The organism is Prescottella equi, assembly GCF_002094305.1.
Classification (GTDB): Bacteria; Actinomycetota; Actinomycetes; order Mycobacteriales; family Mycobacteriaceae; genus Prescottella; species Prescottella equi.
This window is the reverse complement of sequence record NZ_LWTX01000003.1, coordinates 340557-398227: the sequence shown is the minus strand read 5'-3', so window position 1 is coordinate 398227 and position 57671 is coordinate 340557. Positions and strand designations below refer to the sequence as shown.

The window sequence follows — 57671 nt, the reverse complement described above, 5'->3', positions numbered from 1 at the left end:
GATGCGTTGGCACCGGTGGCTCGCGCGGGCACGGGACCGCGACGGGAACGGGCGCATCACGCTGTTCCACGGGTGGGAGTCCGGAATGGACAATTCGCCCCGGTGGGATATCCCGTACGGCAACGTGATTCCGGGCCCTGTCCCGGCGTATCGGCGCGAGGACGTCACCGTCGTAACCGATGCCTCGCAGCGCCCGAGCAACGGCGAGTACGACCGCTACCTGTGGCTGCTCGAGGAGATGAAGAGCGTCCGCTACGACGACGAGGCGCTGCCGGAGAAGATGAGCTTCGCGGTCGAGGACGTATTCGTCAGCGCCGTCTTCGCGCTCGCGTGCGACGTGCTGGCCACGATCGGTGAGGAGCATTCGCGACCCAACGCCGATGTCCGCGAACTGCACTCCTGGGCCGACCACTTCCGTAAGGGCGTCGTGGCCACCACCGACGCGCGCTCCGGCGTGGCCCGGGACCTCGACCTGCGCACCGGGCGGTGGATCGCCACCGACACCATCGCGATGTTCGCGCCCCTGCTGTGCGGTGGCCTGGACCGGCACACCGAGCGAGGCCTGCTGCACACCTTCGAGGGTCCGCGTTTCTGCACCCATCCGGATCTGCGGTACGCGGTGCCGCCGTCCACGTCGCCGGTGTCGCGGGACTTCCGGGCGCGCGAGTACTGGCGCGGACCGGTGTGGCCCGTCATGACGTGGCTGTTCTCGTGGGCGTTCGCGCGTCGCGGTTGGGCCGAGCGGTCGCTGATGCTGCGTGCGGAGGGACTGCGGCAGGCCGCCGACGGCAGTTTCGCCGAGTACTACGAGCCGTTCACCGGTGAGCCGCTCGGCAGTATGCAGCAGTCGTGGACCGCGGCCGCGGTGCTGGACTGGCTCGGCTGATGAACCGTGTGGAACGCCGCTGTGAACTGTCTGTGAGATACCGATACCCGGTGCGAAACAGGCGCGCGCGGTGAGGAAGTCGTCTAGTCTCGGGCAATGCCGAGGAACCGTCGTCGCTCCCTGTCGCGTGTCGCAATACTGGCCATGGCCGGGGCGGTGACGCTGACAGCCCCCGCGGTCGCGGTGGCGGCGCCGCAGGGCGTCGACGTCGCATCGTGGCAGCATCCGGGGGGTGCGCCCATCAACTGGGGGGCAGTGCGCGGAGCCGGCTACGAGTTCGGCATGGTCAAGGCCACCGAAGGCCTGTTCTACACCAACCCGTACTTCGCGCAGGACTCGATCGCGATGCGCATCGCCGGAGTGGCGCGCGGCGCGTACCACTATGCGGACCCGTCGGCGTCACCCGAGGCGCAGGCGGCCTTCTTCGCCGCGAACGCGCTGGCGGTCAACCAGATCGGCGGCCTGCCCCCGGTGCTCGACCTCGAGAGCACCGGCGGTCTCGCGGCGCCGCAACTCATCGACTGGACGCGCCGCTACCTCAATTCGGTGCAGGCTCTCACCGGCCGTCAGCCGATCATCTACACGTACCCCAACTTCTGGCGTACCGCGATGGCGAACACCACCGAGTTCTCCAACTACCCACTGTGGATCGCCGACTACAACGGCGGCAACTACCCCGGCCCGCTGCCGGGTGGGTGGAAGAACTGGGCCTTCTGGCAGTACACCGACAGTGGCCGCATCCCGGGGGTGAACGCCGCCATCGACCTCAACGTCTACAGCGGGGCGATGGGCGATCTCAACATGTACGCGCGCAACTTCTTCGGTAGCTGAGTGCGCGCCGGTATGACGAAGCTGAGTGGAAAGACCGCGATCGTGCTGGGCGTGGCGCCCGGCAACGTGGGGCACGCCATCGCCCGTCGGTACGCCGACGACGGTGCCACCGTGCTCGTCGCGGGTCGGCGCCCGGACGCGCTCGCCGAGGTGGCCGACGGGATCGGTGCGCAGTGGCAGCCGTGCGACATCACGTCCGAGGCGGACCTGGATGCGCTCGTCGAGCGCGCGCGGAACCTGTTCGGACACATCGACGTGGGCGTCAACGCCACCGGGTGGGGTCTGCTCGCCCCGTTCGAGGACACCACCCGCGAGGATCTCGAGCGGATGGCGGCGGTCCAGTTCACCGGGCCCTTCCAGTTCTTCCAGCGGTTGGTCGCGAACATGCCGAACGGCGGCTCGATCATCCAGATCTCGTCGGTCACGGCGTCGATCATGTTCGAGAACCACGCCGCCTACATGGGCACCAAGGCCGGTATCGACCACGTGATCCGGTGCATCGCCAACGAATACGGTGAGCGCGGGATCCGCGCCAACTCGATCGCGCCCGGCGGCGTCGCGGACGCCCCGATGTCGGGCGGTGGACTGAACTACCCACCGATCCGCTCGCTCTACCTGCGCGAGATCCCACTCGGGCGGGTCGGCATCGCCGAGGACGTCGCGAACGTGGCGGCGTGGCTGGCCGGCGACGAATCCGGTTTCGTCACCGGCCAGATGCTGCACGTCAGCGGTGGGCAGACGCTGCGCCGGAACCCGTCGATCGCGGACCTGATCGGAGCGGCCACGCCCGACCAGGCGTAGCTCTCAGCCACCCGGGGTGAGCTGACCGGTCACCCGGTAGAGCCGCCACATCTCGGGCTCGGTGCCGCCGTCGTTGCGCATCTCGAGCACGAGCGCGCCGACGCCACCCGAGCCGGTCTCGAACATCGTCGGGTACCGGCGGTTCACGGCGTCGGCCACGCCGCGCTTGGTGTTCGGGACCGCCAGGATGTACTGGACGCCGTTCCCGGCCGGGTCGTCGAGGATCTCCGCGAAGTCGGTGTCCGACGTGATGACGAACTGCTTGGGGTTCGCTGACGCCGTCACCACCGCAAACCCCTCGACGGTGTCGAGCAGGACGGAGCCCTCGGGCAGGTCGAGGCGGTCGAGGTAGTCGGCGATGCGCCGTTCGGCACCGAATGTGCGCAGGATCGCCAGCTCGGTGGGGTCCTGCCGGCCCGGGACGATCGCGCTCGCGATGGAGTGCTCGAGCGCGGCCAGCCGGGCGTTGCCCATCGCGACGGTCGTCACCGCGGTCGATCCGACGAGCAGGCACACCGCGAACGCGACCAGTGGTGACGGTCCCGGGTAGGCCGGGATCGGACGGGGTTCGGGTGCGAAATGCCCGGGGCGGTGCGAGATCACGGGCGCCCGGCTGGGGGTGAGCAGGACGACGAGCACGAACGCGAACGGGATGATCGTGATGTAGAAGCGCAGGAACGGGAACGTCGAATCCATCAGGTACAGCAGCGACTGCGTGCCGAGGACCGCGCCGAAGATCGTGAACGGGACCAGGATCTCGGCGTCGCGGCGGCGGTAGGCGAGCACGGCCGCGACGATCAGCAGCAGTGGGACCGCCGGCCCCAGCACCGCCATCTCTGTCAGCGAGAACACCGCCCGGTCGACGCCCGTGGTCGTGGCACCGCCGCCGGACTGCTCGAGAATCGCGCTGTTGCCGTACACCGACGAGAACTGTTGGAACGCGGTGCCGGTGATCAGCCAACTCGTGAACGACCACGCGACGAAGGCCGCGATACCGGGTCCGACGACGATCGACACCTCGACCGCGGCCGCCCACCAGCGATCTCCCCGCGCGGACTGCGGGGTGGGGCGATGACGGATCACGGTGACCAGGCCGACGAGGGCGCCGGCGACGATCATCGGGGCGATCGCGTCGTAGCGGGTGAGATAGGCGAGGGCCAGCGCGATGCCCGCCGCGATGAGGTCGTGTACGCCGTCGCTGCGCATCCACCGCATGAGCCGGCGGACGGCCCAGCACACGAAGAACACGAACGGCGCCTCGCTCATGCCGTTGGCCGCGTACATGACGATCATGGGGTTGAGGGCGAACAGCGCGGTGAGCACCACCACCAGAACCGTGGAACAGCCACGGTCACGCGCGATTCCGCGGATCTGGACGACGGCGCCGGCCATGAACGCGGCCGACATCACCGCCGCAGTCAGGTTCCAGCGCAACAACTCCGGCCACCAGTGCCCGAGGAAGCCGAGGGGCAACTGCGCGAACGCGGTCAGTGGTGTGAAGACGAATCCGATCGCCGCGAGGTGCGGGTCCCGGCTCAGGAGCACCCCCGAGACCGCCGCGACGCGGGACAACGAGTCGGTGAAGATGAATCCCACACCGACGTTCATCCACACGCCCACCGCGACGTAGGCGGTGAACAGAATCCCGTACAGCGCCCATGGCTTCCGCCGCTCGCGGACGCGTGGGGTTCCGCGTCCGGCGCCCCCCTGCGCGGGCGCCGGACGCAGGGCCGTCGTCGAGGTCACGACCGGCGCCGGCGCAGCCACACTGTCGCGCCGACCACGATCACGGCGAGGACCGCGGTCCCCGCGACGATCGCGACGATCGCGCCGGTTCCGATACCGGAGTCCTCCTCGGAGTCGGCCTGCGCGGCCACGTCGGTGACCTTGACGCCGATCGCGAACGGTTGCGCGTCACGCGGACCGATCAGGACGTCGCCGGTGAGGCGCGGGAACTGGGACGGATCGGCGTCGAGCCAGCCGAGCAACGCGTCGAGGTCGCCGGGTTCGCCGTTGGACGTCGCCAGCACCACCGTGCGGTTGCCCTGCTCGGTCACCTGCAGCGTGCCGTACGGGGTGGTCCCGGCGACGCCCTGCAGGGCGAGCAGTGCGGGGTCGGCCGACGCGAGCGGCGGCCGCACCGACTGCGGCAGATTGCCGTCGGCGGCGATCAGGATCGCCGGCAGCGTGTCGGTGGCGGCCTCGGTGAGCGGACGCACCCGCGGCTGCAGCGGCAGGTAGCTGCTGTGCTGCATCTGGACCAGGAGTTGGTTGGCCCGGCGCAGGTCGCCGAGGCCGTTGTCGCCGAGGCCGACGTCGACGGTCGGCAGCAGGGTCTGCGGCAGCGACGCGAACCCGCCGGGTAGCGGCGGCGACGCGAGGTGCGACGAGACGGTGCTGCGCGGATCGACCGTGAGCGACGACGCGTCGCTGGTTCCGCACTGGAAGTCCCCGGTGATGTCGAGCGCCACCGTGAGCGTCATGAAGCGGGACAGCAGGTTGTTCGGCACGTCGGCGCGGACGTCGAACCTGCCCGTCGAGTCGAGCGGCGCACTGGCCAGTTGGGTACCACCGAGACTCACGGTGAGGATGCCGCTCCGGGACGGCGGCAGCGGGACGTAGGTACCGAACAGGTGCGCCGACAGGTCGCGGATCGGCCGGCCGAGCTGGGTCTGATTGACCTCGATCGGCACCGCGATGCGGTTGAGGCCGGACGCCGTGAGCGAGCCGATCTTCAGCTGCTCGAGCGTCACCACGTCCTGGGCCACCTCCGGCACCTTCACCTCGGGAGCCGCGATCGCGCGACTGGCGGCCGCGTAGCCGTCGAGATTCGCCACGAACAGGTCCACCTGCGACGAGAGTGCGCTCTCGTTGCCGGTGATGCGCAGTACCGGCGCACCGGCGGGAGTCGGCTCCAGCCCGATTCCGGCGTCGGAGGCGCCACCGACGGCGATCGATCGCTCGAACAGGGCCGGGGCCACCGGCGGCACACCGGCACCGGCGGGCAGCTGGGTCACCTCGACGCGGGTGGGCTGATTGCCGTAGTGGTTGACGACGGCCGTGCTCAACGTCAATGCGGCGTTCTGCTCGGCCGCCGACGACGGGTCCGCGACGTAGATCGTCAGCTTCCGGAGAATCGGCGGCAGGAACTCGGCGGGGGACGCCGGTTGACGCTCGGCGCCGGCGTAGTCCACGGCCGCGTCACGCAGGGTCAGCGGGGCGAACTGGCTGCGGTCGTAGCAGCGGTTGTCGACGGGAATGTAGTGGCTCGTGATCGTGAGGTTCACCGACCGGTCGGTCACGGGCAGGCCGTCGAGCGGTACCGACAGCGGGATGCCGCCCTCGTTCGCGGCCGGGATCTCCACCCGCTGGACCACACGGGCGTCGGACCGGACCTCGAGCCACCCCTGCCGGAAGTCCATTGGGGTCGTGAGGCTTCCGGTGAGCCGGCGGGCCTGCAGCCCGTCCGGCACCGGGAGGGTGACGGTCACGGGCGCGGAGTCCGACACGAACTGCAGGTCGGCGGGGCGTCCCAGCTCGGGGAACGGAACTGACTGTCCGGTAGGGACAGTCGCGTCGCTGGAGTCCTGAGCCGACGCCGTGCCGGCTCCCGGCAGAAGCGCGGCGATCGCGACGAGCGTGCCCGTCACGAGCGTTGCGAGCCTGCGTCGCGGCGCGCGCGAGGGCGCCCCCGTCCTTGCCATGAACTCTCCCCAGATCGTCCTCTACGTGCTGCCGGCATCCGGTCGAGTGGGTCGACGACGGTCGGCTGAACGAAGGAACCCGAATCCGAAACTTCTTGTGCGCAGCCAGGGCCCGTCGGAACGGCCACCACGCTCACCTTCGTCGCGACCATTCAATCACGGGTTTGTACCAAACGCTGGTTCAAAAGTTGAAGTTTCATCGGTGTGATTCGGAGTGGTTGGTCACGGAGCGACACCTGTCACTTCGTGTAACACTCCGATCGCTGCCGTGATGAGTCAAGATGGAAGTGCAAACGGTCCGGTGTAGACCGCGTCGCTCGACGATTGCGAAATAGTCTCGACTGCACATGTGTTCGAGCGAGCGGGGAGGAAAAACCACGATGACGCATGCCACCCCGGGCATCGAAACCTCCCCCGTGGGCGACGGCGAGGAGGCCCAGGCCGCCGCCGCTGCGCCGGCGACCGCGCGCGGGAAGTCCTCGGCACCGGCACCGTTCACCGGCACGTCGATCTTGTTGCGGTGGCTGCTCATCGGTGGTTGCTCGCTCGCCGCGTTCTGGCCCTCGGTGGTCCGGACCGTCGACGACCTTCGTGGCGGCGACTTCCTCGGCTACATCCTGGTGATGCCGTTCCTGGCCGCCGTGGCGGCGATCGGCATCGCCCGACGCCGCGCCGGCGAATTACCCATCCACGACCGGCAGATCGACAGCCTCGTCGGCGGGATGGCCCTGCTGGTCTCCGTTGCGGTCCAGTGGCTGCTGCTACCCCGATACGCCGAGCAGTTCAGCGTCCTGCGCATCGATCTGCTGTCGTGGTTGCTGTTCGTCGTGGGCGCTGCGGTGCTGCTGTTCGGGCTGCGACCGGTAGGCCGGTTCTGGCCCGTGTGGCTGATGCTTCTGCTCATCGCTCCCCTCCCCTACCGGATGGTCGTGGTGATGCTGGGCGGCCAGTCGCAGCACGTGAGCGTCGTCCTGACTGCGTTCGCGGCGGCCGCCACCGGAATCGCGGTGGGCAGGACGCGGCGACGCGGCATCGTGGGCGCCGTCGCCACGATCGCCGTGGGCGTCGCCGTGTTGGCCTTCATCTGGTTCGTCTTCCCCGACGTGCCCCGGCTGGTCGTGCAGTTCGTGCCCGCCGGTGTCGCGGCCGTGACGGTCGGTATCGGGATGTACCTGCAGTACGGGTACTACTTCACGGACCGGCGTGCCGCCTATTCCGTGGCGCCGCAGCGCCCCACCGCCGTGCGCACCGGCCTGGTCCGCTCCGGCCTGGTCGTCGTCGCGGTCGCCTTCGTGCTCTCCCTCATCCCGCTGCCCGATCCCCCGGCCACCGTCGTCGCCGACGGTCCGTCGACGCCCGGCACGGGCCTGGTCGTGCCGTCGGGATGGACGCAGGAGGACGTAGAGGATTTCGACTGGGCCAACCGCTTCTTCGGGCGCCGCGCCACGCTCGTGCGGCAGACGATCGTCGCTGACGAGGGGAATCCGGACTGGGATTCGAAGGCACGGCCGCGGCGCGTCGTCATCGACACTCTCGACACGCACCGCCCCGCGACGCTCACCGTGTACCCCACCGACACGCTCTACCGCCTCAGAGACGCCCGCCGCAGCCCCACCGTGCCGGTGGACCTCGGTCACGGCGTGCAGGGCGAGTTCTCGACGATCGTCGACGAGGAGGCGCTGCTGACGTGGAGCCTGCTGTCGTTCACGTGGACGCGAGACGACATCAGCCAGCGGGTCAACCTGGTCACCGTCGACGATCATCGCCCGGACGCGATCTTCCCGCGGCCGACGCCCTCGATGGCGTCCGATGTCACCAACACGTTCAACGTCCTGATCCGCGGCAACGCGGTCACCGTGGACGACAACTCCGAGTACAAGGATCGCGACATGCTCGCCGTCGTCGGAACGCAGCTCGTCGACGCCCAGTGGAAGGCGGACGAGGCATGAGCGCCGACCGTTCGGCCGCCGTCGCCGACGAGTTCAAGGCCGCGGCGTTGAACGACGCCGTCGACGGCCTGCGGGAGCGGCATCCGCTCGCGTCGGCCGCGGTCGCGTTCGTGCCGTGGCAGCGCAACCTGGCGCTCGCGGTGGCGGCGCTGGTCGTGGGCTGCGCGGTGTTCTTCCCGATCGGCACCTTCACGGTGCTGATCGCGGTGTGCACGCTCGCGTACGTCGCCACCATGATCGACCGTCTGATCATCTTCGCCCGCGGGCTCGACCGGGAGGCCATCGTCACCGTCTCCGACGAGGACGCCCGGGCGATTCCGGACGACGAACTGCCCTCCTACACGATCCTTGTGCCCGCGTACGACGAGACCGAGGTGATCTACGACCTCGTCGCGGGCATGACTGCGCTCGAATACCCGCGCGAGAAGTTGCAGGTGCTGCTGCTGCTCGAGGAGGACGACCACGGCACCGTGGAGGCCGCGAAGGACGCGATCTCCGTGCCGGGCGGCGAGATCGTGACGGTGATCCTGGTGCCCGCCGCGCAGCCGCGCACCAAACCCAAGGCGTGCAACTACGGCCTGCATTTCGCGACCGGTGAGATCGTCACCATCTACGACGCCGAGGACAAGCCCGATCCGCTGCAGTTGCGCCGGGTCGTCGCCGCGTTCGCGCGTCAGCCCGACGACGTGGCCTGCGTACAGGCCAAGCTCGCATACGACAACGGCCGCCAGAACCTGCTCACCGGCTGGTTCACCGCCGAGTACGCGGTGTGGTTCAACTTCCTGCTGCCCGGGCTGATGAAGACCAGGTCGCCGATCCCGTTGGGCGGCACGTCCAATCATCTGCAGCGGTGGGTGCTCGACGAGATCGGTGCGTGGGATCCGCACAACGTGACCGAGGACGCCGACCTGGGCGTGCGGATCGCGGCGTCGGGCTACTCGACGGCGGTGTTGGACTCGACGACGATCGAGGAGGCCAACAGCGATCCGATCAACTGGATCCGGCAGCGATCCCGTTGGTACAAGGGGTATCTGCAGTCGTGGCTGGTGCACACCCGCAGGCCGCTCGAGGCGTGGCGTTCACTCGGTGCGCTCAGCTTCATCCGGTTCACCCTGTTGCTGGCCGGGACGCCGATCATCGCGTGCCTCAACCTGGTGTTCTGGTTCATCACGTTCACGTGGCTGCTCGGCCAGCCGCTGATCGTGGCCGACGTGTTCCCGCCGTACATCTACTACGGTGCGCTGGTCTCGCTGGTGTTCGGCAACGCCGCCGCGATCTACATGAACATCGTCGGCTGCCGCGAGACCGGGAACTCGCACCTGCTGCTCGCGTGCGTCACCGTCCCGATCTACTGGCTCATGATGAGCATCGCCGCCGCCAAGGGCTGCTGGCAGCTGCTGCGCAATCCGTCCTACTGGGAGAAGACCTTCCACGGTCTGGGAACACCTTCTCCCCAGTCCCCGGCCGCCCCCCAGTCCCCGGCCGCCCCCTGACCGCGTTTTGCGCACTTGTCGCGGATTTCCGGCGTCCGCCGGCGCGACAAGTGCGCAAAACGCGGGGGTGAGGGATCAGCCGTAGGTGTTGAATCCGGCCATCAACGGGAACAGCGGGTCGTCGTACCCGATGTCCATGGTGCAGTCGTTCGGACGCGGGTCCGGGACGAACGCCCACAGCAGCGCGCCGGCGGTACCGGCCGCGCGCTGACCGGTGATCTTCTGACCGATGCTCGACGCGCGTGCGGACAGCGTCTTGCACGACCCCGCGTTCTCGCCGATCTCTGCCACCAGCAACGGCTTTCCGGCGGCCTCGGCCTGATCGATCCGACGGGCCAGACCGTTCCACTGGTCACCCGGCAGCGGGATGCCGTCGGCGCCGTAGTCGTGGTACTGCACGAAGTCGACGTTGTCGGATTCGGTGACGAACTGGTAGTCGTCGCCGCCGGTACCGCACTGGCCGCCTCCGATCAGGCCCGCGGTGACCAGGTGCTTCGGCGCGATCGTCTTGATCTCCGCGCCCGCCTCCTCCATGAAGTCGCGGAGCACCTGCGCGGCATCGGTGGGGCAGGTGCGCACCCACCAGTCGCAGTTCCCGTTCACGCACTCACCCGGATCCGGTTCGCCGACCAGCTCCCACGCCGCTACGGAGGGAGAATCCTTCCAGCGGTTCACCGCGGTCTGCACCCAGTCCTCGAAGCTGAGCCGGGTGCCGTTCTCGTCGTCGGTCTTCCAGCCGCCCACGTACCACGAGCGGTCCTTGAACTTCTCGCTCTCGCACGCGCCGTCCTGAGCGGACAACACGGGAATGATCATCTGATCGGTGCGCTCCGCCTCCGCGAACACCGCGTCCATGGCGGTGAAGTCCAGTTCACCGGTGAACTTGTTGATCGCGAGTTCCTGGAAGGCGTTGAATCGCGTGAGCGAATGCGGCGGCAGGGAGTCGAAGTACTCGGGCAGATCGACCATCCCGCCGCAACCACGGTTGATGCCCCAGTTCGTGGACAGCTGGTAGGCGTTGAAGCCTGCCGGCCACCACTTCTCGCCGTCGAGGTACAGGCCGTCCGACGCGGCCTCGACACGGCCCTGCGCCTGGGCTTGCGGGGCCAGGCCCGCGCCGCAACTGGCCATCGTCACCACCGACAGCACCGCTACCAGCAACCATCTCAATCTCGGTGTCGTTTTCAGAACTGCCTCGCTTCGTCAACGCGTGGCCGCGGGATGGATCGATTGCCTCTCCCCGACTCCCCGGCGATCCACGGCGTATGGGACCCATCCGCGCCACACTCTAGAGAACTTCCGACAGAAACGCCTGGAGACGTGGGGTTTCCGGATGGTCGAACATTTGGTCGGGGATCCCGGACTCGACCACGACGCCGCGATCCATGAACAGCACCGTGTCCGACACCGACCGCGCGAAGCCCATCTCGTGGGTCACCACCACCATGGTCATGCCCGTGGCCGCCAGGTCCGCCATGAGCGCCAGCACTCCCTTGACCAGTTCCGGATCGAGCGCCGACGTCGCCTCGTCGAAGAACATCACCTGGGGTTGCATCGCCAACGCCCGGGCGATCGCGACCCGCTGCTGCTGCCCGCCGGACAGGTTGCCCGGACGCGAGTCCGCCTTGTGCGCCAGCCCCACCAACTCCAGCTGTTCCACCGCCAGCTGTCGGGCCGCGTCCTTCGACAGCTTCTTCAGTTTGCGCGGGCCGAGCGCGATGTTGTCGGCGACGGTGCGGTGCGGGAACAGATTGAAATGCTGGAACACCATGCCGATCCGCTGCCGCAGCCGATCCGGGTTGTCCGCGAGCACGGAGCGGCCGTCGAGCAGGATGTCGCCCGCGTCCGGCTCGTGCAGCCGGTTGAGCACGCGCAGCAGCGTCGACTTCCCGGATCCCGACGGCCCGATCACCGTGACGGTCTTGCCGGCGTCGACGTGCAGGTCCACGCCCCGCAGCACCTTGTTGGCCCCGAACGCCAGGTGCAGCCCGGTACCGGTGAGGGAGACGGAATCGTCCACGCGTCAGCCCCTTTCCACGACGATCGCCTGCTCGAGGTCGTCGAGCGTGCCGGAGGTGTCGGCGCGACCGGTGCGCAGCCGACGGTCGATGTAGTTCACCAGGTGGGTGAGCGGAATCGTCAGTGCCAGGTAGAACAGGCCGGCAGCGACGAGCGGCGACAGGTTGCCGGTCTGCGCGTTGAGGTCCCGGCCCACCGCGAACAGTTCCCGCTGCGTCACCAGCAGTCCCAGGAAATAGATCAGCGACGAATCCTTGATGAGCGAGATGAACTGGTTCATCAGCGCCGGCAGCACCCGTCGCACGCCCTGCGGGATCACCACCAGCGCCATCGACCGGCGGTACGAGAAGCCCAGGGCGCGGGCCGCTTCCATCTGCCCCGGCTCCACACTCTGGATGCCGGACCGGAAGATCTCCCCGATGTACGCCGCTGCCAGCAGCGACAGCGCGGCGGCGCCCAGCCAGTACGGGTTGCTGCCGGTGAGGCCCTTCACGACCGGGCCGACGCCCAGACCGACCAGCAGGATGATCACCACCGCTGGCAGGCCACGGAAGATGTCCGTGTAGACCCGGGCGGGCCAGCGCAGCCAGCGGGTGCGGGAGATGCCGGCCACCGCCAGCAGCATGCCGATCACGGTGCCGACGATGCCCGACGACAATGCCAGGATCAGGGTGTTCGGCAGACCGGTGCGCAGCAGATCCGGGAACGCGCGCTTGTACAGCTCCCAGTCGAAGAACGTCTCGCCCAGCTGCTGCAACGTCGACTTGGGTTGCTCGGTGGACGGTTCGGTAGTCGAAGCGTTCTGCGCGGCGATGGCCGCGAAGTCCGGCAGTTGCGGTTCGGGCGCGGCCTTGCTGCCCGGTTTCCAGCCCGCGGGTAGTTCCCGCGGCACCCAGTCCGAGTACAGCCGGGACCACGTGCCGTCGGCGATCACGGCGTCGAGACCCGAGTTGAGGGCGTCGATCAGCGGCTGGCAGTCCTTCGCCACCGCCCAGCCGACGTAGTTGTTGAGGCTGAACGTGTTCTGCACGATCGACGCCGGATCACCCGGCGCGATCGCGCCCTGCGCCTGCTGAGACGGCGCCACCCACGCGTCGATCTGGCCGGTCTTCAGGTTCGCGTACGCGGTGTTGTAGTCCGGGAACTTCACCGGGTCCAGGCCCAGGGTGTTCACGACGTAGTCGTCCTGCACGGTGCCCTGCACGACACCGATGCGCACCGACGACGTCAGGTCCGGGAAACCCTTGATCGCGCTCCCGTTCGGCACCACCAGCGCGAAGTAGCCGAAGTCGTAGCCGTTGGTGAAGCCGACCAGGTCGCGTCGGGCGTCGGTGGTGGTGATCGACGACGAGCCGACGTCGAACCGGTGTCCCGCCACCTGCGCGAGCAGTCCCGCGAAGTCCGTTCCGACGAACTCGACCTGCAGACCCAGCTTCGCCGCCACCGCCCGCAGCAGTTCGTTGTCGAATCCGGTGAAGACGTTCTGCGAGTTGACGCAGATGCTGGGGGGTGCGTCGGACAGCGTGCCGACCGTCAGCTTCCCGGGTTCGGCCAGGTTCAGCTTCGACACGTCGACGTCGGCGAGCGGCCGCGTGTCCGGGGTCGTGTACTTGTCCTCGGCAGAGGTCGCGGCCGCGGAGTCCAGGTTGCCGGGTAGCGCGGTGGCACTCTCGACGCCGGGCGGGGCGCACAGGTCACCCGACGTGGCATCGCCGCTCGACGAGCACGCGGTGAGCGCGAGCAGCAACCCGGCGAGCACCACCGCCACCGCCCGGGCGCGGGAGATGGCGGCGGCGGTCATCGAATTCTCGGTCTACGCGAGGCCGGACAGCTGCGGCGGGGTGTGCTCGTCGCGCCAGGCGACGGCCTCACGGAGGGCGGTGAGGTCGTAGTCCGGTCCGCTCGCGTTCACCGTGAACAGCGTGACCCCGGCGTCGACGTACGCCGCGGCCTCGTCGACCCCGTGCCACCACGTCGACCGTTCGATCTCGTGCGGATCACGCTGTACGTCGCCGCAGTGCTCACCGAGGATCGCCGACTTGCGGACGAATTCGTCCCGATCGCCGAAGCCGTGCCAGATGTCGGCGTACTCGGCCACCAGCCGCAGCGTCTTCTTCTCGCCACTGCCACCGATCATGAGCGGAATGTCCCGGGTCGGTGCCGGATTGAGCTTGCCGAGCCGAGAGGTGATGCGCGGCAAGTACTCCCCCAGCAGCTTGATACGAGAACCCGGAGTGCCGAACTCGTAGCCGTAGGCGTCGTAATCCTTCTCGAACCAGCCGGCGCCGATGCCGAGGATCAGACGTCCGCCGCTGATGTGGTCGACGGTGCGGGCCATGTCGGCCAGCAGGTCCGGATTGCGGTAGCCGGCGCAGCTCACCAGCGCGCCGATCTCGACCCGCTCGGTCTGCTCGGCCCACGCCCCGAGCATGGTCCAGCACTCGAAGTGCGCACCCTCCTGATCGCCGTACAGGGGATAGAAGTGATCCCAGTTGAAGACGACGTCGGCGCCGGCGTCCTCGGCGCGCAATACGGCGTCGCGGATCATGCCGTAATCGGGGGCGTGCTGAGGCTGTAGCTGGATGCCGATACGCACGGGACGGGTCATGGGAACTCCTTCGCGGCGAGACTGCATCTCACGGTAGACCCAGGGTCGTGGCACTGCACGATGTTGGCCGCCGCACGGCCACGAGTGCAGGGGCGATTGTGGTGATGACGCTGATCCGATTCCCGCGTGGTCGGGCCGGAAGCGGCGTCCGGCAACACTTTCCGGCAGAACTTCCGGTCAAAGATCGTGATTCGCGGCGAGCCACTGCTCGACGCCGCGGAATCCGGGGGTGTCGAACGAGATGCCGCGCCTGTCGATTTCGGCGACCGCCACAACCAGCAACGCTTCGAGGCGTTCGATCTCCCTGGACATCTCGACCACCGACTGCAGCAACAAGGTTTCGGGGAGAACTTTCCCCGCGCCGGTCGGCGGCACGGTGACCGCGACGCCCGCATTGTTCAGTTCCCCCGGTTTCATGACCCGAGCATAGTTCGAACTGATGTTCGAGTCAATCGATCGGGCGCGAGGGCGAATCGTGTGGAGCACACTGGACACATGCGGAACACGCAGCGCCCCAGCCCGCCCACCGGCGTCAAGCGGCGGTTGCTCCGCGCGCCCGTCACGCTGTACCGATGGCACCTCGGCGGCCTGCTCGGGCACCGGTTCCTGCTCCTGGAGCACGTCGGACGCCGCAGCGGCAAGACCCGCCAGGTGGTGCTCGAGGTGGTCGATCACGACGACGCCTCCGACAGTTGGGTCGTCGCGGCGGGCTACGGGACCGCGTCGGACTGGTACCGGAACCTGACCGCGCATCCCCGCGCCCGGGTACAGGTGGGCCGCCGCAGATCCGAGGTGGAGGCCGACTTCCTGGGCACCGAGGAGGGCGGCGACCTCATGGCGTACTACGGCAGCGTGCACCCCAGGATCGGCGTCCGCCTGTGCAAGAGCATGGGCTTCGAGGTCGACGGCACCCCGGAGGATTTCCGTGAGGCGGGCCGTCACATCCACTTCGTCCGGTTGCGGCCCGTGCGCGCTTGATGGTTCCGGGCACTTCGGACGCCTATGCTGTGGCCCGCACACCCGTGCACCCTGACTCGGATCGTCCGGCACGTTCCTGCCGGTGAAGGGATCGTTCCACCATGGCTTCGGTGACGTTCGACAAGACCACGTGCCTGTTCCCGGGCGCGACGACCCCCGCGGTCGACAAGCTGGACCTGCATATCGAGGACGGCGAGTTCCTCGTGCTCGTCGGCCCGTCGGGCTGCGGCAAATCCACGTCGCTGCGCATGCTCGCGGGCCTCGAGGAGGTGTACGACGGGCGCATCCTCATCGGCGACCGCGACGTCACCGGCCAGGAGCCCAAGGAGCGCGACATCGCGATGGTCTTCCAGAACTACGCGCTGTACCCGCACATGTCGGTCGCGGAGAACATGGGCTTCGCGCTCAAGCTCGCCAAGACGCCCAAGGACGAGATCAAGCGCCGCGTGCAGGAGGCGGCCAAGATGCTCGACCTCGAGCCGTACCTCGATCGCAAGCCCAAGGCATTGTCCGGCGGCCAGCGGCAGCGCGTCGCGATGGGCCGCGCGATCGTCCGCAGCCCGCAGGTGTTCCTCATGGACGAGCCGCTGTCGAACCTCGACGCCAAGCTCCGGGTGCAGACCCGCACCCAGATCGCGCAGCTGCAGCGCCGGCTCGGCACCACCACCGTCTACGTCACGCACGACCAGGTCGAGGCCATGACGATGGGCGACCGGGTCGCGGTCCTCAAGGACGGCGTCCTGCAGCAGTGCGCGCCGCCGCGCGAGCTCTACGCCCGCCCAGTCAACCGGTTCGTCGCCGGGTTCATGGGCTCGCCGTCGATGAACATGCTGACCCTGCCGGTCACCGACGGCGGTATCGCGCTCGGCGACGCGGTGATTCCGGTTTCCCGTGAAACCATCGCCGAGATTCCGGAGGGGCAGGTCGTGCTCGGCATCCGTCCCGAGCATCTCGAACCGGCGTCCGGGGAGACCGGTATCTCGCTGGACGTCGACGTCGTCGAGGAGCTGGGTTCCGACGCCTACGTGTACGGACGCACCGGTGTCGGTGGCGCCGGCGAGCACCAGCTGGTCGCGCGCACCGACTGGCGTAACCCGCCGCGACGCGGCGAGCGGGTGAACCTGCACGTCGACCCGTCCGAGGTGCATCTGTTCTCGGTGACCGACGGCCGCCGGATCGGGTGAACTCGACCGGTCCAGTCCGGGGGTAATGCCCGAAACCAGCCGTCTTTCATGCCAGAGTAGGCGGCGACATATGCCTCGACACGGGTGTTGCGCACGATCGCGGTGCAGCTGAACGGTGTCGGATACGTCTATCGGAAAGGTGGACCATGCGTTCTTTCAACACGCGCTCGCGGGTTGCTATCGCGGCCTCGGCGGTCGCGATGCTGGCACTCGCCGGCTGCTCGAGCGACGACAGTGGCAGCGCCAGCGCTGGCGACGCCGTCAACCAGAACCTCGACGGCCGCGGTGCGATCTCGTTCGCGATGGGCAAGAACGACACCGACAAGCTGCAGCCGGTGATCGACAAGTGGAACGCGGCTCACCCGGACGAGAAGGTGTCCCTCAAGGAGCTGCCGGGCGAGGCCGACGACCAGCGCAACAAGCTCGAGCAGTCGCTGCAGGCGGGTAACGCCGACTACGACGTCATGGCCCTCGACGTCGTGTGGACCGCGGGCTTCGCCGCGAACGGCTGGCTGCAGCCGCTCGAGGGTGGACTCGCGATCGACACCGCGCCGCTGCTGCCCGCGACCGTCGAGTCCGCGACCTACCGCGGCACGTTGTACGCGGCCCCGCAGAACACCAATGCGCAGCTGCTGTACTACCGCACCGACCTCATGCCGACGGCTCCCGCGGACTGGAAGGCGCTCACCGACAGCTGCCAGATCGCCAAGGACAAGGGCGTTCAGGACTGCATGGTCACCCAGCTCAAGCAGTACGAGGGTCTGACCGCCAACACCACGCAGTTCATCAACTCGTGGGGCGGCTCGGTCGTCGGCGCCGACGGCAGCACCCCCGAGGTCACGTCGCCGGAGGCCAAGGCCGGCATGCAGGCCATGGTCGACGCCTACCAGGCCGGCCAGATCGCCAAGCGTTCGACGGGCTTCACCGAGGAGGAGACCGCGCTCGCCTTCGTCGGTGGCGAGTCGATGTACGCCTACAACTGGCCGTACATGTGGGACAACGCCCAGAAGGACGGCTCGAAGGTGAAGGGCAACGTCGCCGTCGCCCCGATCGTCGGCCCGAACGGCGCCGGCGCATCGACCGTCGGTGGCTACAACAACGGCATCAACGTCTTCTCGAAGAACAAGGCGACCGCGCGTGACTTCATCGCGTTCGTCCAGAACGACGAGAACCAGATGTCGTTCGCGGACGCGGCCTTCCCGCCGGTCCTGAAGTCGGTGTACGACGACGCGGCCCTGCAGGCGAAGTACCCGTACCTGCCGGCGCTGAAGGCTGCTCTCGAGTCGGCGAAGCCGCGCCCGGTCACGCCGTACTACACCGCGATCTCGAAGGCCATCCAGGACAACGCGAGCGCGGCCCTCAACGGCAAGGTGACGGTCGATCAGGCGGCGACCGACATGGCCTCGGCCATCACCAACGCGGCCAAGTAGTCACCGCACACACGAGAGATCAGGTAACGCACGATGGCTGACTCTGCTGAGCTGAGGCGAGCAGACGAGGCCCGCGCCGTGGTCGGGGTCGACGATCCCGACCACGGCGGTCGCGCTTCCGGGCCCGAGCCCGGGACGGCGCGCACGGGTCACGACGACGAACCGCGGGAGGTCGCTGCGCGCAAGAAGCGCGACTTCCGCCCGATCTGGCTGATCGCCCCGACGATGGTGATCCTGGCCGTCGTCATCGTGTATCCGGTGTTGCGCGCCGTCTACCTGTCCTTCCAGGCGAACAAGGGCATCGATCCGGACACCGGCCGCTTCACCGAGGGCGGGTTCGCCGGATTCAAGCACTACCTGCAGTGGCTGGTGCAGGACTGCGGCGGCGGCGCGGGAACTTGTCCGCCCGGCACCCTCGCGCACGACTTCTGGTCCGCTGCGGGTGTCACGATCTTCTTCGCCGTCGTCACGGTCGCGATCGAGGTGCTCCTCGGTCTGTGGATGGCAACGGTGATGGGCAAGACCTTCTGGGGCCGGTCCCTGCTCCGCGCGAGCGTGCTGATCCCGTGGGCGATCCCGACGGCGGTCACCGCGAAGCTGTGGTTCTTCATCTTCGCCGAGAACGGCATCGCCAACAAGATGCTCGGCACCTCGATCGCGTGGACCACCGACCCGTGGGCGTCCCGGTTCGCGGTCATCATCGCGGACGTGTGGAAGACGACGCCGTTCATGGCTCTGCTCATCCTCGCGGGCCTGCAGATGATTCCGCAGGACGTCTACGAGGCGGCCAAGGTCGACGGTGCCAGCGCGTGGCAGCGGTTCACCCGGATCACGTTGCCGCTGGTGAAGCCGGCTCTCATGGTCGCGGTACTTTTCCGCACCCTCGACGTGCTGCGGATGTACGACCTGCCCGCCATCCTGTCCGGCACCTCCGGCGCGACGCCGAACACGACGCTGTCGATCCTGGTGATGGCCGACATCCGGCAGGGCAACTTCCAGAGCGCGTCGGCGTTGTCGACATTGATCTTCCTGCTGATCTTCGCGGTCGCGTTCGTGATGGTGAAGTTCCTCGGCGCCAATGCCGTGCGCACCCAGGACGAGCAGCGGAAGGGAGCTGATCGCTGATGGGCCGCCACCGCAAGCCCGACGAACTCGACGACCCCGCGACGACGCCCACGTCGTCGGTGCCGACGGCGACGGCCGTCGCTCCCCAGCCGGAGCCGGAGGCCGTCCCCAGCCCGCGCCGGCGCACCGACCGCGGCAAGATGGCCCGGACCTATCTGGGTGTCGCGATCATCCTGATCTGGGGTCTGGCGCCGTTCTACTGGATGGTCGTCACCGCGTTCCGGCAGGTCGACCACACCTTCGACACCACGCCGTGGCCCACCTACGTCACGCTCGACAACTTCCGCGCCGCGATGTCGACCGACAAGGGCAACGACTTCCTCGGTGCGATCGTCAACAGCCTCGTCATCGGTGTCGTCACGACGGCCGTCGGACTGTTGCTCGGCGTGTTCGCGTCGTACGCGCTCGCCCGCATCGAGTTCCGCGGCAAGTACATCGTCACCGGCATCATCCTGGGCGCGTCGATGTTCCCGACGGTCGCGCTCATGACGCCGCTGTTCCAGCTGTTCGGCGACTTCGGCTGGATCGGCCAGTACCAGGCGCTCATCATCCCGAACATCTCGTTCGTGCTGCCGCTGACCATCTACACGCTGACGTCGTTCCTGTCCGATCTGCCGTGGGAACTCGAGGAGGCCGCCCGGATCGACGGCGCCAGCCGGTTCCAGGCCTTCCGCCTGGTGATTCTCCCGCTTGCCGCGCCCGCGCTGTTCACCACCGCGATCCTCGCGTTCATCGCGACGTGGAACGAGTTCATGCTCGCGAGCCTGCTGTCGACGGAGAAGACCGAGCCGGTCACCGTCGCGATCGCCCGGTTCGCCGGCGCCAATTCGTGGGAGCAGCCGTACGCGGCGATCATGGCGGCCGGCACGATCGTCACGATCCCGCTGGTGATCATGGTGCTGCTGTTCCAGCGCCGCATCGTCTCGGGCCTCACCGCGGGCGGCGTGAAGAGCTGACATGCCGTCGGGCAAACCGTCGCGGGGACGCCAGTCGCTGGAGATGCTGATCGGCATTCTCGGGTTCTTCACGTTCATGGCGTTCCTCGCCGCGGTCGTCCCCATCGTCCGCGGTGAGCCGTCGGCGACGGCGTCGCTGATCCTGCTCGGCTGCGTCGCGGCACTCGCCGGCGCGCTCGTCTTCCATCGACGCATCTGACCCCCGCCACCTCCCTCCTCCATCGGTCGCGCCCCTCCGTCCCCGTCCCCCTCCCCGCGTTTTGCGCACTTATCGCGCGTAATTCGCTCCGGAACTCGCGACAAGTGCGCAAAACGCGAGGGGCGAGTGGGACGTCGGGTATGCCGGGTCCGTCCTCGCACCTCGACCAATCACATGCTCTCGTGACCTCGAGGTGCGACGATCGGAGGACGACCGGATCCGACCCACCCCCGGTGCGAGGGCGCGGCCGGATCGCCGATTTCGGACCGGAAGCAGTGCGCGTGAATTCCACGAGCAACCCGACACCCGAGAAGCCCGAGCGGCGACCAGCGCCGCGATCCCGCCGTCGTACGGTGCTGCGTATCGCCGCCGCCGTCGTGATCGTTCCGTTGATCCTGTTCGGCGTCGCGTACGTGCTGGCGGACGTACCGAGCCCGTCGGAGATGCGTCCGGCGCAGGTGGCGACGATCCTCGCGTCCGACGGCACCAGTGTCGTCGCGAAGGTGGTGCCGCCGGAGGGCAACCGGACGGAGGTGCCGCTCGACGCGGTGCCCGGGTACGTCCGCAACGCTGTCCTCTCGGCGGAGGACCGCAACTTCTACTCCAACCCCGGATACTCGATCTCGGGCTTCCTGCGGGCCGGCCGCGACAACGTCCTGGGCCGGGAGAGCGCGGGCGGCGGATCGACGATCACGCAGCAGTACGTGAAGAACGCTCTGGTCGGCACGGATCGCAACGTGGTCCGCAAGGCGCGGGAGCTGGTGGTGTCGGCGAAGATGGCCCGGCAGTGGTCCAAGGACGAGATCCTCGGCGCCTACCTCAACACCATCTATTTCGGCCGCAACGCGTACGGCATCGCGCAGGGCTCACGCGCGTTCTTCGACAAGCCGGTCGAGGAGTTGACGCTCGCGGAGGGCGCCGTGCTGGCCTCCGTGATCCAGAGTCCGTCACTGCTCGACCCGGCGACCGACCCGGACGCGTTGCGTGAGCGCTGGAACTACGTGCTCGACGGCATGGTCGAGATGGGGGTCCTCGCGGCCACCGAACGGGCCGCCACCCAGTTCCCCGAGGTCCTGCCCGTCGCTCCCCCGAACCCCGACGACGTCGCCCCCGGTCCGGAGGGCCTGATCCGGACGCGGGTGGCCGCGGAACTCGAGGCGGCGGGGGTCAGCGAGCAGGATCTGAACACCGGCGGATTGCAGATCACCACGACGATCGACGCAAAGGCCCAGCAGGCGGCCGTCGAGGCCGTCGACCGCACCCTGAGCAAGCAGCCGGACCAGCTGCGAGCGTCGGTGGTGTCGATCGATCCGAGGTCGGGGGCGATCCGCGCCTACTACGGCGGTGCGGACGGCACCGGGTACGACTTCGCGCAGGCACCGCTGCAGACCGGGTCGTCGTTCAAGGTGTTCGCGGCCATCGCGGCGCTGCAGGACAAGATCCCGCTCAGCGCGCAGTACAGCAGTGCCCCGCTCACGGTCGGCGGCCTCACCGTCGAGAACGTGGAGGGCGAGACGTGCGGGACGTGCAGCCTCGCCGAGGCCCTCAAACGTTCGTTGAACACCAGCTACTACCGGCTGACGCTGTCGATGGAGGACGGCGCGCGGAAGATCGCCGACGCCGCCCACCAGGCGGGCATCCCGAAGCAGATCCCGGGCCTCGAGCACGAGACGCTCACCCAGGCCGGTGGTCCACCCGAGACCGGAATCGTTCTGGGGCAGTATCAGACCCGGCCCATCGACATGGCGTCGGCGTATGCGACGCTCGCGGCGTCGGGCAGGTTCCACGAGCCGTATCTGGTGCAGAAGGTGGTGGACGCGGAGGGGCGGGTGCTGCTCGATCGGGAACCGAACGACGGTGAGCAGCGGTTGGATCCGGCGATCGCCGATGCTGTCACGCAGGCGATGGTGCCGATCGCCGGGTACTCGCGTAACCACGGGCTGGCCGGCGGACGGGCGTCGGCCGCCAAGACCGGGACCACGCAGTTGGGTGACACCGGCGAGAACAAGGACGCCTGGATGGTCGGTTTCACGCCGTCGCTGTCCACCGCGGTGTGGGTCGGGACCGCCGACGGAAAGGCCATCGAAACCAGTTGGGGCGGGGCGATCTACGGCGCCGGGCTGCCGTCGGACATCTGGAAGGAGACGATGGACGGGGCCTTGAACGGCACGTCGAACGAGCAGTTCCAGAACACGCAGCCCGCGCCGCAGTCCGGGGGCCAGCAGAGTCGGGCACCGGCGACAGGGGGATCGACCACCACCGAGCAGCAGTACTCGGAGTCGGCGCCGACCCGACAGCGTCCGGTGCAGACGCAGCAACAGGAGGCGCCCGCGTGGACGCCTCCTGTGCAGACCTATCCGCAGGCTCCGGTCCAGCAGGCGCCCGCCCCGCAACAGCAGACCGCACCCCAGGAACAGTGGAATGCGCCTGCGCCGCAACAACAGCAGCGGGAGCAGGCTCCCGCCCCCGTACCGCAGGCGCCTGCTCCCGCTCCCCCGGCACCGGCCCCCGCACCGGCGCCGGGGATTCAGATCCTCCCGGGGGTCACCATTCCCCTACCGGGCTGAATTCCACTCGACACGTAGACGATCGGTGATCGTCAGCCGGCGGCGACGAGTTCGTCGCCGTCCGTGGTCCGGCCCGTCATCGAGGCGGGAACCTCGACCTGGGCGATGTTGCGCGGCAGCAGGAAGGCGACCACTGCGCCGACGAGCGCGAAGACCGCGCCGATCCAGAAGGCCACCTGGAATCCGGCGTTGTCGTAGAAGACCGCGCCCTGCAGCGTCGCCTGGATCTCCGGCGGGAACTGGACGATGTGCGAGTTGTTCATCACCGCGAACGCGACCACCGGCAGGATCGCCGGGAACACCGACTGCGAGACACCGACCATCGAGGCGGAGCTGGCCTGCAGCTGCGGCGGCACGGCCTCGATCAGCAGGTTCGGGATCGACGCGTAGCCCATGCCCATGCCGAAACCGAAGATCGCACAGATGATCATGACGATGCCCTTGGCGTCGTGGGTCTGCGCGATCAGGGCGAATGCGACGGCGTTGAGCAGCAGGCCGGTCACCAGCAGAGGCCGCGGACGCATGTTGCGGCCGACCAGGATGCCGACGAGCAGACCACCGAGGACCACGGCGCCGCCGATCGGAACCTGGTACAGCGCGAAGCCCTCCGCGTCGACGCCGAAGCCGTAGCCCAGGCCGAACAGGGCCGGGGTCATGACCATCATCGGCAGCAGGATGGTGAACAGGCCCGACGACCCGTAGACCACGCCGGCGCTGATCGTGGTGAGCAGCACGGGACGCTTGCCGAGTACGTCGAGGTCGATGAGCGGTTCCGCGATCATCTTCGCGGACACCACCCAGCCGATCAGCAGCACGATGCCGCCGATGAGGTATGCGAGAGTGCCGCCGTCGGTCCAGCCCCACGAGGGACCGAAGCTCACCGCGATGAGGATGCCCGCGATGCCGCCGCCGAGCAGGATCGCGCCGACGAGGTCGATCCGCGAGCGCAGGCGCACGTTCGACTCGGGCGTCGTGAGCTGGATCAACCCGCCGAGCACGGCGAGGCAGATGACGAAGAACCAGAAGATGGAACGGAAGCCGTAGCCGTCGAGCAGCCAGCCCGTCAGGAACGGCGCGGCGATCGCGATCAGGCCCATGCCGCTGGTCGCGATGCTGACGGCGAGCGCAACGGTCTTCTTCGGGAAGACGTCCCGGATCAGCGAGTAGCTCAGGAACAGGGTCGGCACCATCAGGCCGGCCAGGCAGCGTCCGGCGATCATCATCGCGTACGACGACGCGATGGCCGACAGGAACGAGCCGACGAGTGAGATACCGACGCAGGCCAGCAGCATCTTGCGCTTGCCGTACATGTCGGCGAGCTTGCCGATCAGCGGTGCCGCCATGGCGCCCACCAGCAGGAATGCGGTGAGCAGCCACGCGCCCTGAGTGGTTTGGTAGTGCATGGAGATGGCCGGCAGGGCCGTCGAGATCATCATGTAGCTGACGGCGAGTAGCTCGAGCAGAAGCACGATCGAGAGCAGTGAGAGGGCGAGCCGAGGGCTCCAGCCTTCCTCGGCGTTCCGACCCGAGGGGTCGGTGGGCGACGGCGCGGGGCCGCCGGTCGGGGTGGTGACCATTTCCGTGGAATCCTTTCAGACACCGATAAGCAACGGGACCAGATGTTTTCGGGCCCTGTGAGATCTCCGGAGATGGCGGGTGCGCAGGTTCCCGCCGTGGCACCTTCGGTCGGCCGACGGCGCTCTCACATCACACTGATCGCAAAAGCGTGACGCCAGTCACATGCCCGTTCAGTGGGACATTTGTGGCCGGAATCGGAGAGTTGCCCTACCCGGCGAATTCGGTTTTCTTGCAGGGCTATTGAGCGCCTGGGTGCCACAAGTGATTCCGCGTGGGCGGTTTGCCGGGATTGTCGAAAGGGTGTGGAACGTCAAACGCTCGACGCCGCAGTCGACGTCGAGCGTTTGATCGGTGACCGGACCGGCTGTCAGGGGCGCAGCCTGCGCACCGCCCACATCGAGGGAATGATCAACAGAAGTGAGAGCCCCAGTGCGAGGGACGCTTCGGTGACCTGGAATCGGCGGAACAGGCTGTCCGGGTGGTAGCGGACCTCGTAATGGTCGAGTCCCTGCGCCCGCTGGCAGGCCTCGAACTCGCGGTCCTGTGTGGCGATCATCGTCGCCTCACGCGCCTCGTAGTCGGCCAAGGTCTCGTCCGGACGCTGACTCCACTCGAGGTTCTCGCCGATCTGGTTGCACTTGCGGTAGTCGAACTCGACGCGACGGCCCTGCGCGTCGACGTACCCCTCGCTCAACTGCCAGACCGATCCTTGGTCCGAGGTGTAGGCGACCCGGTACTGCGCATCGAGTGGCCGTGCCTCGACCACGGGGCTCGCGTAGTGCGGTCGCGCGCCGAACTGGAACCCGAGCATGAAGGCCGACACCGCGACGAGGGTCACGACCATCGAACCGAGGGTGTTGCGCAGCAGCAGGGCGGCGAGGCTGCCGAGGACGAGCGCCAGCGCCGTGTAGGTGCCTGCGGTGAGAGCACCCGACTGGAAGAGGGGGAAGGTGAGACTGGAGTGCCCGCTCCAGGTGGCGCGCGACAGGTAGCCGTAGTGCCAGAGGGCATCGGCGGTGCGTGTCCACTCGAGCGCCGCCCCCAGGACGGCCATCGCGATAGAAACCGGAACGAACACGACGAGGATCCGAGATCCGTACCAACGGGCGCGGCTCACCGACTGGGACAGGCCCAGGACATGGGTTCCGCGTTCGATGTCCCGGGAGAACACCGTGACACCGACGAGGACCCCGAGCGCGACGGGCAGCAGTGCGGCCAGCACTCCGATCGAAACCAGGCTCGCCGCGACCAGCCACTCGAACGTGCTCTCGTCCACGTAGTCGGCCGTCACCGCGGACCGCTGTCCGGTGCGTTGCCGCACGATCGTCCCGCAGATCAGCGCGATCGCTGCCAGCGTCAGGATTCCCCCGACCGCGGCCAGGATCGTCGTCCGGAACTGCCGCCACGTAACCCAGATCATGCTGCCTCTTCGTCGGTCGTGGTCAGGTAGGCCAGGACGATGTCGTCGAGGTTCGGAGGCTCCGTGTGCCAGCCGTCGGAGACGGCGGGGCGCGGGCCTCGAACCAGGTGGGTGCGCTGGTGCGACTCGACGATCGCGCCGGTGCCGACGACGCCGTGCGGGTCACCGGCGCCGCGGAGCAGGTAATGCTCGTCGAGCAGGTCGTCGAGTGCGCCCGACAGGCGGACACGTCCGGCGCCGAGAATGATCAGCCGGTCGGCGATCTCGGCGACCTCGGACAGCACGTGCGACGACAGCACGATGGTGGTGCCCCGCTCGGCGGCGTCCTCCATCAGGGTGCGCACCACGGAGCGCCGCGCGACCGGGTCGAGTTCCGCGAGCGGCTCGTCGAGCAGGAGGACGTCGGGCCGCCGCCCGAGTGCCACCGCGAGGGCGACGCGGGCGCGATGGCCCGGAGACAGCGTCTTCACGCGCGCGGAGAGCGGGATCTGCGCCTCGGCCACCAGTCGCGAGGCGTAGTCACGGTCCCACGTGGTGTTGGTCTTCTCGCCGAACAGCAGTATGTCCGCGACGGAGAATCCTCGATACAGCGGCTTGTGCTGCGCGACGTAGGCGAGTCCGGGGCAGATTCCCCGCCGGTCGGGCCGGCGGCCGAGGACGGTCACCTCACCGGAGTCGGCCTCGAGCAGCCCGACCGCGATCGACATGAGCGTCGACTTGCCGGCGCCGTTGGCCCCGACGAGTGCGGTGATGCTGCCGCGCTCGACCTCGAACGAACAACCGTTCAACGCCTCCGTGCGGCGAAACCGCTTGTGTACGTCACGCATCGTCAGCGCTGCGGTCGTCGCCTCGCTCATCTGTCCACCTCTCCACCGAATTCGTTGTCCAATGCCGCCGCGACGAGCGCCTCGAGATCCGAGCGGTCCAGACCGGCCGCCGCGCCCTGGCGGGCCCAGTCGGCGAGTGCGGACTGCAGGGCGTCCCGCTCGGCCATGCCCGGCTTGGCCAGCGACTGGGTCACGAACGTCCCCAGGCCCGGCCGCGCCTCCACCAGTCCCTCGCTCTCGAGTTCCCGGTAGGCCTTGAGCACGGTGTTCGGGTTGACGGTCACGGCCCCGACCACCTCCTTCGCCGTGGGCAGCTGATCGCCGGTCTTCAGGTCGCCGAGGCGCAAAGCCTGTTTGACCTGCAGGACGAGCTGCACGTACGCGGGGATCCCGGAGCGACGGTTGATGTGGAACTCCACCATCGAATCTCCATTTCACTACAACATTAGTGGAATAGAGGTTGCATGCACGGGCCCACGCTGTCAACCTGTTGGGGGCGTCCGGGGAGGCATCGGGACACTGCGCGGTGGCTGCTGCGTGTCGCAGCAAATGCGGCTCGAAGCCGCTGAGCAGTGCGAAAATTCGTGAGCAGTGCACTGATTGAGACGGAAGTTCGATTGTGAATTCAACCAATACCGGTGGTGCCGGTGGTCGGCATACGGCCGACCCGGCGCCCAAGGCCCGCAGCCGCAAACCGCGTCGGAAGGGCCGCCGGATCGCCCTCTACGTGAGCCTCGTCGTCGTCCTGCTGCTGATCGCCACGCCCCTGGTGGCGTTCGGCGTCGCGTACAAGAACGCCGACGTTCCGCGGCCCAGCGACATGGTCACCAACCAGGTCTCGACGATCCTCGCGTCCGACGGCACCGAAATCGCCCGCGTGGTGCCGCCCGAGGGCAACCGCACCGAGGTCACGATCGACCAGATTCCCGGGCACGTCCGTAACGCGGTGCTGTCGGCCGAGGACCGCGACTTCTACACCAATCCGGGTTTCTCGGTCTCCGGCTTCGCGCGCGCCGCCCGGGACAACGTGCTCGGCCGCGACAGCGCGGGCGGCGGGTCGACCATCACCCAGCAGTACGTCAAGAACACGCTGGTGGGCTCGGAGCGGTCGGTGACCCGCAAGATGAAGGAACTGGTCATCTCTTCGAAGATGGCGCGCGAGTGGTCCAAGGACGAGATCCTGGCCGCCTACCTCAACACCATCTACTTCGGCCGCGGCGCCTACGGCATCTCGGCCGCCGCCACCGCGTACTTCGGCAAGCCGCTGGCCGACATCACGGTCGCGGAAGGGGCCGTGCTCGCGGCGGTGATCCAGAGCCCGTCGAGCCTCGACCCGACGACCGATCCGGAAGCGCTGCAGGCGCGCTGGAACTACGTCCTCGACGGCATGGTGACGATGTCCGCGCTGGCGCCCACCGAACGGCAGTCGATGGTGTTCCCCGACGCGCTGCCCACCGCGCCCAACGCCGACTCCGGTGCCGCGCCCGGACCGGAGGGCCTGATCCGGGCCCAGGTCCTGCGCGAGCTGGCCGAATCCGGGGTGAGCGAACAGGATCTCAACACCGAGGGTCTGCAGATCACGACGACGATCGATCCCACCGCCCAGCAGGCGGCGCTCGAGGCCGTGGCCGACACGTTCGACGGCGAGCCGGAGAACCTGCGTACCGCGGTCGTCTCGATCGACCCGAAGTCCGGCGCGGTCCGCGCGTACTACGGCGGCGACGACGGCAAGGGCTTCGACTTCGCGCAGGCGGGCCTGCAGACCGGATCGTCGTTCAAGGTGTTCGGCCTGGTCGCCGCGCTCCAGCAGGACATTCCGCTGTCCCAGACCTACGACAGCTCCCCGCTGTCGGTCTACGGCGTGACGATCAACAACGTCGAGGGCGAGTCGTGCGGCAAGTGCACCATCGCCGAGGCTCTCAAGCGTTCGCTCAACACCAGCTTCTACCGGTTGACGTTGTCGATGGACGACGGTGCTCAGAAGATCGCCGACGCGGCGCACCAGGCGGGCATCCCGGAAACCGTTCCGGGGTGGCAGTACCCCACGCTCACGCAGGAGGGTGGGTCGCCGGAGAACGGAATCGTGCTGGGGCAGTATCTGACCCGGCCGATCGACATGGCCTCGGCCTACGCGACGCTGGCCGCGTCGGGCATGTACCACAAGCCCTACTTCGTGCAGAAGGTCGTGACTGCCGACGGGGTGGTGCTGCTCGACCGGCCCGCGTCCGAGGGCGAGCGCCGGCTGGACGCGGCCGTGGCCGACAACGTTTCGCAGGCGATGCTGCCGATCGCCGCGTACTCGCGCAGTCACGGACTTGCCGGGGGACGGCCGTCGGCGTCGAAGACCGGCACCGCGCAGCTCGGCGACACCGGGAAGAACAAGGACGCGTGGATGGTGGGCTACACGCCGCAACTGTCCACCGCGGTGTGGGTCGGCACCGCCGACGCCCAGGCGATCGAGAACAGCTGGGGTGGCCCTGTGTACGGCTCCGGCCTGCCGTCGGACATCTGGAAGAAGACGATGGACGGCGCACTCGAGGACGCCCCGGTCGAGAAGTTCCCGTGGCCCGCCCCGATCGGTGGTCAGGCCGGTGTCCCGGCCTACACCGGCGTCGGCTCCGGGTCTAGTCCCGCCAGTTCGTCGGCTGCTGCCCCCGCTGCCCCGGCGGCTCCGCCCGCGGCGCCCGCACCACAGTTGCCCCCGCCGCCCGCACCGCGGGTCATCGAGATCCTGCCGGGCGTGAAGATCACTCTGCCCGGATAGCGGGGTGCGGGTCACGTTCGTAGCGAGTATTGCTCCGGCCGGGGGGTTCTGGGGGATATTGGATCGCGTGAGCGATCGCGACAGATGCCCGACCCCGGGCCGGAGCCGTCTCCTCGGGGCGCTCGCCTGTGCGGCCGCGGTGACGACGCTCGTGACCGCGGCTCCCTCGGCCGGCGCCTCCGCCCCCGCGGCCTGCGTGCCGTTCGGAACCGCTCAGCTCCCGCCGGGAGCGCCGTCGACGGGCGGACGGGACGGGCTCGGGCTGCTTCCGGAGGCCGTCGGTGTCGCCGCCCCCGCGTCGGTCGAGTTGCGGACGCAGACCACGCAGTTCAACAGGTTCTGGGATTTCGCCCTCGTCGACGGCGCCCTGCTCACCCGGCCGCGGACGGGCGGCGGCGAGAACGTCGAATCGTGGCGATACGCGCCGCTGCCGGACTGCCTTCGAGGGGTCCTCGTGGGGATCTCGGTCGACGACGACGAACTGGTCGCGATCGACGGCGACGGCTGGATGTACACGCTCGACAACGTGTCCCACTCGCCGTTGCTGTGGAACTGGACGTCGGCGTTCGGCGCCCCGCTGTGGGCGGGCACGGGCCAACGCGTCGCCGGTCCCGACCCCGGCAGGTGGGCGCTGAGCGTGTCGTCGCCGTGGGACAACCAGACGTACGTGGACGCAGACGGCCGCATCCATCACGTCGGCCTCGGCAAGATGACGATGGTCCCGTCGCTCACCGGGGACGGCAGTCGCATCACGTACGCGGACCCGTGGCTGCCCAACGACGACAGCTACGAGATCGGCGGACCGCTCGGCGGGCGGTTCCGGTCGGTGGCGCTGTCGCGGCGGGCTCGACGACGTTCGTGGTCAACGAGTTCGGCGATATGTACACGCGCAATTTCGATTTCGACGCCGCGGGCTCGGATTCGGTGTTCTTCCGCTACAGCTGGGACAGCCAGGACGGCAAGCCGTCGGCGCCGAACCTGTTCGCGGAGTTGCTGAACCGCGACTACGCGGCGATCCGGTTACCCGCACAGGACTGGGTGCACCAACCGAAGATTCCCGGCGAGATCACGTCGGCGATCAGCGTGCACTCGACCGGCGTCGGCCCGGGCGCCCGAGAGTTGCGTGTCGCGGGGCGTCGCGGGGGGACGGCGGGCTTCTGGCACAAGGCCCTGAACGCCGGGTCGTGGGAGTTCACCGCGACCGGCGTCGACCTGCCCGGTACGCCGCTGGAGAACTCGCCGCACGACCGGTCCGCGGAGAGCCTGGCGCCGCCCGCCCCGTGGAACCTGTCGGCATCGCTCCCGGCCCGGGACACGCTCGTCGACGGCGCGTTCCTGCTCGACGTCGGCCTGCCGTACTCGGTGGTCGATCCGCGCCTGCTCGACCAGGCCGGACTGCATGCCGGGCCGTCCGGCTAGCGGCTGTCCATCGACCACTTCGATCCCGCGGCCACGACACGGAACGCTGTCGTGACCACACCCGACGGCACCGCTGTCCCGGTGCTGCTGCACACTGCCGACGGTCTGCGGTTCGCGCCGCGCGGGGCCGGACTCGACGCGCAGCCCAGGCATCTCGTCGGGGCGATCGAGATCCCGCAGGCGGTGTTCGACGCGCGCGGCGCCGACGCGGTGCTCGACGCGTTCGTCCGGGACTGGATGCGCGGCGAGCGGATCGCGCCGATCACCCTGAGCGCCACCGACACCGATCTGGTGGTGCGCTAGGAGCAGACGTCGGGTCCCGAGGTGGCGTCGGCGGCCACCGGAAGCGCGGCGAGAGCATGCTCGACGACGTCGTCGACGGTGAAGACCGGATCGGTGGTGCGGTCGATCGCGAGGCTCTCGACCATCGACCACCACGCCCGCAGCAGCATTCGGACGGCCGGGGTCGGTTCGGTGCCGGTGGCCGCGAGGGTGCGCTCGACCATGGTGTTCTTCATGTTCTCGCGGATCTCCTGGATCTGCGGGTCGGCGCCGAAGCCGCCGTGGAAGAACGACTGGTAGTTGTCGCCGTGCCGGTCGATGAACGAGACGAAGGCGTGCACGACGGCCCGCAGTTGATCGTCGGTGGGGGCGGCCGCGTCCGGCGCCGCGGCCCGCAGCAGCCTCCGGGCGGCCGCGCCGACGACCGCGACGTAGTAGTCCTGCTTGGTCGGGAAGTACCGGAACAGCAGGCCGCGGGAGATCCCGGCCTTCTCGGCCACCTGGTCGATCGACAGCGCGTGGATGGGGCGGGTGGACAGTTCCTGCAGGCCGATCGCGACGAGTTGCCGCTTACGCTCCTCGGGCGGGAGTCGCCGCCGGGGGGCCGCGGTTTCGATCGACACGAGATGACACCGTCCAGGTTCTTGATTGCGGGGCAAGTCTACGTCTAGGTTAACTGAGCAATGCTCAGTTAGTCGACGTGACGGAGGCAGCATGGATTTCGCCCCGAGCGCGCGGTCGCAGGAGTACCTCGACCGACTGCGTGAGTTCATCGCGACCGAGGTCGCTCCCGTCGAGGCTCGACTGCGGGCCGCGCGGGTCGAACCGTTCGCGCAGCGGGCCGACGTCTCCGGTGCCGAGATGTGGCAGGTGCCCGACGAGTTCCGCGCGTTGCAGGCGAAGGCCAGGGACCAGGGTCTGTGGAATCTCTTCCTGCCCGACGCCGAACTCGGTGCCGGCCTGAGCAACGTCGAATATGCGCCGCTCGCCGAGGAGATGGGCCGCTCCCCCTTCGTGGCCTCGGTGTTCAACTGCGACGCACCGGACACCGGCAACATGGAGGTGCTCTACCACTACGGCAGCGCCGCGCAGAAGGAGCGGTGGCTGAAGCCGCTGCTGGACGGCGAGATTCGCTCGGCGTTCTGTATGACCGAACCCGGGGTCGCGTCGTCCGATGCCACCAACATGGCCGCCACCGCGGTCGTCGAGGGCGACGAGGTGGTGTTGAACGGGCGCAAGTGGTGGAGCACCGGCATCGGCAGCCCGGACTGCAAGATCCTCATCTTCATGGGCCTCACCGACCCGGAAGCACACAAGTACCAACGACATTCGATGGTGCTGGTCCCGATGGACACCCCCGGCGTGAAGGTCGAGCGGATGCTCTCAACGATGGGCTTCTACGACGAGCCCGGTGGGCACGGCGAGGTGTCGTTCACCGACGTGCGGCTTCCACTCGACGCGATCATCGCCGGTCCCGGACGCGGCTTCGAGATTGCACAGGGTCGGCTCGGGCCGGGCCGGGTGCATCACTGCATGCGTCTGGTCGGTCTCGCGGAGGCCGCGCTCGAGCTGGCGATCCGCCGCGGCACCGAGCGCCTCGCGTTCGGTAAACCGCTGATCAACTTGGGCGGCAACCGCGAACGCGTCGCCGACGCCCGCATCGCCATCAACCAGTTGCGCCTGCTCGTGCTGCACACCGCGTGGCTGCTCGACACCCAGGGCATCGCCGGTGCCCGGTCGGCGGTGTCAGAGATCAAGGTGGCCGCGCCCCGCGTCGCGGAGCGAGTGATCGACTTCGCGATCCAGATCCACGGCGGTGGTGGCCTGTCCGACGACTTCCCGCTCGCCGGCGCATGGACGGCCGCGCGGGCGCTGCGGCTGGCCGACGGCCCCGACGAGGTGCACCAGGGCCTGGTGGCCCGTTTCGAGTTGGGCAAGTACCAGTGACGGCCGGTCCGTCGGAGCTTCCCGACAACGCGCGCGCGGTGCGCGACGAGGACGCGTTCGACGTCGCAGCCGTCGACCGGTGGCTGCGCGACAACGCTTCCGGAAACTTCGAAGGTGTTCCCGAGGTCCGCCAGTTCGCCGGCGGGGCGTCCAACCTGACCTACCTGCTGCGCTACCCGGACCGCGACCTGGTGCTGCGCCGGCCTCCGGCCGGCGCCAAGCCGTCGTCGGGGCACGACATGGCCCGCGAGTTCCGCATCCAGTCGCTGCTCGCGCCGGTGTATCCACACGTGCCGGCGATGGTGGGCCTGTGCACCGATCCGGCGGTGCTGGGCAGCGACTTCTACGTGATGGAACGCGTCGACGGCACGATCCTGCGCTCCGCTCCCCCGGACGACCTCGGCCTCACTCCCGAGAACACCCGCGAGCTGTGCCTGCGAGTGGTCGATCTCCTCATCGAGCTGCACGGAGTGGATCCGGCGGCGTCGGGACTCGACGAATTCGGGCGCGGCGCAGGCTACGTCGAACGACAGGTTGCGGGATGGACCAAGCGCTACGCGGCTGCCCGCACCGACAACGTCCCGGACTTCGCGCGGGTGACGGGATGGCTGGCGGACAACCAGCCCGCCGACGTTGCGTCGTCGATGATCCACGGCGACTTCCGGCTCGACAACGTCGTCCTCGGTGACGACCTGCGGCCACGCGCCGTGCTGGACTGGGAACTCGCCACCGTCGGCGACCCGCTCATGGATCTCGGGTCGAGCCTGGCCTACTGGGTGCAGGCCGACGATCACCCGATGATGCTGGCCACCAAGCGTCAGCCGTCGGATCTGCCGGGCATGCTCACTCGCCGCGAGATCGTCGAATACTACGGCGAGCGAACGGGTCTGCCGATAGACAACTGGCGCTTCTACGAGGTGTTCGGACTGTTCCGGCTGGCGGTGATCGCACAACAGATCTACTACCGCTTCCATCACAGGCAGACCACCAACCCGGCGTTCGAGCACTTCTGGATCGCCGTCGGGTACCTCGACACCCGCTGCAACGAACTGATCGACACGGAGGGCAACCAGTGAGCCGCACGCCTCGCAGGAACATTCTCATCACCGGCGCCAGCTCCGGCCTCGGACGCGGCATGGCTCGTGAATTCGCCGCCCGCGGGCGCAATCTCGCGCTCGCAGCCCGGCGCACCGAACGGCTCGAGGAGCTGCGCGGCGAACTGCTCGCGGCGCACCCGCAGATCACGGTCGCGATCAGAAAGCTCGACGTCGACGTCCCCGACGAGGTGTTCGGCGTGTTCCGGGAGTTCGACGATGAACTCGGCGGCCTGGACCGGGTAATCGTCAACGCCGGCCTCGGCAAGGGACAACCGTTGGGCACCGGCTACTTTCGCGCGAACGTGCAGACGGCACGCACGAACTTCCTCGGTGCACTCGCGCAGAGCGAGGCGGCGCTCGAGTTGTTCCGCCCGCGCAACGCCGGTCACGTGGTACTGATCTCGTCGGTGAGTGCGATGCGCGGCATGCCCCGCAACCTCACCACGTACGCGGCGTCGAAGGCCGGGGTCGCGGCGCTCGGCGAGGGCATGCGCGCGGACCTCGCAAAGACCGGCATCGACGTCAGCACCATCTTCCCCGGCTTCATCCGTTCGGAGATCAACGAGAAGGTGAAGAAGGTGCCGTTCATCGTCGACACCGAGACCGGCTGCCGTGCTCTCGCCGCCGCCATCGAGAAGGAACCACACAAGGCGTACGTCCCGGCGTGGCCGTGGCTTCCGGTGTCGATGGCGATGAAGGTGCTGCCGCTGTCGGTGGTCTCCAAGATGGCGTAGATCCGCTGGAACTGAGCGGGTGGAGGATGTAAACCTTCTTCCATGGACAAGCGCCATCTCGTGCACTTTCTTTCCGTCGTGGACGAGGGCTCGATCTCGGCCGCCGCTCGGCGGCTGGGACTGAGCCAGCCGTCGGTGTCCCAGACCGTCCAGGAACTCGAGCGGGAACTCGACTGCACGCTGTTCACCCGGGGACGTGGCATGAGCCCCACGTCGAGTGGTCGGGCGCTCGTCGGACCTGCCCGGGCGGCGCTGCGTGCGATGGACGCCGCCCACTGGGCAATCAAGGAGATCTCCGAGCTTCGTTCGGGGGAACTCGACGTCGGCAGTGCTGTCAATCTCGCGGTGGACCCGCTCGTCGACCTGGTCCGGCTACATCGGGCCCGTCACCCCGGTGTAACGATTCGTATTCGGAACGTGCAGCCCGGTGCCCGCGGTTTCGACGCGCTTGCGAGAGGCGAGATCGAACTGCTGCTCGCGGAGCACCCGCCGGCGGCGACGGGCTTTGCCGAGATCCCCCTCGGGGAACGACCGCTCGTGGCGGTGTTCCCACCCGGAACTCGCCTCGCCGAACGCCCTCTGCGGCTGGACGAGTTCGTCTCGCACGATCTCATCACCGCGCCGTCGCCAGGCGCGATCGGACGCTCGCACCTGAACCGGCTGCTCGCCGCCCAGGGACTGGGTAGCGTCGTCCCGGTGCTGGAGACCGCGCACCGCCACATGCTGATCCCCCTGATCCTCGCCGGCGTCGGAGGCACCCTTCTCCACGGCACAGAGGCGGAGATCGCGGAGCGGTTGGGGGCGGTCGTGAGACCGTTGGACGCAGACATACCAACCGCCCACGCCTTCTATTTCCGCTCGGAAGACCTGTCGCCCTCGGCGAGTTCGTTCGTGGCTCTGATACGTGAATCAACGCCGAAGTTATAAGCAGATCCGATACTTCGTATCGGGCAACTGGGTCTATACCTATGAGCTGTTCGATCGTAGGGTCGTCGAACGAGGAGCCCCGCATGGTGCATCGGCACCGGCGCGCGGCGGAGTCGCCGCGCGATGCGTGTCGCCTTCTCGACTCCCCTTCGTCGACAGATCGGACGATCATGATCCACAGCCCACTCGAGGGAATCCGTGTACTCGACTTCGGCCAGTTCGTCGCCGCGCCCGGCGCATCGCAGGCCCTGGTGGACCTCGGTGCCGACGTGATCAAGGTGGAACCGCTACAGGGTGACTGGGTTCGCACCGGCACGTCGTTCGGTGAGGCCATTCTTCGCGCCTACAACCGGGGAAAGCGTTCGATCGCGGTGGACCTCAAGGACCCACGCGGCCTGGAGCTCGCCGAACGCCTGATCGCCGACGCGGACGTGCTCATCCAGAACATGCGTCCCGGTGCGATGTCGGCGCTCGGCCTCGGACCGGAACGGGCCCGGGAACTGAACCCGCGGATCATCTATGCGACGGTCAGCGGGTTCGGACTGCGCGGCCCCTCCCGCAACCGTCCCGGTCTGGACATCGCGGCACAAGCCGAGAGTGGTCTGATGTCCATCACCGGAACCGCCGACGGGCCCCCGCTTAAGGTGGGTACGACCATCGTGGATGCCGCTGCAGCACATGTCCTCACGGAGGCCGTCCTGGCCGCGCTTCTCGACCGGGAACGGTTCGGGCGGGTGGCAACGGTCGAGGTGTCGCTGCTCGAGGTCGCGCTGCACCTGCAGTCTTCCGACTGGACCGGGCACTCGATCACAGGGACGGCACCCCGCCGGCGCGGAAACGCCCAGCCGGGTGTCGCCCCGGCCGCCGATCTGATCGAGACGGCGGACGGCCACATCGTTCTGTCCGGCTACTCCGCGCACCACTGGCCGCGTCTGTGCGAGGTACTCGGGCGCCCGGAGCTCTCCACCGACCCGCGGTTCGTCGACAACGACGCGCGAGTTGCTCACCGCGACGAGCTGCTCCGGGAGCTGTCCAGCGCACTGAGCGGGCGCACGAGCGAAGAATGCGTGCAACTTCTCTCGACCAACGGACTCGTCGTCGGAGCCGTCCGGACCTACGACCAGGTTCGTGCCTCGGAAGATGTCGTAGCGGGTGAGATGTTCACGAGTGGAGAGCATTTCGACGGTTCGTCGTTCGACGTCGTGAGGCTTCCCTTCCGATTGGGCGCGGACCCCGACCGTAGTGTGCGAAGAGTGCCGCGCCTGGGTGAGCACTCGCACTCGGTGGCCACCGAGGCCGGATACAGTGCTGCGGAGCTTGATTCGATGGAGCAGGCCGGCGTTCTCCGGCGGGAACTCTGACCGCGGACATCCCCGTGGGCGGGCTGTCACGGCGCCCATAACCCCATCCGATGGGTCGCATCGCAGTTACGTCTTTGTACGGCACGTGTGGACCTGATTGGTTTGAGTCAGAGACGAATCAAGCAGCACGAAGGAGCAAGCAGTGCGGGACGCAGTCATCGTCGATGCGGTACGAACACCCATCGGAAAGCGCAACGGTTCTCTGGCAGGGGTGCACCCCGCGGACCTGTCCGCGCATGTGCTGAGGGCTCTGCCGGAGCGTACGGGAATCGACCCTGGCCTCGTCGACGACGTGGTGTGGGGTTGCGTGGGCCAGGTCGGAGACCAGGCCAACAACATCGGCCGCAGTGGAGTGCTCGCCGCAGGGTGGCCGGTCTCCGTCCCCGCGACGACCGTCGACCGTCAGTGCGGATCGAGCCAGCAGGCGCTGCACTTCGCGGCTGCCGGGGTGATCGCCGGCCACTACGACGTCGCGGTCGCCGGCGGTGTCGAATCGATGTCCCGCGTACCCATGGGCACCAGCCGGCAATCCGGATTTCCCTTCGGGCAGACGGTCCTGGACCGCTTCGCCGTGGACACGTTCAACCAGGGGCTCGGGGCCGAGATGATCGCGGCGCAGTGGGACCTTCCTCGCCGCCGACTGGACGAGTATGCGGCTCACTCGCACGAAAAGGCCGCCCAGGCAGCCAAGTCCGGCGCTTTCGACTCGCAGATCGTCCCCGTACCCGGCGCAGCTTCGGCGGACGAGGGCATCCGGATCGGCACCACCGCGGACACTCTCGCGAGTCTGAAGACGCCCTTCCGGGCCGACGGAGTCATCCACGCCGGCAACGCCTCGCAGATCTCGGACGGTGCGGGCGCGCTGTTGGTGACGACCAGCGAGCACGCACGGAAGCTGGGCTTGAAGCCGATTGCGCGGATCCACACCGCCGTGACCGTCGGCGACGATCCCGTGATCATGCTGACCGGCCCGATACCGGCCACCGCGAAGGTGCTCGAGCGCTCGGGCCTGGCGATCGCCGACATCGGCGCCTTCGAGGTCAACGAGGCCTTCGCCCCGATTCCCCTCGCCTGGATAGCCGAAACCGGCGCCGATCCGGCCTTGGTGAACCCGGCCGGGGGTGCGATCGCCCTCGGGCATCCACTCGGCGCATCCGGTGCCGTCCTGACGGCACGCTTGATCAATCACATGCGGGACAACGACATCCGATACGGATTGCAGACGATGTGTGAGGGCGGCGGCATGGCCAACGCCACGATCTTCGAGCTGCTCTGACGGTCGCGATACAGAAAGTCGGTCAAAGTGAAGAGAACCATCTACAACGAGGACCACGAGGCGTTCCGAAAGGTGGTCCGCGACTTCCTCGTCAGGGACGTACAGCCGAAGTTCACCGAGTGGGCCGAGGCGGGCAAGGTCGACAAGGCCGTGTTCCGCAAGGCCGGCGAGATCGGCATCCCGGGTCTCCAGATCCCCGAGGAGTACGGCGGGGCAGGGCTGAAGAGCTTCAAGTTCAACGCCGTCGTCGCGGAGGAGCTCGCGCGTTCCGGCGCAAGTCTGGGCGGACTCGCCCTGCAGACGAACGTGGTGCTCCCCTACTTCCTCGAATATGCGACCGATGCCCAACGTGCGCGGTGGCTTCCGGGCATGGCGGCCGGCAGCATCGTGGGCTCGATCGCGATGACCGAACCCGGTACGGGTTCCGATCTCGCGGGCATGGCCACGACCGCGCGGCGTGACGGCGACACCTACGTACTCAACGGCGCCAAGACGTTCATCACCGGCGGTATCAACTGCGACCTGGTCGTGGTCGTGGCACGCACCGCCAAGGGCGAGGACCGCCGGGACGGCCTGACACTGTTGGTCGTCGAGGACGGCACGCCAGGATTCGAACGTGGCCGGAACCTGGAGAAGATGGGGCTCAAGGCCCAGGACACGGCCGAGTTGTCGTTCGAGGACGTTCGAGTCCCGGTGGAGAACGTACTCGGCGAGGAAGGCAAGGCGTTCGGGTACCTCGGCTTCAACCTCCCGCAGGAACGGTTGTCGACGGCGCTGAACGCGCAGGCATGTGCAGAGACCGCGCTCACTCTGACGGTCGAGTACGTCAAGGAGCGTCGAGCTTTCGGCACCACGATCAGCAGCTTCCAGAACACCAAGTTCGAACTGGCGTCCTGTGCCATCGAGATCGAGGCGGGGCGGACGATGGTGGACCGCGCGCTCGAGGAGCTCGACGACGGCGCGCTCACCCCGGCCGACGCGGCCAAGGTGAAGGTCTTCACCACCGAGCTGTTGTCCAGGGTCGTCGATCGTTGTCTGCAGCTGCACGGGGGATACGGATTCATGTCGGAGTACCAGATCTCCCGAATGTACGCCGACGCCCGTGTCACGCGAATCTTCGCCGGCACCACCGAAGTATGTAAGTCGATCATCAGCAAATCGCTCGGTCTGTAGGGGTAAGGAAGACCATGATCAAGACACGATTCACCGAACTGTTCGGCGTGGAGCACCCGATCGCCCAAGGCGGAATGCAGTGGGTCGGCCGCGCCGAACTCGTTGCCGCAGTGGCGAACGCAGGTGCTCTCGGATTCATCACCGCGCTGACGCAGCCCACGCCGGAGCATCTCGCAGCGGAAATCGCGCGCTGCCGGGAGATGACGGACCGGCCGTTCGGTGTCAACCTCACGATGCTGCCCTCGATTACGCCCCCGCCCTATGCCGAGTACCGCGACGTCATCATCGAGTCCGGTGTGAAGATCGTCGAGACCGCGGGCAACAGCCCGGCACCGCACATGCCGGCGTTCCTGGCGGCCGATGTGAAAGTGCTCCACAAGTGCACGAGTGTGCGCCACGCGCTCAAGGCACAGGCGCTCGGTGTTCACGCACTGAGCATCGACGGTTTCGAATGTGCGGGTCACCCCGGGGAGGACGACGTTCCCGGACTGGTGCTGATTCCCCTCGCGGCCCGCGCACTGGGCGTCCCGTTCATCGCGTCGGGCGGCTTCGCCGACGGCCGCGGGCTGGCGGCGGCGCTGGCGCTGGGCGCGGACGGCGTCAACATGGGCACCCGGTTCATGTGCACGGCGGAGGCACCGATCCATCACACGATCAAGCAGGAGATCGTCGACGCCTCCGAGCTCGATACCGAACTCATCTTCCGGCCCCTGCGCAACACCGCTCGCGTCGCCAGCAACACCGTCAGCCGTGAGGTCGTCGGTCTGCTGGCCGCCGGTGCGGCGTTCGAGGAGGTTCGCAGTCTGGTGTCCGGCGCGCGCGGCAGGCGGGTGTACGAGTTGGGCGACCCCGATGCCGGTATCTGGTCCGTGGGCCTGTCGCAGGGCTTGATTCACGACATTCCGACCGTCGCCGAGCTCGTCGACCGAATGGTCGGTGAAGCGACGGAACTGATCCAGGGGCGCCTCACCGCGCTCTGCGACAGCACCGCGCCGGCGCTCCTCGACTCCTGATGACCGCAGCATCGAGAGGGGACGTGCGGGTCCGGCACCACCGGAGCGGTCGCCTGGACATCGAGTTGCACCGTCCCGAGCGGAGGAACGCGCTGACGGTCCCGATGGTGGCTCGGCTCGCCGAGGCGATCCGTGAGGCCCAGGCGAACGACTCCGTCACCTCCGTTCTGCTGTACGGGGCCGGCGGCTGCTTCAGCGCGGGAGTGGATCTCGTCGAGATGCAGTCGGACGGGCCCGCGATCTCGGCGGCGATCGAAGATCTGCACCGCAACCTGTCGCGACTGGACAAGCCCCTGGTGGGCGCGCTCGAGCGAGCGGCTGTGAACGGTGCGGCGGCCGTCGCGCTCGCGTGCGATCTGCTCGTGGTCGGGGAGCGGTCGTTTCTCGAGATCGGCGAGGCCCGGATGGGCATCGCCGCGCCGAACAATCTGCGGTGGCTGCTCGCCAAGTACAGCCCGAACCAGGCGTTGCAGCTCACGCTCGCGTGTGAGCGGCAGTACGGCCCGGACCTTCTGCGCCGCAACATCGCCTACGCGGTGGTCCCGGACGGGGAGGTTCTGGAACGGGCGACGGCGCTCGCAGAGGGGATCGCCGGCTATCCCGCGAGTGCGGGAGCCGCGATGAAGAGGTCGATTGCGGCCGGCGGTCCGGAACCGAGGTGAATCGACCGGTCCCCCGCGCTCCTGCAGATCCCCTGTGTTGTAGAGAATTACGAAGGAATACCGAATGGCTATGACGACAACCGCGGAGCACCGCGCACTGCGTGCGGCGGTCCGCGAGTACCTGTCACGGACGAGTGACGCGACCGACATGCTGGCCCTCCAGGAGACCGACCTCGGATATCGCCCCCAGGACTGGGCGACGATGGCGGACCAACTCGAACTGCAGGGACTGCTGGTCGGCGAGCAGTACGGCGGCGCGGGCGCGGGCATCGGGGACGTCGTGGTGGTCGCGGAGGAGTTCGGTCGCTTCGCGACGTGCAGTCCCTTCTTCGCGAGTTCGGTGCTCACGACGCTGGCGTTGGTCGACTGCATCGAGGACGAGCAGGCCCGAGATCTGTTGCCGGAGCTCGCGGCAGGAACACGCATCGGGTGTCTCGCATTCGCCGACTCCGACGGATGGCTCCGCGCCGGCGCCGAGTCGGTGCGCGCGCATGCCGCTGACGGCGGCTGGAGACTCGAAGGGACGGCCCACCATGTGATCTTCGGACACTGCGCCGACACCGTCGTCGTCGCTGCCCGGAGCGAGGACGGGCTCGCGCTCTTCGTCGTGGATCCCGCGTCAGCCGACCTCACGTGTCGCCGCGAACCCTCGTTGGATCAGACCCGGCCGCTGAGCACGATGACGTTCGGCGGTGTCGTAGCGCAACGTGTGAGCCGCCCGGGAGATGTCTCCGCCTCGCTGTCGCGCGCCCTCGACAAGGCGCTCGTCGTGCAGGCGGCCGAACGCGTCGGCGGCGCTCGACGTTGTCTGGAGCTGACTGTCGACTACGCCAAGACTCGGCACCAGTTCGGTCGACCGGTCGGGGCCGCCCAGGCGGTGAAGCACGGGCTGGCGGACCTGGTTCGTACGCTCGAGCCGATCGCCGCCGCCGTCTATGTCGCGGCGGAGGCTGCGGACACCGATGGGCAGAACCTGGCGATGATGGCGAGCCTCCTCAGCGTCGCGGGGTCGGACCGATACCTGCAGATCGCGGGAGAGGCGATTCAGCTGCACGGCGCGATCGGGTTCACGTGGGAGCACGAGGCCCACGTGCACCTCAAGCGCGCGAAGACGGATCAGTTGTTGTTCGGCTCGCCCGCGTGGCACCGCGAACGCTTGATCTCCTTCGTTCTCGACGGCAGCACGAGTACCGCAGCTCCAGTGCGGCCCTACGAACCCGACGTGCTTGCGCAACTACGGGCGGAGGTGCGTACCTGGTTGTCCGACAACGTATCTCATGGTGTCCCGCTGGAGTACGCGCAGGAACCGTTCGCCCACCGCGAGACCGCCGCGGAGGCGCACTGGATCGACCTCCTGCGGAAGGGTCGATGGCTGTGCCTGTCCTGGCCCGAGGAGTACGGCGGCCGTGAGTTGTCGCCAGCCGAGATCCTCGTCGTGGAAGAGGAATTCGCTCGCGCAGGGCTCCGACGTCCGCAACTGGGCATGGGCGAGATGCTGCTGGCCCCGTCGCTTTTGGCGCACGGGACCGCGGACCAGAAACGCAGGTTTCTGCCCCGCATCCTCTCGGGTGAGGACACCTGGTGCCAGGGGTTCTCCGAGCCCGAGAGCGGATCGGACCTGGCCTCGCTGCGCGCCACCGGCACCATCGAGCGCGACGAGTTGCGAATTCGTGGTGACAAGATCTGGACCAGCAACGCGGATCAGGCGAACATGATGTTCCTCCTGTGCCGCACCGACCGTGACGCGCCGAAGCATCGGGGTATCTCCTTCGTGTTGGTGTCGATGGAGGACAACGGTTTCGAGGTGAGTCCCATCCGGATGGCTTCCGGCGATCGTGGCTTCGCGCAGGAGAAGATCACCGATGCGCGGGCATCGCTGGACGACGTCGTCGGAGGCCTCGGTAACGGTTGGGCGGTGGCGATGACGACACTGGGAGCTGAGCGGGCAGGCAAGGCGGCGACACAGTATGTCGGCTACCGCCACGAGCTGGGAACCTTGATCCGCCGTCTCGACGAGAAGGACAGACTCGGCGACGACGGCGTCCGGCAGCGATTGGCCGACCTCGCTGTGGAGGTGGAGCTGATGCGCGCCGTCGGATCCGGCATCAGTGCCCGCATCGTCGCGGGAGAGAACGTCGAGGATCTGTTGGCGATCGACAAGCTCAATTGGTCGGAGTACCACTGCGAGTTCGGTTCGGTCGCGTTGGAACTGCTCGGAGCCTCGGCTCTGAGCCGGCCTGCGGGAGACGGATACGAGCTGGACTCGCTGCAACGTGTGTTCCTGGAGAGCCGTGGGCGCCGTATCGCGCGGGGTTCCAACCAGATCCAGCGCAACATCATCGGCGAACGCCTGCTGGGGCTTCCGAAGTAGGGGTGCCCATCCATTTCGGCGCACGAATGCCAGTTCCGGGAAGCGATTCTTCGGTGAATTATCGTGCGTTCCCGCTGCGAAAAAGCTTCCCGGCGAATTCCGGCAGACTGACCCGAGGCATATCGGCGGCCTATCATTGCGATAGGTCGCCGATATTTGTCCTCTGTGATGCGCACCATTTCAATTGACTGTTATGAGCACAGTCACAACCGACCAGGTGGGAGCGCTGCATGAGCATCACTGACAGACGGAACGCGACGGGTGACGACGCGGCCCCCATCACCCCCGCGGGCTCCACATCCGCGGGAACGTGGACAGCACGAACCGCTTGGAGCATCACGCTTCTCGTCATGGTCCTGCACACCGTGAACTTCGCAGACAAGGCCGTTCTGGGTGTGGTCGCGCGGCCCATGGCAGAAGATCTGGGGCTGTCGAACGCGGACATCGGTCTGCTCGGGAGTGTGTTCTACGTTCTGTTCGTCGTCACAGGACTCCTGGGCGGCTTCATCGCCGACCGGGTGAAGATCGTTTGGGTGCTGCTGGCAATGGCACTTCTCTGGTCCCTCGTTCAGATACCAATTCTACTGGTCGGTACTTTCGGTGCCTTGATCGTCAGTCGAATTCTTCTGGGCGCGGCCGAGGGGCCGGCCGCTTCACTGGTCAACGTCGCGGTATTCGGCTGGTTCCCGAAAAGCAAACGCGGGTTCCCCTCCGCCGTCGTCTCGTCCGGGTCCTCGGTGGCCAAGATTCTCGTCGTGCCGGCTCTGACGGTCGTGGTCGCGACGTTCGGATGGAAATCGGCCTTCTTCACCATGATGCTGGTCGGCGTCATCTGGGCGGTCGTCTGGATCTTCGTGGGCAAGGACGGCCCCTACTCGGTGAACAGTGCGCGGGAGCGCGCGAAGGAGAGCGGTCAGTCGGTCGTCAAGCGGGTGAGCATTCTGCGAATCGCCGCGTTGCCCACCTTCTGGGGCGGAGTGCTCGGCCTCTTCGCGATCTACGGCATGGTCACGGTTGTTCTGACATGGCTGCCTTCCTATTTCGAGGAGGGCCTCGGCTACAGCCGCATCAATTCGGGCCTGCTGTTCGCACTGCCGAGTGTCACCGGTATGGGAGCGATGTTGCTCGGCTCCTTCGTCACCGATCGTCTCTCGGTACGTGGCATGACGGTTCGCGCATCTCGGGGCATGGTGTCCGTCGCAGCCCTACTCCTGTGCGGTGCCTGCCTGGCCGTGATTCCGTTCGTCGGCCCGTCGTGGGCGGTCGTGACCCTGCTCGTCACCGGTTACGGAATCGGCGTCGGCGTGCTTCCGCTGATGTTCGTCGCCATCACGCACATCAGTCCGGAACGTCAGGTCGCTTCCACTCTCGGTGTTTTCGTCGCGCTTTTCCAGTCCTCGGGAATCGTCGCCCCCTGGCTCACCGGGTACCTCGTGGACGCCGCACCCACCCCGGTCGACGGTTACACCTCGGCCTTCCAGCTTCTCGGCGTGCTCACGCTCGTGGGTGCAGTGGTCATGTTCCTGACCATCAATCCCGAGCGTGATCGCGCTCGGATCGCGCGCATCGATGCGTTGACGGATGCGGACGGTTCGGCCGAGGACAGCGCGCTCTACGCAGCGTCCAGCCGCCGTGAGCCCGCCGCATCGGACGAGAGTCGACGCGCAGACTCCTGACCGCACGGGCCGGTCCGATCATCACATTGCTTCACTCGAAAGGTTTCATGTTGTCGACCCACTACGCAGTTGCGGGCAACGTCGCGGTCATTTCGCTCGACCATCCACCGGTGAACGGACTCGCCCTCGCGGCGCGCCAGGCAATTCTCCGTGACGTCGCCCGTGCCATCGAATCTCCCGAGATCGGATCGATCGTGTTGACCGGCAACGGGAGAATCTTCTCCGCGGGTGCCGACATCACCGAGTTCGGGACTCCCGCTGCGCTGGCCGAGCCGTCACTTCGTGCGTTGATCGCCGCTCTCGAGGACGCGCCGAAGCCGGTTGTCGCCGCCATCGACGGAGTCTGCTTCGGCGGGGGCCTCGAACTCGCCCTGGGAGCTCACTATCGTGTCGCGGTGGCGACGGCCCGGCTCGCGCTCCCGGAAGTGAAGCTCGGGCTCGTGCCCGGCGCCGGCGGTACGCAACGCCTCCCGCGGGCCCTGGGTCTCCGTGCGGCCGCGGAGATGATCACCGGCGGTGCGGCCCGCACCGCCGCGGCACTCGCGGAGGTTCCTGGGCAGAAACTTCTCGACCTGGTCGTGGACGCCGACGTCGGCAGCGCGGCAGTGCGGTTCGCGCAGAGCCTGGGTGACTCGGTTCCGTTGCCCCGTATCCGCGACGTCACCGTCGATCGGGACGAGGATCTCGCGCCGCTGCGTGCCACCCTCGTCAAGCGGGGCCGGGGACTGCGCGCTCCCCTGGTCGCGCTGGACCTGGTGGAGCAGGCGCGCGGCCCCTTCTCCGCCGGAGCGAGTGCCGAGCGAGCTGCCTTCGCGCAGCTGGTCGAGGACGGTCAGTCGGCGGGGCTCCGGCACGCCTTCTTCGCCGAACGGGCGGCCCAGAACATCCCGGGCATCACGAAGGACGCCACCGTGAGAACGGTGAGCAAGGTCGCCGTCGTCGGCGCCGGCACGATGGGCACCGGTATCGCGATGAACTTCTTGAACGCGGGTATCCCCGTTGCGCTCTCGGAGTCGTCGCGAGAGGCGCTGCTGCGCGGGGTAGCCGCTATTCGCCGGAACTACGAAGCGCAGGTCGAGAAGGGCCGGCTTGCGTACACCGCCTTCGTGGAACGGATGGGCCTGCTCGAGACGAGCCTGGAGTACGCGGACCTGGCGTCGTGTGACCTCGTCATCGAAGCCGTCTTCGAAGACATGGACGTCAAGCGCGTGGTGTTCACCGAACTCGACGCTGTGATGAAGCCCGGAGCGATTCTGGCAACCAACACCTCGACCCTCGATATCGATCTGATCGCCGAGTTCACGCGCCGACCGTCCGACGTGGTCGGACTGCACTTCTTCAGCCCGGCGAACGTGATGTCCCTCCTGGAGATCGTCCGGCCGAAAAAGGTCTCCGACGAAGTCCTGGCGACGGTTCTGGAGGTGGCGCGACGGATCGGCAAGGTTCCGGTGGTCGCAGGCGTGTGTGACGGCTTCATCGGCAACCGCATGCTCGCGCGGTATCGGCGGGCCGCCGACGACCTGCTGGAAGCAGGCGCGTCGCCGGAGCAGATCGATTCGGCGATCGAGCAGTTCGGTTATGCGATGGGTCCCTACCGGGCGAGCGATCTCAGTGGTGGCGATATCGGGTGGGCGGTGCGGAAGCGGCAGTACCTGGAGAACCCGGGCGTCCGACGTAACGAGATCGCCGACGAGCTCTGCGAGATGGGAAGGTTCGGCCAGAAGACCGGCGCGGGTTGGTACGACTACGAGGACGGACGCCGCGATGCCGTTTCCAGCCCGGTCGTCGCGGAGCTGCTCGAGTCGTACTACCGGCGCAACGGCATTCTGCCACAATCCTTCTCGGCGGACTCGATCGTGCAGCGACTGGTGTTCTCGCTCGTCGACGAGGGCGCGAGGATTCTCGAAGAGGGAATCGCCCTCCGTGCTTCCGACATCGACGTGGTGTACATCGCGGGTTACGGATTCCCGCGCTATCGCGGGGGTCCGATGTACTACGCGGAGACGGTCGGACTCGCGACGGTCGAAGCAGCCTTGCGTGCCGACGGAATCGAACCCGCCCGGCTGTTGGTGGAGTTGGCAAGGGACGGAAAGACGTTCGACTAGTTCGTGGCCAGGATGTGAATGGCCGGGCGGGTCTCTCCGACCGGTGGGTGCGAGGCACCCATCGGTCGCGGAGGGGTCGCCCGCCTTCGTGGCGGCGGGATCGCCGAACAGACCTCGGGCGCGGCGAACCTACGATGCACCCTCGGAATCGACGTGCTCGACTCCTCGCAACGCCGTCTCGAGAAGGGCGCGGGCGGCGGGAGACAACATGCCGGGTCGGTGCATGACGGCGACTCCGAGGACCAGTGGCGGCTGCATCGACCGCGCCACCACCTCGGACGAATCGATGTTGTCGACGACTGCCTGCGACGTCCAGGCGATACCCGCCCCGGCCGCCACGAGCGGAATGGTGGCCTGTCGATGCTCGGTGACCACGCCGATAGCCGTGCGCCGGGCAGAGCGACGGAGGGCACCCTCCACCGCGACGCGGCCCTGCGCGCCACCGGTCACCGCGATGACCGGGAGGTCGGGAACCTGATCGAACGGCAGCGGATCGGGGACCTCCTCCGCGATCCGCCGGGGAAGCGCGATGCAGAGTTCCTCGCTTCCGAGCGAGTGGGTTTCGAGATCGTGATCGTCGGTCTCGGGGTCGACGAACCCGAACCCCAACTCGACGCTGCCGTCGCGCACAGCCGCCGCAACGGCCGCCTCCGAGCTGTACTCGCGGATACGCACGCTCACCGACCGGTAAGTCCGCCGAAGTTCGCCGACCAGCGCGGGCACCCGTGACTCGTAAAGGCCTGCGGTGGTTCCGATGTCGACATGCCCGCCGTGGAGGCCGGAGAACTCGGCAACGGAGGCCTGGGCCGTCGCCACATCGCGCAAGAGCTGACGTGCGGGGGCCACCAGGGCTGATCCCACGGCAGTCGGGACCAGGCCGCGGCCGACCCGGTGGAACAGGGGCGCGCCGAGATCACGCTCCAGGGTCTGTATGGACTGCGACAGCGACGGCTGGGCGAGATGGAGCGCCGACGAGGCGCGGACGAGGCTGCCGTGTTCGATCACGGCGAGAAAATGCTCGGCTTGTCGGAATTCCACATTCACCTCACCGCTGCCGTGGCCCGCGCCCGGCACGTTCGACTCCGGTCGCGAGGCGCCGGTGTCTCCATTTCGAGCTGTCAGCTTATCGCTCGAGGAAGGTTGTATAGGGTTCGGTGGTGGACTCACGTCAGCTGCGCTACTTCTTGGCCGTGGTCGACAACGGTAGCGTCACCAAGGCCGCCGAGGTCCTGTACGTGGCGCAGCCGGCGCTGTCCCAATCGCTGCGGGCGCTCGAGTCGGAACTGGGCGCCGCACTCTTCCGCCGGGTACCGCGCGGAATGGAATTGACCGGAGCGGGAGCGGCATTGGTAGGCCCCGCCCGTCAGGTGGTCCAGTCGTCCCGGCGCGTGGACGAGACCGTGCGACGACTCGTGTCTCTCGAGCGGGGGTGGCTCGACGTGGCCTGCCCGTCGGATCTGGCGGTGGACCCGTCGGCGTCCCTCATCGCAGAGTTTCGGGCACGGCACCCGGGCGTACGGATCAACCTGGTGGACCCCGGCCCGAACGCCGATTCGACGACCGTCCTGAGATCTGCCAGGTGCGAGGTCGCTATCGACTATCTTCCGGTCGACGACGCGAAGCTGGCCACACACCCGCTCGGCCGCCGCCGGTTGGTGCTGGCGCTGCCGGAGAACTACGAGACCATGGCTGCCCCGACCCTCCCGATCGAGTCGCTCGCCGACCTGCCGCTGGTGGCGGGCGGTCGCGGGACGGTGGTTCGCGAGGAGCTCGAAAGAGTTTGCGGCCATCACGGTTTCGCTCCCCATGTCATGGTCGAGGTCGAGCACGAACACAACGTGCACCTTCTGGTCGTCGCGGGGGCCGGCGCGGCTTTCGTCACCGAGCCGGAGGCGCGTCTCGCCGAACGTCGTGGCCTCCGGATCGCGCGAACGACACCCGAGCTGGGACGTGACTTCGGGCTGGTGTTCCGCACCGGCTCCCTTTCCCCGGCCGCGCTCGCCTTCGTCACGTTCATCACCGCGTCCGGTGATGTTCTCGATCTTTGATGGTCGACAGGCGGGAGCTGCCGAGGTATTCCCGAAACCGATCCCTCCTGGTGGAAACCGATCTTTGACTCGAGGTAATCGATCGTCGACGGTAAAACGTATGCGCCCGAGCGAGATCGGACGCAAGAGTAGCTGAGTCGTCGACGCCCGACCGTACGGCGACGGCAATCGGAGGAAAGGCCTGTCCATGAAGTTCGAGACCATCCGCCTCGATGTCACCGACGGCATCGCCACCATCACGCTCGATCGTCCGGATCGGCTCAACGCGTGTTCCATCGAGATGAAGGACGAGATCATCCATGCCTTCGACCACACGGATGCCAGCGACGAGGTTCGCGCGGTGATCGTGACGGGGTCGGGTAGGGCGTTCTGTGCCGGTGCCGACCTGTCCGAGGGCGGTTCGCGCTTCGACGTACCGAACGACGACAACGGTGACGTTCCGCGGGACGGCGGTGGTGAGATGACGTTACGCATCTACGATTCGGTGAAGCCCGTGATCGCCGCGGTCAACGGCCCCGCGGTCGGGGTCGGCGCGACGATGATCCTCCCCATGGACATCCGACTCGCGTCGGAAGACGCGAAGTTCGCGTTCCCGTTCACTCGCCGCGGCATCGTTCCGGAGAGTTGTTCGAGCTGGTTCCTGCCGCGCCTGGTCGGCGTGGACAGGGCGCTGGAATGGCTCTATATCGGAAGGCTGTTCACGGCAGCGGAGGCGGCGGACGCCGGTCTCGTGCGCGCCGTGTGCCCGGCCGACGAGTTGCTCGGTGCCGCCCGCGCGCTGGCCACCGAGATCATCGACGAGACGGCGCCCGTTTCGGTGACACTGACCCGTCAGTTGGTGTGGCGCATGCTCGGTGCCCGCCACCCGATGGAGGCTCACGTCGCGGAGTCGCGCGGTTTACGCGCGCAGGGTTCGAGCAGCGATGCATACGAGGGCGTCACATCCTTCCTGGAGAAGCGGCTCCCCCGATTCGAGCGGACCGTGGGTTCGGACCTGCCCGATATCTTTCCGGACTGGAATCCCCCTCGGTACAGCTGAGCGCCACCGGCCCCGGCTGTACAGGAACAGCGCGCCCGACCTGGTGATCACAGGGTCAGGCGCTCCCCCCGGAACCGCCGCCGCATCCGCCGGTCGTGCGTGACGACGACGACCGTGCCCGCAAACGAGTCGACGGCCTCCTCCAGCTCCTCGACCAGTGCCGGAGACAGGTGATTGGTCGGTTCGTCCAACAGCAGCAGGTCGGCGTCCGAGGTGGCGAGCAGCGCCACCTCGAGACGCCGGCGCTGCCCGAAGGACAGGTCCCCGACTGCACGATGCAGGTCGTCGGGGCGGAACAGGCCGAGCGAGAGCAGGTCGGCGGCAGCGTCCTCCTGGTATCCGGGCCTTCGGGAGGCGTAGGCCTCCAGCAGCGTCGCTCCGGTGGGCCACGGCTGCGGCGTCTGCCGCAGATACCCCACTCGGCCGGCTACCGCCACCGACCCCGTGTCGGGCGTTAGCTCGCCGGCGATCACGTCCAACAGCGTGGTCTTGCCGGCACCGTTCGGGCCGGTGACGAGCAGTCGGCCACCGCGCGGCACCTGCAGTCCCGCGACGGTGAGCCGGCTTCCGACGCGGACGTCGGACAGCAGCAGCGCCGGCGCATCGGAGGGCGCCGTCCCGGACACCGCCAGGGATGGGGTGAACCGCAGCGGCTCGGGAGGCGGTGCGACGGCATCGGCCGTCAGCTGTCCGATCCGCTGCTTGGCGTTGCGGATGCGGCCCATCGCGCCGTGGTCGCGGCCGCGGGCCCGGAACGCTCCGTGTCCGAACCCGGCCTTGTCCTGTTTGCGCGGAATGGCCGCCAGCCGCACCGCATTGGCATCGACCAGCCGGGCGTTGCGCGCGAGCTCGGACTTCCAGTCCTCGTACTCCTGCAGTCGTCGCCGACGCTCGGCGGCCTTCGCGGTCAGATACCCGTCGTACCCGTCGCCGTAGCGGTGGACGCCGCGATCGGCGACCTCCACGATCACCGACGTCAGCCTGTCCAGGAAGACCCGATCGTGCGTCACCGCCACGACGGTGCCGCGATGGGTGAGCAGCCGCTGCTCGAGCCAGGCGACGGCGTCGTCGTCGAGATCGTTGGTGGGTTCGTCGAGCAGCAGTAGCTCGGCGTTCGCGGCCAGACCGGTGGCCAACGCGAGCCGGGCCTGTTGCCCACCGGAGAGCGTGCCGAACGGCCGGGCGCGATCGAGATCCGGCAGGCCGAGCGCACGCAGACCGGTGTCGACCCGTTCGTCGACCGTGTACCCGTCCATGCTTTCGAACAGCGCTGTCGCGCATGTGTACTCGAACAGCAACGCGTCGAGTGCGGTGGGCGACGTGCGTGCCAGTTCCCGCTCCAAGCGGCGGATGCGGGCCTCGAGGGCCCGGACATCGCGCAGCACGTGATCGATCGCGTCCTGGACGGTCGCCTCCTCCGGAAGATCCAGGGACTGTGCGGCATACGCGAGGCCGCCCGGAGCGACGACATGCACCTCGCCGTTGTCGGCGGGCGTGTGGCCTGCGAGCAGCGCGAGCAGCGTCGACTTGCCGGACCCGTTGTCGCCGACGACGCCGACCCTCGTGCCGGGAGTGATGGCGAGGTCGACCGCGTCGAGGACCACACGGTCGCGGTATCGCTTCGACACGGAACGGAGGGAGAATTGGGAGACGGGCATGAGAGCGCTCCTTGCACCCGGAGGGGATCCGGGGAGATCGGGGAAAGGTGCCCTCGCGCAATCCGGCCCGGCCGAGCCGAACCGGAATTCTGCGCGCTCAGGACCCGCCGCGGAGCGAGCTCGACGCGGCGTCCCGATCTACTGATTCAGAGTGCCCACGAAAGCCACCGTAGCACCGGAGGATTCGCCGGACCACCGATTAATCCGGAGAATCCCCGTAATACACCTGTGGCGGTGGTCGAAGGAATCGACCACCGCCACAGGAGGTTTACGCGGAGACTCAGGCCTCGATGATGAAGGCCTCGAGCTCGGCACGAGCCTTGTCGTCGGCCATCTGGACCGGCGGGGACTTCATCAGGTACGCCGATGCCGGCAGGATCGGGCCACCGAGGCCGCGGTCCTTGGCGATCTTCGCGGCGCGGATGGCGTCGATGATGATGCCGGCCGAGTTCGGGGAGTCCCACACCTCGAGCTTGTACTCCAGGTTCAGCGGGGCATCACCGAACGCGCGACCCTCGAGGCGGACGTACGCCCACTTGCGGTCGTCGAGCCACTCGACGTAGTCGGAGGGGCCGATGTGGACGTTGCGGTCGTGGACCTTGCCTGCGAGCGAACCGGTGAGGTTCGAGGTCACGGCCTGGGTCTTGGAGACCTTCTTGGACTCCAGGCGCTCACGCTCGAGCATGTTCTTGAAGTCCATGTTGCCGCCGACGTTCAGCTGGTACGTGCGGTCCAGCACGACGCCGCGGTCCTCGAACAGCTTGGCCATCACGCGGTGGGTGATGGTGGCGCCGACCTGGCTCTTGATGTCGTCGCCGACGATCGGGACACCGGCCGCGCGGAACTTCTCGGCCCACTCCGGGTCGGAGGCGATGAAGACGGGCAGCGCGTTGACGAACGCGACACCGGCGTCGATGCAGCACTGCGCGTAGAACTTGTCGGCCTCTTCCGAGCCCACCGGCAGGTAGGACACGAGGACGTCGACCTTGGCGGCCTTGAGCGCGGCGACGACGTCGACGGGCTCGGCATCGGAGACCTCGATGGTCTGCGCGTAGTACTTGCCGATGCCGTCGAGCGTCGGGCCACGCAGGACGGGGACGTCCAGCGGCGGGACGTCGGCGATCTTGATGGTGTTGTTCTCGCTGGCGTTGATCGCCTCGGACAGGTCGAATCCGACCTTCTTGGCGTCGACGTCGAAGGCGGCGACGAACTGGACGTCGCGCACGTGGTACTGGCCGAACTTGACGTGCATCAGGCCGGGGACGGTCGAGTTCTCGTCGGCGTCCTTGTAGTACTGCACGCCCTGGACCAGGGACGAGGCACAGTTACCCACGCCCACAATGGCTACGCGCACCGCGGTGCTGTTCTCACCCATGGTCGGGTTCTCCTTCGTTTTTCTTGGGTGCTGTTGCTGTTGATGATTGTTCGGCGGCGATCAGCTCGTTGAGCCACCGCACCTCGCGCTCGCTCGATTCGAGACCGAGCTGGTGGAGTTGGCGGGTGTAGCGGTCGAGTGATCCGGTGGCCCGCCCGACGGCGTCGCGGAGGCCTTCTCGACGCTCCTCGACCTGACGTCGCCTGCCTTCCAGGATTCGCATCCGCGCCTCGGCGGGGGTGCGACTGAAGAAGGCGAGGTGAACGCCGAAACCGTCGTCGGTGTAGTTCTGGGGCCCCGTGTCCGCCACCAGCTCGGAGAAACGCTTCCGACCGGCGGGGGTGAGCTCGTACACGCGGCGCGCCCGACGCTTGACGGTGCCGTCCGCGCCTGCGTCCTCCGCGATCAGCCCGTCGGCCTGCATGCGGCGCAGGGTCGGGTAGAGCGAGCCGTAGGAGAAGGCGCGGAATGCACCGAGCAGGCCGGTCAGCCGCTTGCGGAGCTCGTAACCGTGCATGGGTGACTCGAGGAGCAGCCCGAGAATTGCGAGCTCGAGCAAGACCACACCCCCTGAGAGTCCCGAACATAACCGATAGATGCGATTGCCAACTATATCGCACCGATATATACGGACGCACGGTCATCCGAAGTTCTCGGCGGACGCCCTACCGGTCGGCCCGGTAGACGCTGCGCACTTCACCGTCGAAACCGACCGTCATGAACCCCTGTGCGCCGGTGTTCTCGTCGGTCACATGGACGCTCACGATCGACCCGTCGTCGTCGTCGCGCTGCGCGATCAGATACACCTGGGTCGGATCGCTCACACCCAGCGTGCGGTCGGCGCCGTACAGCAAACCCATGAGCCGGGCGACGTTCGGGCGGAGCTCCGCGAGGTCGACGGGCACACCCGCAGTACGCCCGGGCGAACGCCCGTTGTCGGTGAGGTGGCCGTCCTCGTAGCGGTACGACTGCTCGCTGCCGGGGGCCCCGACGACCGCGCGAGAGATCGACGCGTACTCCGGGTAGACGATCAGCCGGTCGACCTCCCCGCTGCCGAGCTGGTGTTCGATGTCGTCGAGCATCCGGCCGAAGCCGGCTGCCGTGGTCAGCTCCACCGACGACGCCCCGGACGACGCCGGAACGACGTCGCGATCCGAGGTGACCGCAACGATGCCGCAGATCACGACGACCGCGGCCGACAGCGCGACTGCCCAGCGTGTGCTCGTCGACGTCGACGCCGACGTCGACGCGGTGGCGCCGCTCAGGGCCGGCGGTGCCTGCAGGTCGCCGACGAGCCGGTCGAGGTCGTCGAGCGTGCGCGCCGACTGTGCCGCCTCCGTTCGCCTCCGGTGCTCGACGTGGCTCAGTTGGCCGTCGGTGAAGGCGGCGTCGAGTGCCGCCCGCACCGCGGTGCGGTCGACGTCGCGGGCACGAATCCGCGTCGGCGTTCGTCCGGGGAGCCGGTTCGACACGGTCACCGTCCCTCGGCCGGCGAGATGTCCACGACGGTGCCGTCCATCCGTGTGTCGATCATGCCCGTGCGTTCCTCGTGATCCTGGAAGAGGACCGAGACGAGGACGTCGTCGGGCGGATCCGGGCGTACGAAGACGTGTTCCGCGTGCGCCGTCGGAAGCCCGACCCGGTCCGCCCCGGAAGCGAGCACCTCGGCGAGCCGGTCGACGTCGAGGGTCGCGAGGTCGACGGTGACGGTGCCGAGCTCGCGCCCGTCCGGTCCCCGCGATGTCGAGAAGCCGCCCCGGAAGCTCCAGTCCTGCGCCCGATGCGGCTGGTCCGGAAGCGCCCTGGTGAAGAACGCGTAGGTCGGGTAGAAGATCACATCGTCGACCAGCAGATCGCCGAACTTCTGCTGATACCGAGTCAGGAAGTCACGGATGCCCTCGGCGGATACCGGGTCGTACGCCTCCACCACGATCGGCTCCGGTTCGCCGGCCGGGATCGGCGCCGCTCCGGCCGCAGCCACGGTCTCCGGCGCGGTGTCGCCGCCCCGGTTCGTGTACAGCGCTGTCGCGCCGATCGCCAGGACCGCGACGACGACAGCCGCTACTGCGCGACCCTCGATCGGAGTGCGTGGCGTCGGTGTGGATTCGCGTGCGGCTTCGACGAGGTGGGCAGGGATCTGCAGATCCGCGACGAGAGAGGCGAGTTCCCCGAGCGTCTTCGCCTGCATGGCCTGTGTGGTGCGGTTCTGGTACTCGGTGGGGTCGAGCTGACCCTCGCCGTACCCGGCGTCGAGAAGCGCACAGGTCTGCGCACGGTCGATGTCACGGGCGCGCTTTCTGGCGGAGACTCGCTCTGGCACGCGGTGATCATAGGGAACCGGTCGGAATGTCGCGTGTCCGCGTCCACGGGGTTCCAGCGGTCTATCGGTCGGCGCCGCGGACGGCGCGGACCTGACCGTCGAAGCCCACCGTCAGGAAGCCGCTCGTACCCTGCTCGTCGTTTCCCAGGTAGATCTCGGCCGTCGGCCCGTGCTCGTCCTGTTCGATCGAGATGTGCGTCGACGTCGGGTCGGCGACGGCGAGCGTGCGATCGGCGCCGTAGAGCAGGCCGATCACGGTGGGTACGTTCGGGCGCAGCGGGGCGAGATCGATCGGTACGCCGTTGCCGCTGCGCGGCGACGGGGAGCCCTCCGTGAAGCGGGCTTCGCCGTCGTCCATCTCGTACTGATAGGAGACCGACATCCCGGGCTTTCCCGGCACGGGACGGTTGAACAGCGCGTACTCGGGATAGATGTCGAGCGCGTCGACCGTGGAGTCGCCGAACTTCCGCTGGATCTCGTCCAGCAGTCGAACGAGCCCGGCGGCGGTGGTCAGCTTCGCGGGGCCGGAGGAGCTCGCCGTGTGATCGGTGCCCGCCGAGTGGCCCCACCGGCCGGTCCCGACCACCACGAGCAGCCCGGCCACGACGACGGCCGCCGCGCCGACGACCGCGATCAGGCGTCGGTTCCGTTGCCGCGGCGAATCGGTCGCCGTGCCACGAGGAGCGGTCACGGTCAGCCGCCGGCGCGCGACGGGGCGGAGACGTCGGTGACGACCCCGTCGAACGTCGCGTAGAGGTGTCCGGAGAACAGGCCGGGGTCCTCGACGTAGACCAGGATCTCGGGCTCGTCGGTGATCGGGTTGGGCCTGATGATGATGCTGTCGACCCGGCCGCCCGGCAGTCCCAACGTCGACGGTGCGTCCCGGATCAGGTTCCGGAGCCCTTCGATCCGGAGTCCGGCGAGGTCGACCGACGCGTCGGACGGACGGGAGGACGGCGACCCACTCGGATTGAAACCGCGGTAGTAGTCCCAACGCTGGACGCGATGCGGCTGCTCCGGCAGCATCCGGGTGAAGGTGGCGTAGCGCTGCTTGAGATACAGCTCGTCGACGATCTGGTCGCCGAACTTGATCTGGAACTGTTGGAGGAACTCCTCGATCCCCTCGGCGGTTGTCGTGTCGATCGGCTCGATCACGATCGCGTCGGGCTCGCCCGGAATCGGTGCGGGTGCCGGTGCCGCGGCCGGTCGTTCGGCGGCCACGACCTCGCGGACGGGGTCCGTCTGCGGGCTCGCGTCGTCACCGCGTGTGACGACGGCCACGAGACCGATCACGACGGCCACCGCAACGACGGCCGCGGCGATCACCGGACCCCGGCGCTTGCGGCAGGAACCGGGGGCCTCGCGGACCACCGCCTCGGACAGGTGCGCCGGGATCTGCAGATCGGACACCAGCGCGTCGAGTTCACCCAGAGTCTTCGCCTTCATCGCGGCGGCCGTGCGGGTGTCGTACTCGCTGGTTGTCAGCTGGCCCTCGCTGTATCCGGCGTCGAGCAGTCCACAGGTCTGCGCACGATCGATGTCGCGCGCGCGTGTGCGTGCGGAAGCCTGTCCGGACATGGTCATGAGTTTAGGTAACGGCCCCAGGGACGCGGCGACGCCGTCCCGCCCCGCCGTCCGGCGCCTGTCAAGACCTTGTGTTCGTCCCCACGTGCGGTCACTCCCGCTCCACCCCACCGACGGTGGACGCACGTACTCTGGTCTCCGTGCGGATACAGCGGCAGGTCGTGGATTACGCGCTGCAGCGACGGTCCCTGCTGTCCGAGGTGTACTCGGGGCGGACCGGCGTCAGCGCGGTCTGCGATGCGAGCCCGTACCTGCTGCGTGCGGCCAAGTTCCACGGCCGCCGTA

48 protein-coding genes and 1 pseudogene (2 of these 49 cut by a window edge) are annotated in these 57671 nt (G+C 68.0%); 29 read left to right on the top strand and 20 right to left on the bottom strand.

The annotated features are described in order from the left end of the window. The 3 genes from ggh to A6I89_RS11130 form a co-directional block, all read left to right on the top strand. On the top strand, nt 1-886 hold the 3' portion of the coding sequence (gene ggh / locus A6I89_RS11140; RefSeq protein WP_022598633.1) for a glucosylglycerate hydrolase. The gene continues 452 nt to the left of window position 1, outside the view; 886 of the gene's 1338 nt are visible here — the last part of the coding sequence; the start codon falls outside the window, past its left edge; the stop codon is at nt 884-886. 96 nt (nt 887-982) lie between these two features. After that, nucleotides 983-1717, top strand: coding sequence for a glycoside hydrolase family 25 protein (locus tag A6I89_RS11135; protein WP_022598631.1), 735 nt, complete (start codon nt 983-985; stop codon nt 1715-1717). Nucleotides 1718-1729: 12 nt separating this feature from the next. Further along, nucleotides 1730-2518, top strand: coding sequence for an SDR family NAD(P)-dependent oxidoreductase (locus A6I89_RS11130; RefSeq protein WP_172504549.1), 789 nt, complete (start codon nt 1730-1732; stop codon nt 2516-2518). 3 nt (nt 2519-2521) lie between these two features. On the opposite strand, the gene A6I89_RS11125 is transcribed toward A6I89_RS11130, so the two are convergent. Beyond that, nucleotides 2522-4126, bottom strand: coding sequence for an ABC transporter (locus tag A6I89_RS11125; protein ID WP_226347429.1), 1605 nt, complete (start codon nt 4124-4126; stop codon nt 2522-2524). 134 nt (nt 4127-4260) lie between these two features. Further along, complete coding sequence (locus A6I89_RS11120; RefSeq protein WP_044991496.1) at nt 4261-6222, bottom strand: hypothetical protein; 1962 nt, start codon at nt 6220-6222, stop codon at nt 4261-4263. Nucleotides 6223-6602: 380 nt separating this feature from the next. Here A6I89_RS11120 and A6I89_RS11115 point away from each other — a divergent pair, with 380 nt between their 5' ends. Both A6I89_RS11115 and A6I89_RS11110 read left to right on the top strand, forming a co-directional pair. Next, complete coding sequence (locus A6I89_RS11115; protein ID WP_022598627.1) at nt 6603-8171, top strand: exosortase/archaeosortase family protein; 1569 nt, start codon at nt 6603-6605, stop codon at nt 8169-8171. Beyond that, nucleotides 8168-9664, top strand: a complete 1497-nt coding sequence (locus A6I89_RS11110) for a glycosyltransferase (protein WP_022598625.1) — start codon at nt 8168-8170, stop codon at nt 9662-9664. Before A6I89_RS11115 ends, A6I89_RS11110 begins: the two co-directional genes overlap by 4 nt. 75 nt (nt 9665-9739) lie before the next feature. On the opposite strand, the gene A6I89_RS11105 is transcribed toward A6I89_RS11110, so the two are convergent. The 5 genes from A6I89_RS11105 to A6I89_RS11085 all read right to left on the bottom strand — a co-directional run bounded on the left by A6I89_RS11105 (nt 9740) and on the right by A6I89_RS11085 (nt 14786). After that, on the bottom strand, nt 9740-10795 hold the full coding sequence (locus A6I89_RS11105) for a cellulase family glycosylhydrolase (RefSeq protein WP_044991518.1): 1056 nt from the start codon (nt 10793-10795) through the stop codon (nt 9740-9742). Between the two features lie 157 nt (nt 10796-10952). Further along, on the bottom strand, nt 10953-11684 hold the full coding sequence (locus tag A6I89_RS11100) for an amino acid ABC transporter ATP-binding protein (protein ID WP_005516713.1): 732 nt from the start codon (nt 11682-11684) through the stop codon (nt 10953-10955). A 3-nt stretch (nt 11685-11687) separates the two neighbouring features. Further along, complete coding sequence (locus tag A6I89_RS11095) at nt 11688-13484, bottom strand: ABC transporter substrate-binding protein/permease (RefSeq protein ID WP_022598622.1); 1797 nt, start codon at nt 13482-13484, stop codon at nt 11688-11690. 12 nt (nt 13485-13496) lie between these two features. Next, nucleotides 13497-14291, bottom strand: a complete 795-nt coding sequence (locus A6I89_RS11090; protein WP_022598621.1) for an LLM class F420-dependent oxidoreductase — start codon at nt 14289-14291, stop codon at nt 13497-13499. A 177-nt stretch (nt 14292-14468) separates the two neighbouring features. Beyond that, nucleotides 14469-14786 carry a hypothetical protein gene (locus A6I89_RS11085; protein ID WP_157664942.1) on the bottom strand — a complete coding sequence of 106 codons (318 nt, stop codon included), beginning with the start codon at nt 14784-14786 and terminating at the stop codon, nt 14469-14471. Between A6I89_RS11085 and A6I89_RS11080 the strand changes: the two genes are divergently transcribed. The 7 genes from A6I89_RS11080 (at nt 14787) to A6I89_RS11050 (ending at nt 22730) form a co-directional block, all read left to right on the top strand. After that, nucleotides 14787-15269: a nitroreductase family deazaflavin-dependent oxidoreductase gene (locus A6I89_RS11080; protein ID WP_022598618.1), complete on the top strand. Its 483-nt coding sequence runs from the start codon at nt 14787-14789 to the stop codon at nt 15267-15269. 101 nt (nt 15270-15370) lie between these two features. Further along, the gene (locus tag A6I89_RS11075; protein WP_022598617.1) at nt 15371-16453 is read left to right on the top strand and encodes an ABC transporter ATP-binding protein; all 1083 of its coding nucleotides are present in this window, start codon (nt 15371-15373) and stop codon (nt 16451-16453) included. Nucleotides 16454-16599: 146 nt separating this feature from the next. Further along, on the top strand, nt 16600-17883 hold the full coding sequence (locus A6I89_RS11070) for an ABC transporter substrate-binding protein (RefSeq protein WP_005516718.1): 1284 nt from the start codon (nt 16600-16602) through the stop codon (nt 17881-17883). A gap of 33 nt (nt 17884-17916) precedes the next feature. After that, the gene (locus A6I89_RS11065; protein ID WP_041674488.1) at nt 17917-19008 is read left to right on the top strand and encodes a carbohydrate ABC transporter permease; all 1092 of its coding nucleotides are present in this window, start codon (nt 17917-17919) and stop codon (nt 19006-19008) included. A gap of 140 nt (nt 19009-19148) precedes the next feature. Beyond that, nucleotides 19149-19964, top strand: a complete 816-nt coding sequence (locus A6I89_RS11060; protein ID WP_172504613.1) for a carbohydrate ABC transporter permease — start codon at nt 19149-19151, stop codon at nt 19962-19964. Nucleotide 19965: 1 nt separating this feature from the next. Next, on the top strand, nt 19966-20163 hold the full coding sequence (locus A6I89_RS11055; protein ID WP_005516721.1) for a hypothetical protein: 198 nt from the start codon (nt 19966-19968) through the stop codon (nt 20161-20163). 281 nt (nt 20164-20444) lie between these two features. Next, nucleotides 20445-22730 (top strand): transglycosylase domain-containing protein, encoded by a 2286-nt coding sequence (locus tag A6I89_RS11050; RefSeq protein ID WP_049910677.1) that lies wholly within the window; start codon nt 20445-20447, stop codon nt 22728-22730. Nucleotides 22731-22762: 32 nt separating this feature from the next. Here the strand turns inward: A6I89_RS11050 and A6I89_RS11045 are convergent, their stop codons facing one another. The 4 genes from A6I89_RS11045 to A6I89_RS11030 all read right to left on the bottom strand — a co-directional run bounded on the left by A6I89_RS11045 (nt 22763) and on the right by A6I89_RS11030 (nt 26977). Further along, nucleotides 22763-24307, bottom strand: a complete 1545-nt coding sequence (locus tag A6I89_RS11045; RefSeq protein ID WP_005516723.1) for an MFS transporter — start codon at nt 24305-24307, stop codon at nt 22763-22765. 368 nt (nt 24308-24675) lie between these two features. Next, nucleotides 24676-25728, bottom strand: a complete 1053-nt coding sequence (locus A6I89_RS11040) for an ABC transporter protein (protein WP_022598612.1) — start codon at nt 25726-25728, stop codon at nt 24676-24678. Continuing rightward, nucleotides 25725-26585: an ABC transporter ATP-binding protein gene (locus tag A6I89_RS11035; RefSeq protein ID WP_005516725.1), complete on the bottom strand. Its 861-nt coding sequence runs from the start codon at nt 26583-26585 to the stop codon at nt 25725-25727. Before A6I89_RS11035 ends, A6I89_RS11040 begins: the two co-directional genes overlap by 4 nt. Further along, a complete protein-coding gene (locus tag A6I89_RS11030; RefSeq protein WP_013417646.1) occupies nt 26582-26977 on the bottom strand; it encodes a GntR family transcriptional regulator in 396 nt (131 codons plus the stop codon). Before A6I89_RS11030 ends, A6I89_RS11035 begins: the two co-directional genes overlap by 4 nt. A gap of 197 nt (nt 26978-27174) precedes the next feature. On the opposite strand from A6I89_RS11030, the gene A6I89_RS11025 reads away from it, so the two are divergent. Further along, nucleotides 27175-29319 carry a transglycosylase domain-containing protein gene (locus A6I89_RS11025; protein WP_044991495.1) on the top strand — a complete coding sequence of 715 codons (2145 nt, stop codon included), beginning with the start codon at nt 27175-27177 and terminating at the stop codon, nt 29317-29319. 139 nt (nt 29320-29458) lie between these two features. Then, nucleotides 29459-31041 (top strand): annotated as a pseudogene (locus tag A6I89_RS11020) (hypothetical protein). Here A6I89_RS11020 and A6I89_RS11015 read toward each other — a convergent pair. After that, nucleotides 31038-31643 carry a TetR/AcrR family transcriptional regulator gene (locus A6I89_RS11015; RefSeq protein ID WP_022598606.1) on the bottom strand — a complete coding sequence of 202 codons (606 nt, stop codon included), beginning with the start codon at nt 31641-31643 and terminating at the stop codon, nt 31038-31040. The pseudogene A6I89_RS11020 and the gene A6I89_RS11015 overlap by 4 nt on opposite strands. A 91-nt stretch (nt 31644-31734) precedes the next feature. Here A6I89_RS11015 and A6I89_RS11010 point away from each other — a divergent pair, with 91 nt between their 5' ends. From A6I89_RS11010 to A6I89_RS10955, 12 genes are all read left to right on the top strand, one after another. Continuing rightward, nucleotides 31735-32967, top strand: a complete 1233-nt coding sequence (locus A6I89_RS11010) for an acyl-CoA dehydrogenase family protein (RefSeq protein ID WP_022598604.1) — start codon at nt 31735-31737, stop codon at nt 32965-32967. Next, nucleotides 32964-34043 carry a phosphotransferase family protein gene (locus A6I89_RS11005; protein WP_022598603.1) on the top strand — a complete coding sequence of 360 codons (1080 nt, stop codon included), beginning with the start codon at nt 32964-32966 and terminating at the stop codon, nt 34041-34043. The genes A6I89_RS11010 and A6I89_RS11005 overlap by 4 nt, the downstream gene beginning before the upstream one ends. After that, nucleotides 34040-34798: an SDR family oxidoreductase gene (locus A6I89_RS11000; RefSeq protein WP_022598601.1), complete on the top strand. Its 759-nt coding sequence runs from the start codon at nt 34040-34042 to the stop codon at nt 34796-34798. The genes A6I89_RS11005 and A6I89_RS11000 overlap by 4 nt, the downstream gene beginning before the upstream one ends. Nucleotides 34799-34840: 42 nt before the next feature. After that, a complete protein-coding gene (locus A6I89_RS10995; RefSeq protein ID WP_022598595.1) occupies nt 34841-35725 on the top strand; it encodes a LysR family transcriptional regulator in 885 nt (294 codons plus the stop codon). A 170-nt stretch (nt 35726-35895) separates the two neighbouring features. Further along, nucleotides 35896-37086 carry a CaiB/BaiF CoA transferase family protein gene (locus A6I89_RS10990; protein ID WP_044991515.1) on the top strand — a complete coding sequence of 397 codons (1191 nt, stop codon included), beginning with the start codon at nt 35896-35898 and terminating at the stop codon, nt 37084-37086. Nucleotides 37087-37228: 142 nt separating this feature from the next. Then, complete coding sequence (locus A6I89_RS10985; RefSeq protein ID WP_022598592.1) at nt 37229-38362, top strand: thiolase family protein; 1134 nt, start codon at nt 37229-37231, stop codon at nt 38360-38362. Between the two features lie 27 nt (nt 38363-38389). Next, the gene (locus A6I89_RS10980; RefSeq protein WP_022598590.1) at nt 38390-39535 is read left to right on the top strand and encodes an acyl-CoA dehydrogenase family protein; all 1146 of its coding nucleotides are present in this window, start codon (nt 38390-38392) and stop codon (nt 39533-39535) included. Between the two features lie 14 nt (nt 39536-39549). Further along, nucleotides 39550-40548, top strand: coding sequence for an NAD(P)H-dependent flavin oxidoreductase (locus tag A6I89_RS10975; protein ID WP_022598588.1), 999 nt, complete (start codon nt 39550-39552; stop codon nt 40546-40548). Beyond that, a complete protein-coding gene (locus tag A6I89_RS10970; protein ID WP_044991494.1) occupies nt 40548-41210 on the top strand; it encodes an enoyl-CoA hydratase/isomerase family protein in 663 nt (220 codons plus the stop codon). The genes A6I89_RS10975 and A6I89_RS10970 overlap by 1 nt, the downstream gene beginning before the upstream one ends. A gap of 64 nt (nt 41211-41274) precedes the next feature. Beyond that, complete coding sequence (locus tag A6I89_RS10965) at nt 41275-43581, top strand: acyl-CoA dehydrogenase family protein (protein WP_044991493.1); 2307 nt, start codon at nt 41275-41277, stop codon at nt 43579-43581. A 230-nt stretch (nt 43582-43811) separates the two neighbouring features. Beyond that, nucleotides 43812-45257, top strand: a complete 1446-nt coding sequence (locus tag A6I89_RS10960; protein WP_049910672.1) for an MFS transporter — start codon at nt 43812-43814, stop codon at nt 45255-45257. Nucleotides 45258-45304: 47 nt separating this feature from the next. Then, on the top strand, nt 45305-47362 hold the full coding sequence (locus tag A6I89_RS10955) for a 3-hydroxyacyl-CoA dehydrogenase NAD-binding domain-containing protein (RefSeq protein WP_022598580.1): 2058 nt from the start codon (nt 45305-45307) through the stop codon (nt 47360-47362). A gap of 129 nt (nt 47363-47491) precedes the next feature. Here the strand turns inward: A6I89_RS10955 and A6I89_RS10950 are convergent, their stop codons facing one another. Then, entirely contained in the window at nt 47492-48400 is a 909-nt protein-coding gene (locus A6I89_RS10950) for a LysR family transcriptional regulator (protein WP_022598578.1), read from the bottom strand. Between the two features lie 119 nt (nt 48401-48519). Here A6I89_RS10950 and A6I89_RS10945 point away from each other — a divergent pair, with 119 nt between their 5' ends. Together A6I89_RS10945 and A6I89_RS10940 are read left to right on the top strand one after the other, a co-directional pair. Next, nucleotides 48520-49410, top strand: a complete 891-nt coding sequence (locus A6I89_RS10945; RefSeq protein ID WP_162149957.1) for a LysR family transcriptional regulator — start codon at nt 48520-48522, stop codon at nt 49408-49410. A gap of 187 nt (nt 49411-49597) precedes the next feature. Beyond that, a complete protein-coding gene (locus A6I89_RS10940) occupies nt 49598-50449 on the top strand; it encodes a crotonase/enoyl-CoA hydratase family protein (RefSeq protein WP_022598574.1) in 852 nt (283 codons plus the stop codon). A gap of 47 nt (nt 50450-50496) precedes the next feature. Here A6I89_RS10940 and abc-f read toward each other — a convergent pair whose 3' ends face one another. The 7 genes from abc-f to A6I89_RS10905 form a co-directional block, all read right to left on the bottom strand. Further along, a complete protein-coding gene (abc-f, locus tag A6I89_RS10935) occupies nt 50497-52107 on the bottom strand; it encodes a ribosomal protection-like ABC-F family protein (protein WP_022598572.1) in 1611 nt (536 codons plus the stop codon). Between the two features lie 280 nt (nt 52108-52387). Further along, nucleotides 52388-53482, bottom strand: coding sequence for an inositol-3-phosphate synthase (locus A6I89_RS10930; protein ID WP_022598570.1), 1095 nt, complete (start codon nt 53480-53482; stop codon nt 52388-52390). Then, a complete protein-coding gene (locus A6I89_RS10925; RefSeq protein ID WP_022598568.1) occupies nt 53475-54041 on the bottom strand; it encodes a PadR family transcriptional regulator in 567 nt (188 codons plus the stop codon). The genes A6I89_RS10930 and A6I89_RS10925 overlap by 8 nt, the downstream gene beginning before the upstream one ends. Before the next feature lie 106 nt (nt 54042-54147). Then, nucleotides 54148-54954: a DUF1707 SHOCT-like domain-containing protein gene (locus A6I89_RS10920; RefSeq protein WP_226347419.1), complete on the bottom strand. Its 807-nt coding sequence runs from the start codon at nt 54952-54954 to the stop codon at nt 54148-54150. A 2-nt stretch (nt 54955-54956) separates the two neighbouring features. Next, on the bottom strand, nt 54957-55802 hold the full coding sequence (locus A6I89_RS10915; protein WP_022598564.1) for a DUF1707 SHOCT-like domain-containing protein: 846 nt from the start codon (nt 55800-55802) through the stop codon (nt 54957-54959). A gap of 61 nt (nt 55803-55863) precedes the next feature. After that, the gene (locus A6I89_RS10910; protein ID WP_022598562.1) at nt 55864-56493 is read right to left on the bottom strand and encodes a hypothetical protein; all 630 of its coding nucleotides are present in this window, start codon (nt 56491-56493) and stop codon (nt 55864-55866) included. A 2-nt stretch (nt 56494-56495) separates the two neighbouring features. Next, complete coding sequence (locus tag A6I89_RS10905) at nt 56496-57380, bottom strand: DUF1707 SHOCT-like domain-containing protein (RefSeq protein ID WP_044991511.1); 885 nt, start codon at nt 57378-57380, stop codon at nt 56496-56498. A gap of 146 nt (nt 57381-57526) precedes the next feature. Between A6I89_RS10905 and A6I89_RS10900 the strand changes: the two genes are divergently transcribed. Continuing rightward, a protein-coding gene (locus A6I89_RS10900) for a DUF5318 domain-containing protein (RefSeq protein ID WP_005516753.1) crosses the window boundary here: on the top strand, nt 57527-57671 show its 5' portion. 275 nt of this gene lie beyond the right edge of the window; only the first 145 of its 420 coding nucleotides appear in the window; it begins with the start codon at nt 57527-57529; the stop codon falls past the right edge of the window.

Excerpts from the sequence above, each read along its gene's own strand:
- A6I89_RS11135 (WP_022598631.1), top strand. The coding sequence starts at position 983 with ATGCCGAGGAACCGTCGTCGCTCCCTGTCGCGTGTCGCAATACTGGCC.
- A6I89_RS11130 (WP_172504549.1), top strand. The coding sequence starts at position 1,730 with ATGACGAAGCTGAGTGGAAAGACCGCGATCGTGCTGGGCGTGGCGCCC.
- A6I89_RS11125 (WP_226347429.1), bottom strand. The coding sequence starts at position 4,126 with ATGAACGTCGGTGTGGGATTCATCTTCACCGACTCGTTGTCCCGCGTC.
- A6I89_RS11120 (WP_044991496.1), bottom strand. The coding sequence starts at position 6,222 with ATGGCAAGGACGGGGGCGCCCTCGCGCGCGCCGCGACGCAGGCTCGCA.
- A6I89_RS11115 (WP_022598627.1), top strand. The coding sequence starts at position 6,603 with ATGACGCATGCCACCCCGGGCATCGAAACCTCCCCCGTGGGCGACGGC.
- A6I89_RS11110 (WP_022598625.1), top strand. The coding sequence starts at position 8,168 with ATGAGCGCCGACCGTTCGGCCGCCGTCGCCGACGAGTTCAAGGCCGCG.
- A6I89_RS11105 (WP_044991518.1), bottom strand. The coding sequence starts at position 10,795 with ATGGCCAGTTGCGGCGCGGGCCTGGCCCCGCAAGCCCAGGCGCAGGGC.
- A6I89_RS11095 (WP_022598622.1), bottom strand. The coding sequence starts at position 13,484 with ATGACCGCCGCCGCCATCTCCCGCGCCCGGGCGGTGGCGGTGGTGCTC.
- A6I89_RS11090 (WP_022598621.1), bottom strand. The coding sequence starts at position 14,291 with ATGACCCGTCCCGTGCGTATCGGCATCCAGCTACAGCCTCAGCACGCC.
- A6I89_RS11080 (WP_022598618.1), top strand. The coding sequence starts at position 14,787 with ATGCGGAACACGCAGCGCCCCAGCCCGCCCACCGGCGTCAAGCGGCGG.
- A6I89_RS11075 (WP_022598617.1), top strand. The coding sequence starts at position 15,371 with ATGGCTTCGGTGACGTTCGACAAGACCACGTGCCTGTTCCCGGGCGCG.
- A6I89_RS11070 (WP_005516718.1), top strand. The coding sequence starts at position 16,600 with ATGCGTTCTTTCAACACGCGCTCGCGGGTTGCTATCGCGGCCTCGGCG.
- A6I89_RS11065 (WP_041674488.1), top strand. The coding sequence starts at position 17,917 with ATGGCTGACTCTGCTGAGCTGAGGCGAGCAGACGAGGCCCGCGCCGTG.
- A6I89_RS11060 (WP_172504613.1), top strand. The coding sequence starts at position 19,149 with ATGGCCCGGACCTATCTGGGTGTCGCGATCATCCTGATCTGGGGTCTG.
- A6I89_RS11055 (WP_005516721.1), top strand. The coding sequence starts at position 19,966 with ATGCCGTCGGGCAAACCGTCGCGGGGACGCCAGTCGCTGGAGATGCTG.
- A6I89_RS11045 (WP_005516723.1), bottom strand. The coding sequence starts at position 24,307 with ATGGTCACCACCCCGACCGGCGGCCCCGCGCCGTCGCCCACCGACCCC.
- A6I89_RS11040 (WP_022598612.1), bottom strand. The coding sequence starts at position 25,728 with ATGATCTGGGTTACGTGGCGGCAGTTCCGGACGACGATCCTGGCCGCG.
- A6I89_RS11035 (WP_005516725.1), bottom strand. The coding sequence starts at position 26,585 with ATGAGCGAGGCGACGACCGCAGCGCTGACGATGCGTGACGTACACAAG.
- A6I89_RS11030 (WP_013417646.1), bottom strand. The coding sequence starts at position 26,977 with ATGGTGGAGTTCCACATCAACCGTCGCTCCGGGATCCCCGCGTACGTG.
- A6I89_RS11010 (WP_022598604.1), top strand. The coding sequence starts at position 31,735 with ATGGATTTCGCCCCGAGCGCGCGGTCGCAGGAGTACCTCGACCGACTG.
- A6I89_RS10995 (WP_022598595.1), top strand. The coding sequence starts at position 34,841 with ATGGACAAGCGCCATCTCGTGCACTTTCTTTCCGTCGTGGACGAGGGC.
- A6I89_RS10990 (WP_044991515.1), top strand. The coding sequence starts at position 35,896 with ATGATCCACAGCCCACTCGAGGGAATCCGTGTACTCGACTTCGGCCAG.
- A6I89_RS10975 (WP_022598588.1), top strand. The coding sequence starts at position 39,550 with ATGATCAAGACACGATTCACCGAACTGTTCGGCGTGGAGCACCCGATC.
- A6I89_RS10970 (WP_044991494.1), top strand. The coding sequence starts at position 40,548 with ATGACCGCAGCATCGAGAGGGGACGTGCGGGTCCGGCACCACCGGAGC.
- A6I89_RS10965 (WP_044991493.1), top strand. The coding sequence starts at position 41,275 with ATGGCTATGACGACAACCGCGGAGCACCGCGCACTGCGTGCGGCGGTC.
- A6I89_RS10960 (WP_049910672.1), top strand. The coding sequence starts at position 43,812 with ATGAGCATCACTGACAGACGGAACGCGACGGGTGACGACGCGGCCCCC.
- A6I89_RS10955 (WP_022598580.1), top strand. The coding sequence starts at position 45,305 with ATGTTGTCGACCCACTACGCAGTTGCGGGCAACGTCGCGGTCATTTCG.
- A6I89_RS10940 (WP_022598574.1), top strand. The coding sequence starts at position 49,598 with ATGAAGTTCGAGACCATCCGCCTCGATGTCACCGACGGCATCGCCACC.
- abc-f (WP_022598572.1), bottom strand. The coding sequence starts at position 52,107 with ATGCCCGTCTCCCAATTCTCCCTCCGTTCCGTGTCGAAGCGATACCGC.
- A6I89_RS10930 (WP_022598570.1), bottom strand. The coding sequence starts at position 53,482 with ATGGGTGAGAACAGCACCGCGGTGCGCGTAGCCATTGTGGGCGTGGGT.
- A6I89_RS10905 (WP_044991511.1), bottom strand. The coding sequence starts at position 57,380 with ATGTCCGGACAGGCTTCCGCACGCACACGCGCGCGCGACATCGATCGT.